This is a genomic window from Mesorhizobium alhagi CCNWXJ12-2 (assembly GCF_000236565.1).
GTDB lineage: Bacteria > Pseudomonadota > Alphaproteobacteria > Rhizobiales > Rhizobiaceae > Allomesorhizobium > Allomesorhizobium alhagi.
The window spans coordinates 1-53141 of the sequence record NZ_AHAM01000027.1; the positions used below are offsets into that span (position 1 = coordinate 1).

Annotated in this window: 62 protein-coding genes, 1 tRNA gene and 2 pseudogenes (1 of these 65 running past the window's edge); 32 read left to right on the forward strand and 33 right to left on the reverse strand. The window is 62.7% G+C overall.

Annotated elements, in window-relative coordinates; all coding sequences use genetic code 11:
• From MAXJ12_RS02845 to MAXJ12_RS02865, 6 genes are all read right to left on the reverse strand, one after another.
• On the reverse strand, positions 1–856 hold an 856-nt coding region (locus tag MAXJ12_RS02845), incomplete at its 3' end, for a DUF1513 domain-containing protein (protein WP_008834250.1).
• Between the two features lie 2 nt (positions 857–858).
• Complete coding sequence (locus MAXJ12_RS02850; protein ID WP_008834251.1) at positions 859–1923, reverse strand: imelysin family protein; 1065 nt, start codon at positions 1921–1923, stop codon at positions 859–861.
• Positions 1923–3407 (reverse strand): di-heme oxidoreductase family protein, encoded by a 1485-nt coding sequence (locus tag MAXJ12_RS02855; protein WP_244421432.1) that lies wholly within the window; start codon positions 3405–3407, stop codon positions 1923–1925. The genes MAXJ12_RS02850 and MAXJ12_RS02855 overlap by 1 nt, the downstream gene beginning before the upstream one ends.
• 347 nt (positions 3408–3754) lie before the next feature.
• Complete coding sequence (bfr, locus tag MAXJ12_RS02860) at positions 3755–4240, reverse strand: bacterioferritin (protein ID WP_008834253.1); 486 nt, start codon at positions 4238–4240, stop codon at positions 3755–3757.
• A complete protein-coding gene (locus MAXJ12_RS34940) occupies positions 4206–4517 on the reverse strand; it encodes a (2Fe-2S)-binding protein (RefSeq protein WP_008834254.1) in 312 nt (103 codons plus the stop codon). Before MAXJ12_RS34940 ends, bfr begins: the two co-directional genes overlap by 35 nt.
• 54 nt (positions 4518–4571) lie before the next feature.
• Positions 4572–5873, reverse strand: a complete 1302-nt coding sequence (locus MAXJ12_RS02865; protein WP_008834255.1) for an imelysin family protein — start codon at positions 5871–5873, stop codon at positions 4572–4574.
• A gap of 498 nt (positions 5874–6371) precedes the next feature.
• On the opposite strand from MAXJ12_RS02865, the gene MAXJ12_RS02870 reads away from it, so the two are divergent.
• Together MAXJ12_RS02870 and MAXJ12_RS02875 are read left to right on the forward strand one after the other, a co-directional pair.
• Entirely contained in the window at positions 6372–7613 is a 1242-nt protein-coding gene (locus tag MAXJ12_RS02870; protein WP_008834256.1) for an NAD(P)/FAD-dependent oxidoreductase, read from the forward strand.
• An 85-nt stretch (positions 7614–7698) separates the two neighbouring features.
• Positions 7699–8073 (forward strand): low affinity iron permease family protein, encoded by a 375-nt coding sequence (locus tag MAXJ12_RS02875; protein WP_008834257.1) that lies wholly within the window; start codon positions 7699–7701, stop codon positions 8071–8073.
• Between the two features lie 53 nt (positions 8074–8126).
• Here MAXJ12_RS02875 and MAXJ12_RS02880 read toward each other — a convergent pair whose 3' ends face one another.
• Positions 8127–8498: a GFA family protein gene (locus MAXJ12_RS02880; protein WP_040584703.1), complete on the reverse strand. Its 372-nt coding sequence runs from the start codon at positions 8496–8498 to the stop codon at positions 8127–8129.
• 204 nt (positions 8499–8702) lie between these two features.
• Positions 8703–8954 (reverse strand): DUF6894 family protein, encoded by a 252-nt coding sequence (locus MAXJ12_RS02885; protein WP_008834259.1) that lies wholly within the window; start codon positions 8952–8954, stop codon positions 8703–8705.
• Positions 8955–9181: 227 nt separating this feature from the next.
• On the opposite strand from MAXJ12_RS02885, the gene MAXJ12_RS02895 reads away from it, so the two are divergent.
• From MAXJ12_RS02895 to MAXJ12_RS02915, 5 genes are all read left to right on the forward strand, one after another.
• The gene (locus MAXJ12_RS02895) at positions 9182–9832 is read left to right on the forward strand and encodes a Crp/Fnr family transcriptional regulator (RefSeq protein ID WP_244421433.1); all 651 of its coding nucleotides are present in this window, start codon (positions 9182–9184) and stop codon (positions 9830–9832) included.
• Positions 9833–10052: 220 nt separating this feature from the next.
• Complete coding sequence (locus MAXJ12_RS02900; RefSeq protein ID WP_008834262.1) at positions 10053–10304, forward strand: DUF6894 family protein; 252 nt, start codon at positions 10053–10055, stop codon at positions 10302–10304.
• 119 nt (positions 10305–10423) lie between these two features.
• Entirely contained in the window at positions 10424–11140 is a 717-nt protein-coding gene (locus MAXJ12_RS02905; protein WP_008834263.1) for a Crp/Fnr family transcriptional regulator, read from the forward strand.
• A gap of 143 nt (positions 11141–11283) precedes the next feature.
• Positions 11284–11532, forward strand: a complete 249-nt coding sequence (locus MAXJ12_RS02910; protein WP_040584707.1) for a hypothetical protein — start codon at positions 11284–11286, stop codon at positions 11530–11532.
• Between the two features lie 19 nt (positions 11533–11551).
• Entirely contained in the window at positions 11552–11776 is a 225-nt protein-coding gene (locus tag MAXJ12_RS02915; protein ID WP_139043777.1) for a hypothetical protein, read from the forward strand.
• A 16-nt stretch (positions 11777–11792) separates the two neighbouring features.
• Here MAXJ12_RS02915 and MAXJ12_RS02920 read toward each other — a convergent pair whose 3' ends face one another.
• Positions 11793–12047 carry a hypothetical protein gene (locus MAXJ12_RS02920; RefSeq protein ID WP_008834266.1) on the reverse strand — a complete coding sequence of 85 codons (255 nt, stop codon included), beginning with the start codon at positions 12045–12047 and terminating at the stop codon, positions 11793–11795.
• 61 nt (positions 12048–12108) lie between these two features.
• Between MAXJ12_RS02920 and MAXJ12_RS02925 the strand changes: the two genes are divergently transcribed.
• On the forward strand, positions 12109–12303 hold the full coding sequence (locus MAXJ12_RS02925; protein ID WP_008834267.1) for a hypothetical protein: 195 nt from the start codon (positions 12109–12111) through the stop codon (positions 12301–12303).
• 4 nt (positions 12304–12307) lie between these two features.
• Positions 12308–12931, forward strand: coding sequence for a cysteine hydrolase family protein (locus tag MAXJ12_RS02930; RefSeq protein ID WP_008834268.1), 624 nt, complete (start codon positions 12308–12310; stop codon positions 12929–12931).
• A 25-nt stretch (positions 12932–12956) separates the two neighbouring features.
• Here the strand turns inward: MAXJ12_RS02930 and MAXJ12_RS02935 are convergent, their stop codons facing one another.
• The 3 genes from MAXJ12_RS02935 to MAXJ12_RS02950 form a co-directional block, all read right to left on the reverse strand.
• Complete coding sequence (locus MAXJ12_RS02935) at positions 12957–14666, reverse strand: sensor histidine kinase (protein WP_008834269.1); 1710 nt, start codon at positions 14664–14666, stop codon at positions 12957–12959.
• 457 nt (positions 14667–15123) lie between these two features.
• On the reverse strand, positions 15124–15309 hold the full coding sequence (locus tag MAXJ12_RS02945; protein ID WP_008834272.1) for a hypothetical protein: 186 nt from the start codon (positions 15307–15309) through the stop codon (positions 15124–15126).
• Between the two features lie 124 nt (positions 15310–15433).
• The gene (locus MAXJ12_RS02950) at positions 15434–16024 is read right to left on the reverse strand and encodes a DNA-3-methyladenine glycosylase (RefSeq protein WP_008834273.1); all 591 of its coding nucleotides are present in this window, start codon (positions 16022–16024) and stop codon (positions 15434–15436) included.
• Positions 16025–16254: 230 nt separating this feature from the next.
• Between MAXJ12_RS02950 and MAXJ12_RS02955 the strand changes: the two genes are divergently transcribed.
• Together MAXJ12_RS02955 and MAXJ12_RS02960 are read left to right on the forward strand one after the other, a co-directional pair.
• The gene (locus MAXJ12_RS02955; protein ID WP_008834274.1) at positions 16255–16782 is read left to right on the forward strand and encodes a sigma-70 family RNA polymerase sigma factor; all 528 of its coding nucleotides are present in this window, start codon (positions 16255–16257) and stop codon (positions 16780–16782) included.
• 125 nt (positions 16783–16907) lie between these two features.
• Positions 16908–17696, forward strand: a complete 789-nt coding sequence (locus MAXJ12_RS02960; protein ID WP_008834275.1) for an SDR family oxidoreductase — start codon at positions 16908–16910, stop codon at positions 17694–17696.
• A gap of 40 nt (positions 17697–17736) precedes the next feature.
• On the opposite strand, the gene MAXJ12_RS02965 is transcribed toward MAXJ12_RS02960, so the two are convergent.
• The 4 genes from MAXJ12_RS02965 to MAXJ12_RS02985 form a co-directional block, all read right to left on the reverse strand.
• Positions 17737–18183, reverse strand: a complete 447-nt coding sequence (locus MAXJ12_RS02965) for a DUF421 domain-containing protein (RefSeq protein ID WP_008834276.1) — start codon at positions 18181–18183, stop codon at positions 17737–17739.
• A 9-nt stretch (positions 18184–18192) separates the two neighbouring features.
• Positions 18193–18714, reverse strand: coding sequence for a hypothetical protein (locus tag MAXJ12_RS02970; RefSeq protein WP_008834277.1), 522 nt, complete (start codon positions 18712–18714; stop codon positions 18193–18195).
• A 202-nt stretch (positions 18715–18916) separates the two neighbouring features.
• Positions 18917–19345, reverse strand: a complete 429-nt coding sequence (locus MAXJ12_RS02975) for a type II toxin-antitoxin system VapC family toxin (RefSeq protein WP_008834278.1) — start codon at positions 19343–19345, stop codon at positions 18917–18919.
• Between the two features lie 294 nt (positions 19346–19639).
• Positions 19640–20320 carry a GntR family transcriptional regulator gene (locus MAXJ12_RS02985; RefSeq protein ID WP_008834279.1) on the reverse strand — a complete coding sequence of 227 codons (681 nt, stop codon included), beginning with the start codon at positions 20318–20320 and terminating at the stop codon, positions 19640–19642.
• 135 nt (positions 20321–20455) lie between these two features.
• On the opposite strand from MAXJ12_RS02985, the gene MAXJ12_RS02990 reads away from it, so the two are divergent.
• The 5 genes from MAXJ12_RS02990 to MAXJ12_RS03010 all read left to right on the forward strand — a co-directional run bounded on the left by MAXJ12_RS02990 (position 20456) and on the right by MAXJ12_RS03010 (position 26328).
• Entirely contained in the window at positions 20456–21442 is a 987-nt protein-coding gene (locus tag MAXJ12_RS02990) for a TRAP transporter substrate-binding protein (RefSeq protein WP_085983861.1), read from the forward strand.
• 68 nt (positions 21443–21510) lie between these two features.
• Positions 21511–22077, forward strand: coding sequence for a TRAP transporter small permease subunit (locus MAXJ12_RS02995; RefSeq protein WP_008834281.1), 567 nt, complete (start codon positions 21511–21513; stop codon positions 22075–22077).
• Positions 22074–23390 (forward strand): TRAP transporter large permease, encoded by a 1317-nt coding sequence (locus MAXJ12_RS03000; protein ID WP_008834282.1) that lies wholly within the window; start codon positions 22074–22076, stop codon positions 23388–23390. Before MAXJ12_RS02995 ends, MAXJ12_RS03000 begins: the two co-directional genes overlap by 4 nt.
• On the forward strand, positions 23387–24817 hold the full coding sequence (locus tag MAXJ12_RS03005; protein ID WP_008834283.1) for a malonyl-CoA decarboxylase: 1431 nt from the start codon (positions 23387–23389) through the stop codon (positions 24815–24817). The genes MAXJ12_RS03000 and MAXJ12_RS03005 overlap by 4 nt, the downstream gene beginning before the upstream one ends.
• Positions 24814–26328, forward strand: a complete 1515-nt coding sequence (locus MAXJ12_RS03010) for a malonate--CoA ligase (protein ID WP_008834284.1) — start codon at positions 24814–24816, stop codon at positions 26326–26328. Before MAXJ12_RS03005 ends, MAXJ12_RS03010 begins: the two co-directional genes overlap by 4 nt.
• A 693-nt stretch (positions 26329–27021) precedes the next feature.
• On the opposite strand, the gene MAXJ12_RS03015 is transcribed toward MAXJ12_RS03010, so the two are convergent.
• The 6 genes and pseudogenes from MAXJ12_RS03015 to MAXJ12_RS03040 all read right to left on the reverse strand — a co-directional run.
• On the reverse strand, positions 27022–27528 hold the full coding sequence (locus tag MAXJ12_RS03015; protein WP_008834285.1) for a DUF995 domain-containing protein: 507 nt from the start codon (positions 27526–27528) through the stop codon (positions 27022–27024).
• 26 nt (positions 27529–27554) lie between these two features.
• Complete coding sequence (locus MAXJ12_RS03020; RefSeq protein WP_008834286.1) at positions 27555–28508, reverse strand: glycosyl hydrolase; 954 nt, start codon at positions 28506–28508, stop codon at positions 27555–27557.
• Positions 28505–29092: a DUF995 domain-containing protein gene (locus MAXJ12_RS03025; RefSeq protein ID WP_008834287.1), complete on the reverse strand. Its 588-nt coding sequence runs from the start codon at positions 29090–29092 to the stop codon at positions 28505–28507. Before MAXJ12_RS03025 ends, MAXJ12_RS03020 begins: the two co-directional genes overlap by 4 nt.
• A 44-nt stretch (positions 29093–29136) precedes the next feature.
• Positions 29137–30981, reverse strand: a pseudogene (locus MAXJ12_RS03030) (glycosyltransferase family 2 protein).
• Positions 30978–31964: a UDP-glucose 4-epimerase GalE gene (gene galE / locus MAXJ12_RS03035; protein WP_008834288.1), complete on the reverse strand. Its 987-nt coding sequence runs from the start codon at positions 31962–31964 to the stop codon at positions 30978–30980. The pseudogene MAXJ12_RS03030 and the gene galE overlap by 4 nt, the downstream one beginning before the upstream one ends.
• Positions 31964–32287 (reverse strand): annotated as a pseudogene (locus MAXJ12_RS03040) (SDR family NAD-dependent epimerase/dehydratase); the annotation flags it as partial. The gene galE and the pseudogene MAXJ12_RS03040, both read right to left, overlap by 1 nt.
• Before the next feature lie 64 nt (positions 32288–32351).
• Between MAXJ12_RS03040 and MAXJ12_RS03045 the strand changes: the two are divergent.
• On the forward strand, positions 32352–32750 hold the full coding sequence (locus MAXJ12_RS03045; RefSeq protein WP_008834290.1) for a gamma-glutamylcyclotransferase: 399 nt from the start codon (positions 32352–32354) through the stop codon (positions 32748–32750).
• Between the two features lie 590 nt (positions 32751–33340).
• Here the strand turns inward: MAXJ12_RS03045 and MAXJ12_RS03050 are convergent.
• Positions 33341–33417, reverse strand: a tRNA-Arg gene (locus MAXJ12_RS03050).
• A 311-nt stretch (positions 33418–33728) separates the two neighbouring features.
• Positions 33729–34601: a D-alanyl-D-alanine carboxypeptidase family protein gene (locus tag MAXJ12_RS03060; protein ID WP_008834291.1), complete on the reverse strand. Its 873-nt coding sequence runs from the start codon at positions 34599–34601 to the stop codon at positions 33729–33731.
• Positions 34602–34808: 207 nt separating this feature from the next.
• Between MAXJ12_RS03060 and MAXJ12_RS03065 the strand changes: the two genes are divergently transcribed.
• The 3 genes from MAXJ12_RS03065 (at position 34809) to MAXJ12_RS34240 (ending at position 37744) form a co-directional block, all read left to right on the forward strand.
• A complete protein-coding gene (locus MAXJ12_RS03065) occupies positions 34809–36560 on the forward strand; it encodes a chemotaxis protein (RefSeq protein ID WP_008834292.1) in 1752 nt (583 codons plus the stop codon).
• Between the two features lie 41 nt (positions 36561–36601).
• Positions 36602–37210, forward strand: a complete 609-nt coding sequence (locus MAXJ12_RS03070) for a nucleoside triphosphate hydrolase (RefSeq protein ID WP_008834293.1) — start codon at positions 36602–36604, stop codon at positions 37208–37210.
• Between the two features lie 81 nt (positions 37211–37291).
• On the forward strand, positions 37292–37744 hold the full coding sequence (locus MAXJ12_RS34240) for a hypothetical protein (RefSeq protein WP_008834294.1): 453 nt from the start codon (positions 37292–37294) through the stop codon (positions 37742–37744).
• Between the two features lie 15 nt (positions 37745–37759).
• On the opposite strand, the gene MAXJ12_RS03080 is transcribed toward MAXJ12_RS34240, so the two are convergent.
• The 3 genes from MAXJ12_RS03080 to MAXJ12_RS03090 all read right to left on the reverse strand — a co-directional run bounded on the left by MAXJ12_RS03080 (position 37760) and on the right by MAXJ12_RS03090 (position 40061).
• The gene (locus tag MAXJ12_RS03080; protein ID WP_008834295.1) at positions 37760–38464 is read right to left on the reverse strand and encodes a glutathione S-transferase N-terminal domain-containing protein; all 705 of its coding nucleotides are present in this window, start codon (positions 38462–38464) and stop codon (positions 37760–37762) included.
• A gap of 129 nt (positions 38465–38593) precedes the next feature.
• The gene (locus MAXJ12_RS03085; protein ID WP_008834296.1) at positions 38594–39805 is read right to left on the reverse strand and encodes a beta-ketoacyl-[acyl-carrier-protein] synthase family protein; all 1212 of its coding nucleotides are present in this window, start codon (positions 39803–39805) and stop codon (positions 38594–38596) included.
• A gap of 1 nt (position 39806) precedes the next feature.
• On the reverse strand, positions 39807–40061 hold the full coding sequence (locus tag MAXJ12_RS03090; RefSeq protein WP_008834297.1) for an acyl carrier protein: 255 nt from the start codon (positions 40059–40061) through the stop codon (positions 39807–39809).
• Between the two features lie 196 nt (positions 40062–40257).
• Between MAXJ12_RS03090 and MAXJ12_RS03095 the strand changes: the two genes are divergently transcribed.
• Genes MAXJ12_RS03095 through MAXJ12_RS03115 form a run of 5 tightly spaced genes read left to right on the forward strand, consistent with a single transcriptional unit; the run spans position 40258 to position 42614 of the window.
• On the forward strand, positions 40258–41109 hold the full coding sequence (locus tag MAXJ12_RS03095; protein WP_050898777.1) for an urease accessory protein UreD: 852 nt from the start codon (positions 40258–40260) through the stop codon (positions 41107–41109).
• 13 nt (positions 41110–41122) lie between these two features.
• The gene (locus MAXJ12_RS03100) at positions 41123–41425 is read left to right on the forward strand and encodes an urease subunit gamma (protein WP_008834299.1); all 303 of its coding nucleotides are present in this window, start codon (positions 41123–41125) and stop codon (positions 41423–41425) included.
• 10 nt (positions 41426–41435) lie between these two features.
• Positions 41436–41693: a DUF1272 domain-containing protein gene (locus MAXJ12_RS03105; RefSeq protein ID WP_008834300.1), complete on the forward strand. Its 258-nt coding sequence runs from the start codon at positions 41436–41438 to the stop codon at positions 41691–41693.
• Positions 41694–41725: 32 nt separating this feature from the next.
• Positions 41726–42304, forward strand: coding sequence for a HupE/UreJ family protein (locus MAXJ12_RS03110; RefSeq protein WP_040584748.1), 579 nt, complete (start codon positions 41726–41728; stop codon positions 42302–42304).
• 4 nt (positions 42305–42308) lie between these two features.
• Entirely contained in the window at positions 42309–42614 is a 306-nt protein-coding gene (locus MAXJ12_RS03115) for an urease subunit beta (RefSeq protein WP_008834302.1), read from the forward strand.
• 49 nt (positions 42615–42663) lie between these two features.
• Here the strand turns inward: MAXJ12_RS03115 and MAXJ12_RS03120 are convergent, their stop codons facing one another.
• Positions 42664–43170, reverse strand: coding sequence for a hypothetical protein (locus tag MAXJ12_RS03120; protein WP_008834303.1), 507 nt, complete (start codon positions 43168–43170; stop codon positions 42664–42666).
• Between the two features lie 171 nt (positions 43171–43341).
• Positions 43342–43716 carry a hypothetical protein gene (locus MAXJ12_RS03125; protein ID WP_040584709.1) on the reverse strand — a complete coding sequence of 125 codons (375 nt, stop codon included), beginning with the start codon at positions 43714–43716 and terminating at the stop codon, positions 43342–43344.
• A gap of 176 nt (positions 43717–43892) precedes the next feature.
• Between MAXJ12_RS03125 and ureC the strand changes: the two genes are divergently transcribed.
• The 6 genes from ureC to MAXJ12_RS03155 all read left to right on the forward strand — a co-directional run bounded on the left by ureC (position 43893) and on the right by MAXJ12_RS03155 (position 49073).
• Positions 43893–45605 carry an urease subunit alpha gene (gene ureC, locus MAXJ12_RS03130; RefSeq protein WP_162097478.1) on the forward strand — a complete coding sequence of 571 codons (1713 nt, stop codon included), beginning with the start codon at positions 43893–43895 and terminating at the stop codon, positions 45603–45605.
• 120 nt (positions 45606–45725) lie between these two features.
• Entirely contained in the window at positions 45726–46328 is a 603-nt protein-coding gene (locus MAXJ12_RS03135; RefSeq protein WP_008834306.1) for a glutathione S-transferase family protein, read from the forward strand.
• 61 nt (positions 46329–46389) lie between these two features.
• On the forward strand, positions 46390–46944 hold the full coding sequence (gene ureE, locus MAXJ12_RS03140; RefSeq protein WP_008834307.1) for an urease accessory protein UreE: 555 nt from the start codon (positions 46390–46392) through the stop codon (positions 46942–46944).
• Entirely contained in the window at positions 46874–47605 is a 732-nt protein-coding gene (locus tag MAXJ12_RS03145) for an urease accessory protein UreF (protein WP_050898778.1), read from the forward strand. Before ureE ends, MAXJ12_RS03145 begins: the two co-directional genes overlap by 71 nt.
• Positions 47602–48237: an urease accessory protein UreG gene (ureG, locus tag MAXJ12_RS03150; RefSeq protein ID WP_008834309.1), complete on the forward strand. Its 636-nt coding sequence runs from the start codon at positions 47602–47604 to the stop codon at positions 48235–48237. Before MAXJ12_RS03145 ends, ureG begins: the two co-directional genes overlap by 4 nt.
• 68 nt (positions 48238–48305) lie before the next feature.
• Positions 48306–49073, forward strand: a complete 768-nt coding sequence (locus MAXJ12_RS03155) for a class II aldolase and adducin N-terminal domain-containing protein (RefSeq protein WP_008834310.1) — start codon at positions 48306–48308, stop codon at positions 49071–49073.
• A 36-nt stretch (positions 49074–49109) separates the two neighbouring features.
• On the opposite strand, the gene MAXJ12_RS03160 is transcribed toward MAXJ12_RS03155, so the two are convergent.
• Positions 49110–49745, reverse strand: coding sequence for an HAD family hydrolase (locus tag MAXJ12_RS03160; protein WP_008834311.1), 636 nt, complete (start codon positions 49743–49745; stop codon positions 49110–49112).
• A 66-nt stretch (positions 49746–49811) separates the two neighbouring features.
• On the reverse strand, positions 49812–50804 hold the full coding sequence (locus tag MAXJ12_RS03165) for an adenosine kinase (protein WP_008834312.1): 993 nt from the start codon (positions 50802–50804) through the stop codon (positions 49812–49814).
• A gap of 166 nt (positions 50805–50970) precedes the next feature.
• On the opposite strand from MAXJ12_RS03165, the gene MAXJ12_RS03170 reads away from it, so the two are divergent.
• Positions 50971–51714 (forward strand): sulfate transporter family protein, encoded by a 744-nt coding sequence (locus MAXJ12_RS03170; protein ID WP_008834313.1) that lies wholly within the window; start codon positions 50971–50973, stop codon positions 51712–51714.
• Positions 51715–51717: 3 nt separating this feature from the next.
• Here MAXJ12_RS03170 and MAXJ12_RS03175 read toward each other — a convergent pair whose 3' ends face one another.
• Both MAXJ12_RS03175 and MAXJ12_RS03180 read right to left on the reverse strand, forming a co-directional pair.
• Positions 51718–52719, reverse strand: a complete 1002-nt coding sequence (locus MAXJ12_RS03175) for a proline racemase family protein (RefSeq protein WP_040584753.1) — start codon at positions 52717–52719, stop codon at positions 51718–51720.
• Between the two features lie 184 nt (positions 52720–52903).
• Positions 52904–53141, reverse strand: partial view of an isocitrate lyase/PEP mutase family protein gene (locus tag MAXJ12_RS03180; protein WP_008834315.1) — the final stretch only. 566 nt of this gene lie beyond the right edge of the window; only the last 238 of its 804 coding nucleotides appear in the window; the start codon falls outside the window, past its right edge; its stop codon occupies positions 52904–52906.

Here is a 53141-nt window from a genome sequence, read left to right on the forward strand (position 1 = left end):
CGACCGAGCCTACATAATTGCGCAAGCCGCCGAGCGCGTCTTGCGGCATGTCGATCAGGCCAAAACTTTCGCCAGGCCTGGCGCGCCCGACCAGCGCCGGCCGATCGCGCGCCGGTCCCTCGTGCTGGCAGCCGAACCAGACCGCGCCGCTCCGGTCAACCGCCATGTGGCGGATCGACAGCTGGTGCAGTTTGGGCGACAGTTCGTGGCGTTCGATGAGATCGCCCGAGAGCCGGTCGAAGAAGACCAGCGACGGCTTCATTGTCGCCAGGTTCAGCTTGGCGCGGCCGAAATCCGGGTGCGTCTCGATTCCGCCATTGGCGATCGCCAGCGTTTGGCCGTCGGCAAGCAGCAGCAGTTCATGCGGCCCGACGCCATGGGTGGGGAATTCGCCCAGCCGTTGGAAGTCCGCGCTGGCGTCGTAGACGCCGATCATGCCCGCCGCATTGTCGAAATCGTTCTCGGTGGCATAGAGCAGCCGGCCGTCGCGGGAGAACACGCCATGGCCGAAGAAGTGCCGGCCGGCGATGCTGGCGATAGTCACAGGTTGCTTGCTGCCTGTGTGATCGAATACGACCGCGAAAGTGCCGGGCTGGCGCGCGAACACCACCGAGCGCCGCGACACCGGGTCGAAGGTCACGTCATGCCCCCGGTCGGGCAGGTCGATCCGGTGCAGCACCGCGCCCGCTTCCGACAATATCGCCGCGCCGTATCTGCCGTCGCGCCGCTGGTATGCCGTGGCGAACACTGCGTCCGCCTGCACCGTTTCGGCGAGAGCGCGGCTCGGCAGGGCTGAGAGGAAACCTGTGCCCGCGGCTTTCAGGAAATCCCTACGACCTATGAGCGGCGTGCGCACGCTCAGTCTCCGTCAAGCGACGAGAAGCCGGCGGTAAGGCCGAGCGCGCCCGCGAGCCTGACGCCGAAAAGTTCCGACAGGCTGGAGGTGACGATGCGTGCATAGGCCAGCTTCTCCCGCCGCGCCGGGTCGGCGAGCATTTCCGCGACTGGTCCGTCCGCGGCTTTCAGAGCGCTCTCGGCATTGTCGAATTCGAAGCCGATCGAATCCGCGATCCAAGCCGAATCCGATGGCAGCAATCCGGCAAGTTGGCTCGCTTCGAACAGCTTCCGCATGCCGCCGAGGCTTGCCGCGATGGAGGCCGTCGCGGCACCAGATCGCCAGAAGATCGCCTGCTTCGGCCGGTTGCCATCCGCGTCCTCGCCGAGAAAGCCGTTGATGCGCACGTTGCGCACCATTTCAAGGCCATGGATGAAGATGTCGAGCAGTTCGGTGATCGCCTCGTCATCGGTGCGATAGAGCGGGTTGTCGGCGCCTGGACTGGCCCACTGTGCCGAGATGCCGGCCGGATCCTGCCAGCCGGCGACGATGGCCGAGGCCATCTCCTCGACATTGGCTGCAATCGCGCGTCCATAGGAGCAGCGATAATCCTCGCCGGGCGCAGCCAGCTTCTCGGCCCCCGTGCCGAAAAGGATGAATTCGAGCGCGCCCAGCCCCTGCATTGCAACACTCTTGCCCTTGAGTGTCGCGGCGTCAGCGGCGGTCGCATCCTTGTCCGCAAGCGCCCGCTGCACTTGCTTCAGACCGGTGCTCCTGCGGTCGGGCCAGAACAGGATGCGTTCCAGCCGGTTCTCCTCCGTCACCGGGCCGAAGCGGATGATCTCGGCTTCCGACCACGCGGTGACGGCGCCGGCGAAGCCGCTTTGCGCTGCCGCAAGCCTGTCCGGCGACGGCTCGGCGCAGAGAGTGTCCATGTTGTCGCTGAGTTCGGCCGACGCGGTCTGGAACGCGCCATAGGCCGGCGTGACGAAGCCCGACACTGCTGCGGCTATCACCGGGTTTTCCGCCCTGACCGGAGATGCAAAGGCGGTCACCATCGCAATGAGGAAGAGCAGCAAAGATCGCATTACAGCGACTCCAGGAATTTTATCAGCGCCTCGCGATCGGCCTTGGGTAAAGCGGCGAAGCCGTCGCGGGCGGCCTGCGCCTCGCCGCCGTGCCAGAGGATCGCCTCGGTCAGGTTCCGCGCGCGTCCGTCATGCAGGAAAAAGGTGTGGCCGCTGACCTCTTCGGTGAGCCCGATCCCCCAGAGCGGCGGTGTGCGCCATTCCTTGCCGGTCGCGTCGCCGACGGTCTGGCCGTCGGCCAAGCCTTCGCCCATGTCGTGCAGCAGGAAGTCGGAATAAGGCCATATCAGTTGGAAGGCATGCGCCTTGTTGGGCGCGTCGCGCCGCGTCACGAATTTAGGCGTGTGGCAGGAGGCGCAGCCGAGCTGGTAAAAGACCTTCTTGCCGGCCAGCACTTCCGGCTTTCCGACGTCGCGCCGCGCCGGCACTGCTAGATTCTGCGAATAGAAGGTGACGAGGTCGAGCACCGGGTTCGGCGCTTCGCTTTTGCCAAGACGCTCCTGTATGCCATTCGGCAGCGCAAGGCAGTCCTGCTGCGCCTCGCTGCAATCGCCCCAGTGGCGCGGCACATCCGGCGTCGAGATACCGATATCCCCGGCGAAGGCTTCGGCCGACTGCTGGCGGATCGACGGCGTGGACGCCTTCCAGCCGAACCGCCCGAGCGCCGGTTCACCGCTTGCTGCGTCGCGCACGACCGACGCCTTGCCCGAAATCCCGTCACCGTCCCGGTCGTCCGGGTCGGCCTTGGCGAGAATGTCGGCTGGATGGATCTGCTCGACCAAGCCGAGGCCGATCATCGGCGGCGTTACACGCGGCGACAGCGTCGTTGCGGGATGCAGCGGGCCGAGCGACAGATCGTCGACCGAATAGCTCGGCTTGCGCAGCGATACTACGCTGCCGTCCCCGAGCGTGACAGACATCTCCTCGTAGGCGATTTTCATCCTGCCTTCGGAGGCAAGACCCGGAACGGCGAGATCCTGCAGCTGCCCGCCGTAGACGGGATCGGGGAAGTTGAGTGCGGCCTTCCGCCCCAACATGGCCTTTTCCTCGACGGTTTCGGCGGCCCGGGCGAGCCGCAGGAACATGGAGGGCGCGTCTGAATTGTCTTCGGGAGGGTGTCCCCGGCCGTCCTTTAGATGGCAGCTCTGGCAGGCGCGTGCGTTGAACAGCGGCCCGAGTCCGTCGGATGCCTGCGTAGAAGACGGCGAAGATACCCAGAGCTTGCGGAATAGCCCATTACCGAGCTTGAACGTTCCCTGCTCCTCGAAGCTCAGATTGGCCGAGGGGTGTGAAAACGCGTCCTGGTTGACGCGCTTGCGTGAAGTCGCGGCGCCCGCAGGCATCGGCTCGAAATCTTCAGCCTTGGAGAAATCGGTCGTCGGCTCGGTTATCGCCCTGACACGAGCGAGATCCTTTGCTGTGAGATCGGTGCGCGTTGCGGAAAGTCCAGACGGGACGTCTCCAGCTGTCACACCAACGGTCAAAGCGAGGCTCACGAGTCCAGCGACCGACCATCGAAGCGGAGGCTGTATAAGCGCATCCTTCGAAGCTCGCTCCGCTCGCACCTCAGGATAAGGGGCGCTGTGCCCCGGCCCAAGAAGAGAGCCCTTGTGCTCCGGCTCAATACGAAAAGCGTTGTGCTCCGGCTTAGGATGGGGAGCACTGTGCTCCGGCTCGGAATTGCCGAGATTGTTTCCCGAGACGACACCGAAGAGGCAGCGCCCGCCCGTCCTCATCCTGAGGTGCGAGCGCAGCGAGCCTCGAAGGACGCACCAATAATGCGAAAGCGTGCGGCGGCGCAGAAAATCTATGGCGCGCCGCATCGCATGTCCTAGTCGGCGTCCTCGGCGGAAGCCGCGTTGAGCAGGCCGTAACGCTCCTCGCCGATGCTGGCGAGCAGTTGGAGCTGGGTTTCGAGGAAGTTGATATGGCCTTCCTCGTCCTTCAGCAGGTCCTCGAAAAGCTGCATGGTGACGTAGTCGCCGAGCTCCTGGCAGATCTCGCGCGAGCGCTTGTAGGAGGTTCTCGCGTCATACTCGCCGGCCAGGTCGGATTCGAGCACTTCGCGGACATTCTGGCCGATGCGCAGCGGCGCCAGCGATTGGAGGTTCGGGTGGCCCTCCAGAAAGATGATACGCTCGATGATCTTGTCGGCGTGGTGCATCTCCTCGATCGATTCCTCGCGCTCCTTCTTGGCCAGCTTCTGGTATCCCCAATCCTCCAGCAACCGGTAGTGAAGCCAGTATTGGTTGACGGCGCCAAGTTCCAGAAACAGCGCCTCGTTAAGCCGCTCGATGACTTGTATTTCGCCCTTCATGGCGTCTGCTCCCGAATTGGGTCCGCAATCCTCGGACGCGGTCCAGATGTGAAACGACATCCGCCCCGTTCGCCTCCGAACGAAGGTGGTAATTCTCGGTTACCCGAATGATCGTTTCCACCACATTTGGGAAGCAGCCGCAACAGCGGCCGCGCTTTTGAAGCCAATGATAAACCTTCGCCGGCACGATGAGGTGCCAGGGATCGGCTTCCAGAAGCTGGACAATGGCCTCTTCGATTTCCTTTTCGCTTATCAGGTTGCAGTGACAGACAATCATGTTGAACTCTGTTGGGTCCCGGCGCAGGAGCGCCGGCCTGGATGTCGGGTAAGCCTACTGAAATACCTTGTCGGGAGCGTCGAGGCTGTCGGAGCCTTCGAAGGCGATCGAATCGAGCTTCAGCACGGCGACCGCGCGCTCGATGGACCTGGTCTGGTCGATCAGCCCGTCAATCGCGGCCTGAACCGCGGCGTTGCCCTCGGCATTGCCTTCGCCGATCTGCTGGTCGTAAGCCTCGCCACCCTCAGCACGCTTCGCCATGACTTCCATGGCGGCGATCGTCGCATCGAGCTTGCCCGTGAGCTCGGCGTTGAGAGCCGGGTCGATCTCGTTGACCATGGCGGCTACGGACGGCCCTTCGACCACAGTCCCGTCGATGCGCTTGTAGCTGCCGAGATAGGCGTCGCGGATGCCGATCGCATCATACAGATGCGAGATGTGGGTATTGTCCGAGAAGCAGTCATGCTCCTCCTCGGGATCGTGCAGCAGGAGCCCGAGTTTCATGCGCTCTCCGGCCAGTTCGCCATAGGATAGCGAGCCCATACCTGTCAGGATGGCGGAGATGCCTACCTTGGGATCGCCATCGAGCAGGGCCTTGCGCGCCGCGCCTTCAGCTCCCCAATTGGCGACCATTTCCTGAAGGTCGGCCACCAGAAGATCGGTCGCGGCCGCCAGATACTCGGCACGCCGTTCGCAATTGCCGCCGGTGCAATTTGCCGTGTCGTAATCGGTGAAGGGGCGATTTCCAGCGCCAGGGCCGGTCCCGTTCAGATCTTGGCCCCAGAGCAGGAATTCCACAGCGTGGTAGCCAGTGGCGACATTGGCCTCGATGCCGCCGGCTTCCTGAAGCGTGCCGGCAAGGAATTCCGGCGTGATCCGGGAAGCGTCGACCTCGGTCCCGTTAATCTCGATCTTCGGGCTGGCGATGACATTGGCGGTATAGAGCGTGTTCTCGTCTGATTCGGTGCCGTAACCGGCGTCGACGTAGTCGATCAGCCCTTCGTCGAGCGGCCAGGCATTCACGCGGCCTTCCCACTCGTCCACGATCGGATTTCCGAAGCGGTAAACCTCGGTTTGCTGGTAGGGGATGCGAGCCGCCTTCCAGGCGGCGCGGGCAGCTTCCAGGGCCTCCGCCGAAGGTTTGGTGATCAGCGCGTCGGCGGCCTCGTCGAGCTTCACGGCGGTCGCCAGCGCGTCCTCATATTTCGCCTGCGCGATATCGGCATAATTGGCCAGTACCGCCTTGGGATCGGTATCGGCCTTTGCCGGCAGCACGAAAATGGCCGCCGTAAGCATTGCCGTCGCGGCTATCGCCGCCAATTTGCCGCCCTGCGGCGCTGTGACCCATGCTTGCATCGTCGTCTTCTCCTCAGGAATGGCCGGCAAGCGGCGCGAGACTGGAATGTCTGATGCCGTGCAGCGGCGCGTGACCCGGAGCGGAAACGCGCAGTGCGCCCACGAGGGTTGCTGAAATGCCGGAGGGCATGCGCCGCTTCAAAGGCGGGCGGACCGCGCAGGAGCGCTGGTCGAGGAAAGCAGACACAAGGTCCTCCAATCGAACGGGTTCAAGGCCCAGACATCAAAGGGATACGCTCTTCGAGCACGCGCCATAAAGACGTCAGATGCGCAAAAGTCAAGAAGCATTCCTACATTAACATTTGAAATCAATAGATTAGAACTGTTCTAAATAGGTCAACTTATGCTCAAGGCGTCCCAATCCGTCCCCTGCGCACAGACGGCGCGCTTGACACAGCGGCATCCGGAGTGCGACCCGAAGCCGGTCGGCGATGTCGGAATCCGAACGGTCGGCGGGTCGCGCGCCATCCTATCCTGCGCGGCGGAAACACAAGCATCATGAAGAACGGCGTGGTCATTATCGGTGCGGGACATGCGGGCGTGCAGGCGGCCGCAAGCCTGCGTGAGGAGGGTTTCGATGGGCCCGTCACGCTGATCGGCGACGAGAACGAACTCCCCTACCACAAACCGCCTCTGTCCAAGGCTTTCATGAAGGACGCCGACGCCAAGCCGCAAATGCTGCGTGCCGAGGCCTTTTACGCCAATGGGCGCATCGAGCTGATGCTGGGCTCCAGCGTGGAACGGATCGACCTTTCCGGCCGCCGGCTCGACCTCTCGGGCGGTGGTCATATTGCCTTCGACCGGGTCATCCTCGCCACCGGCTCACGGCCTCGCACGCTGGCTCTGCCGGGCTCCGATCTCGCCAGGGTGCTGTCGCTGCGTTCCGTCGCCGACGCTCGCGCGATCCGCGAGGCGAGCGGCAGCGACGACATTGTCGTTCTCGGTGGCGGCTTCATCGGACTGGAGATCGCCGCGACACTTGCGGCGGGGGGGCGCCGGGTCACGGTCGTCGAGGCGCAGGACAGGCTGCTCGCCCGCGCAGCCGCGCCGGTGATCGCCGCCCATGTCCGCTCCCGCTTCGAAGCGTCGGGCGTGCGCCTTTTGACCAATACGACGATCGAGCGGCTGCAAGGCCAGAATGGCCATGTCACGGCGGCAGTGACTTCGTCGGGCGAGAGACTGCCGGCGGGGCTTGTTCTTATCGGCGTCGGCGTCGTGCCCAATTCGGAGCTTGCCGAGGCGGCGGGCATCGCGGTCGCCAACGGCATCCGCGTCGATCCACAAATGCGCAGCTCGCAACCCGAAATCCTGGCGATCGGCGACAACGCCAACTTCCGGCACTGGCTTTCAGGGACCGATGTGCGGCTCGAATCGGTCCAGAACGCCACCGATCAGGCGCGGCTCGCCGCCCGCACCATCACCGGCCATGAAGATGCCTATCGCAGCGTCCCCTGGTTCTGGTCCGATATCGGCGACATGAAGCTGCAGATGGTCGGCCTGGCCGCCGGCAGCGACAGGTCCGTCGTGGTCGGCGAGGCGGCGGAAAACCGCTTTTCGGTGTTCCACTATCTCGGCGATAGGCTGATCTGCATCGAATCCGTCAACCGGCCGGCCGACCATATGCTCGGCAGGAAAATGCTTGCTGCGGGCTTTTCGCCGAACCCGGCAACGCTTGCCTCTGACGATCTCAAGGCCCAGTTCGCTGCCTGGCAGCAGTTGCAGCCGACCGAACCGGCCTGACCCGCCGGGAACCCGCCCGCCCCGTACACGTTCTGCGGGGAAGGTGAGGGCATCATGCCGTCTCCGGCCGCAGGAGGTTCAAGGCATGACATTCGACGGGACGTTCACCAGGATTGCCAACAGGGTGGCGCACGTCGCAGGCATGCCGGCGGCTTTCATCGCCTGTTGCCTGGTCGTCCTTGTTTGGGCCGTCAGCGGTCCTCTGTTCGGCTTTTCCGACACTTGGCAGCTCATCATCAACACCGGCACGACGATCATCACCTTCTTGATGGTGTTCCTCATCCAGAACACCCAGAACCGCGACGGCGCAGCCCTGCAGGCAAAGCTCGACGAACTGATCCGGGTCACGGCCGCGTCGAACAAGTTCATTGGCATCGAGCATCTTACCGAGCAGGAGGTCGAGGAGTTCCGCTTGCGTTGCGAGCGCGCCGCCAAGAAAGCCCTGGAGAAGACGCGCTGATCCGCCTCGATAGAGGGCGCCGCCTGCGCATGCTTGCTAAATCCGACCGGTACCTATTTTCCTCCCGGCGCGGCGGCGGGCCTCTCGATCGGCTTCAGCCACGGTTCGCGCCGATGCGCCCACAATTCGTAACGCGGCGAAAGATCGGTAGGCGCCGTATCCAGCGTGCCGATTTTTATCTCGGCCTCGCCGCCATCGATCTCGAACAGCCGCGAGCCGCATTTAGGGCAGAAATGCCGACGCTCCCACTGCCGCGTTTCGCCACTCGTTTCGAATGCGGATTCGGGCCAGACCGCGAAGGCCGTGAACACGCTGCCGGATTCCTTGCGGCAACTCGTGCAGTGGCAGGTGCCGGCGCGCAATGGCTCCCCGGGGGCCCTATAGCGGACCGAGCCGCAACTGCATCCGCCTGACCTGTAGCGCATCCGCGTGCCTCCTCGGCATGATCCTGAATTAAAGGTCAGCGAGAGATCATGCGGCAAAACACTCTCGGACCTGAAAACCTTGCCGGCTGGAACTGGTTCCAAAAGGGTGGGCCGATGCAGCGCGCCCGACGGCGGAACGCAAATCCGATTTCGGCGTTGGTGTGCGTTCGCGCGAACAAAGTTCCAGAAGCACCAGACCCGAATTCAGAGCACTGCAATCGAATAGTCGGCGGCGAACGAAAACTGAAAGCTGTAAAGGTGGCGTCCTTCACTGTCGGTCACATCGAACTCCGCTCCGCGCGGAACGGGCTCTCCCCTGAGCAATGCGTGGGCGATCATCTCCTTGGCGGCGAACATGGCTTCCCTGACGGCCTCCTCTTCGTCGGCGAGTTCCGTCCCTTCGAGGTCCTTCGTGGTCCTGCCGCCCTCGCGAAAATGAAAATGGTAGCGTGGCATTTCAGCCTCCCGCGCCAGGCCAAACCGCGGGCTCGCCGAATATGTTCCAGACATTGCAGCGCGAGTTTTCGGCGATGACCAGAGCGGCAAATGGCTTGGCGGCGAAGGCCGCTATCCCGACAGCAGATTCGGACAAGGGAACGACGGCCGATGCCCGCAGGAAAGTCATATCGGCCGCGCGTCCGCGGAACATGCTTTTGAGGGGGTTGAGCGCACAGGATTTTGCTTTGATCAGGCCTCGCCTAGAGCGGTCGACTTTGCAGGCCAAGGATGTGCTCGAAGAGGTGAACGGGCCGGTAGAGTACGCCTATTTTCCGGAAGACAGCCTGATCTCCGTCATTGCGACGCAACGCGACGGCAAGGCGATAGAAGTCGGGATGGTTGGCCGCGAAGGCATGACCGGAACGGCTATCGTTCTCGGGAATGGCGAGGCGTTGAACGAGTGCCGCGTACAATTGGAGGGGTCGGCGCTGCGAATTCCGGCGGCAGGGCTGCGCGAGCTTCTGTCGCGCAGTGCGTCCCTCCACGCGCAGTTTCTGCGCTATATGCAGGTCGTGCTGGTGCAGGCAACGCAAACCGCTCTGGTGAATTCGCATCTGACGGTCGAGAAGCGTCTGGCTCGCTGGCTACTCATGATGCATGACCGTGTTGGCGAGAACGAGTTCGACCTGACGCATGAATTCCTCGCCGCCATGCTGGGGGTAAGGCGGCCTGGCGTCACCGTGGCCCTGCACATGCTGGAAGGCAGGCATCTTATCCGCTCCACCCGTTCCCATATCGGTATACGCGACAGGGCGGGACTGGAGGAATTCGTCGCCTCAGGCTACGGTATTCCTGAAGAACATTACCGGCGGCTGTTTCCTGGCGCTGGTTTCTGAGCGAAGGCTCCGCTTCGGATTGGCCTTCGCCGGGAAGACCGGCATCGCCGCTGCTTATCCACCCCGGCTATGCCCTCGAGGGGGAGGAAACCCGCGCCTCGCCAGACTTCATTCTCAAATGTCGCTTTCGTACAACGGCCCCGTTGGTACGTTTTCAACCTAACTTTCTGATCTTGCAGGATTTAGTTCTGCTGGCCCGCCATCCGGAGCAGCGATTCCAATGCCGCGCTATTTTTTCCATTACCGGGACGGAGACCGGCTCAGCGAGGATTACGAGGGCGAGTTGCTCCCGGGAATCGCGGCTGTCGAGGAGACCGCGATGGCCTCGGCCAAGGAGATCATTGCCGACGGGCTTTTGGGCGGCAATCCGGTGTTGACCGGATACAGCTATGAAATCCGCGACGAAGCCCGAAATCTGGTGCTCGTCTTTCCGTTTTCGGAAGCGGCTGAGAAACCAGGGCCACGGCCATAACGGTGGCCGTTCATTGCCAGTCCATAAATTAGAGTGTATAAATATGAATCGTTTGCACATTTCACTGGGCGCGAACGGCTGGGAGATTCGTGAGCTCTTGCCCCGCAAGAGGCTTTCGGATGTATAAGCCCAACAACAAAAAATACAAGAACGAACTAATACGCCGACTGAGCCAGGAAGATCTTGCTCTGGTTGAGCCAGATCTGGTCCGATGCGAGCTTCCACTGCGGATGATGCTTGAGAAGCGCAATTCGCCGATCGAATTTGTCTACTTTCTGGAAGGTGGAATAGGATCGATTGTCGCCAAGATGCCCATGGGGCGCGATACAGAAGTCGGCCTGATCGGCTTCGAGGGAATGACCGGCACGGCCCTCGTGCTCGGCGATGACCAGTCGACCCACGAATGCTACGTGCAACTCGCCGGCGAAGCACATCGGATGCCGGTGGATCAGCTTCGTTCCGCTTTGGCGCAGAGCACGACCCTTCGTCCCTTCCTGCTTCGCTACGTGCAGGCGCTGTTCATCCAGACCAGCTATACCGCGCTGGTCAATGCGCGATCGAAGCTCGAGGAGCGGCTGGCGCGCTGGCTTTTGATGTGCGACGACCGCGTCGGCGGCGACAGGCTTACGATCACGCACGAATTCCTGGCCATCATGCTCGGCGTCAGGCGGCCGGGCGTCACCGTCGCGTTGCAGATACTGGAAGGCAAAGGCCTCATCCGCGCCAATCGCGGCGAGATCATCTTGCGCGACCGCAACGGCCTCATCGAACTCGCTGACGGCGCCTACAGCGAGCCGGAGGGGGAATATCGGCGTCTTATCGGCGAAATAGGATAAGGTCTTTGCGTCGTTTGGCACGCCCTTAGACGAAAGTAGTGTCCCCCATCGTACAAAGCTCGTTTTAGGCGTCGACAAGCGTTGTCGCCCCTGCCACATTTATCTGCTGCCTGAATACGATCAGACAAAAAGGGAGGTATGAAATGAGTCTCGTTTCAATCTCTGTGCGGTCGGCTCAGGACGCCGCTGAAGCCTATGTCCTTTCACGGCGAAAATCCCCGGTCCTGTCCACCGCAATGGCCATCCGGGCCATTCGCACACTGCTGCCCAAATGCCAATCAACGGACCGCGAACTCGCCGATATGGTCGCGTCCGCCGCTATCCAGCGCGGGCTTTCCGTCTCGTTCGACGGGGCAGATCGCGGCGAGATTCGCGTTCCATATGAACTCTGATCGGATTCCGAAGGCTGGAGTGCTCGCCGCGCTCGCGGCCAGTTCTGAAGGCGATCCAAAGATTGGCCGGGTGGTCTCGACATCCAGGGCGCTCGAAGCTCTTCGGCATCTGACTGGGGACCGGACGACGCCCGACGAGGAATTGGTGGCGCTCCTGGCCGACGCCGCTGTCGCGTCGAGCTGTTCGGTCATTTTCGACCACCGCGAAGCCGATTCGAACGGCCGGGGCGCCCAAGCCAGTTAGCCGGCCAGGTCCTGCTTTATGGCTCTTTCCAGTTTGTTTTGACAACGCGGCGGCGCGGTTTTGCCGGTTCTGGGCTGATCTCCAGACCGTGCGTGGCCGCATAGCGCCGGATCATTTCCGCGAGTTCGGTCTCGGAAATCGCCGCACGGCCAATATGGGCGCGCACCCTGCGCACGCCGTCAGCCACCGATACTGGCCATTGCCCGCCCTTGGTCGCGGCGAAGAAGTCCTCGATCGCTGTTTCGACCTCGACGCTGTGGCGTGTTCTCATCCAGGCGGCGCGCTCCGGTTCAAGCGGCGAGCCGCAACCGGCGCTGGGAGGAGCATCGTCTATGAAGATGCCGGCCGCGTCTCGTCCGCGCTTCCAACAACGTGCCCTCGCGAATGTTCCTTTAAACGCATTCGGCCAAATTCCGCTCCGGAACAAACCGGCCGGCGTGCAGTTCGGCCCAGAGCGCCAGCTGTGGCATCGCGACGAGGAGACGCAGATGAGAGCACTGTGCCGGCGCAGCCAGCCGGGCGCCTGATCCGATGGGAGACCGGCCGCCGACGCTCAGGGACGATCCGCTTGGCCCCCGCTGCGTTCATGTCTGCGTCGACATGCAGTCGATGTTCGGCGAGGGGACCGACTGGGCGCTCCCCTGGATGAAGCGCGTGCTGCCGAACATCGTCGACATTTGTGAGCGCCACGCTGGCGACACGGTGTTCACGCGTTTCATCCCGGCCCGCCGTGTCGGCGACGGGCACGGAACCTGGCGGCGCTATTACGAGCGCTGGGCTTCGATGACCATCGAACGCATTGGCGCCGACATGATCGATCTCGTACCCGAACTGAAGCGCTTCGCGCCGCCTGCCGAAATCGTGGACAAGCCTGTCTATTCGCCGTGGCTCGGCTCCGACCTTCACGCCCGCCTGCGAGCCCGCGACGCCGACACACTCATCATCACCGGCGGCGAAACGGATGTGTGCGTGCTCTCGACGGTGCTCGGAGCCGTCGATTTGGGCTATCGCACGATCATCGTGCAGGATGCGTTGTGCAGTTCGTCCGACGAGCAGCACGACGCGCTTCTTGATCTCTACAGCAACCGCTACGGCCAGCACATCGAGACCGCGACAACCGGGGAAATCCTCGAACGTTGGGTCCCAAGCGGCTGATCTAGAGCCTTTCTGCAGGTGATGCTCAGGCAGCCTCGACCGCCGGCCTGCGGCGTGGACCCTCTTCTTTCGCCACAAGATTCGCGAGGGGCGCCTCGATGCGGCATTCGACGCCAGAGCGCGGGTAGTTGAGTTCGACCCTGGCCTCCAGTTCCGATGAAAGCATGCGTTCGATCATGCGTGTGCCGAAGCCGGTCTTGGAGGGCCGCTTCACCGGTGGCCCTTCATGCTCGGTCCACTGCCAGGCGAGGCTGTCGTCCGAAACCGTCCATTTGATGCGTACGCAGCCATCGGTGTTTTGCAGCGCGCCGTATTTGGCGGCGTTGGTCGCCAGTTCGTGCACCGCCATGGAAAAAGCCAGCGCGGCCTTCTCACCGATGCGAAGTGGCGGCCCCTCGATCTCGAACTGCTCTCGGCGGAACGGTTGCAGCGTGTTGACGACGGTTTCCTGCAAATCGGCGCTCGTCCAGTTGGTGGCCATAAGCTGCTGGTGGGCGCTCGCCATGGCGCTCAGGCGACCGCTGAACACGGACAGCGCGTCGCCCGAAGCCTCGCCCCTGAATGTTTGCGAAGCCACCGCCTGAACGGTCGCCAATATATTCTTGATCCGGTGCTCCAGTTCTCTGGCCAGCATGTCGCGGTGCTCCTCCGCCTTCTGGCGGGCCGACCTGCCTTCGACAACTTCGTCCATGAAGCCGTCGATCGCCGCGCCAACTTCCGAAAGCTCGCCGCTGTCATGCGACATGCCGGTGCGCGATGTCGTATCGCCGGCGCGCCACGCGTCGATCGTCGCAAGCATGCGATTCACCGGCTGGCGCACCAGGCGGTTGCCGGTCAGGGCTGCGAGTGCGAATGCGATCAGGGCTCCCAGCCCGGCAATGACGACCCCGCGCTGCGTCGCCTGATAAATGGGCAGCATAGCGGCGTCGTAGGAGATGCCCGCACTGACATAGATGCCGCCATCTGGCGCCGTCGCCGCGGGACGGTAGCCGAGTATCCGTCGCGTGCCGTCCTGGCTCATCACCTCGATCGTTCCCGGCCCCTCCGCAGTGACCAGATGCAGGTAAGGCTCCGGTATGCGGGTTCCCACGAACCGCTCGGGAAATGGGTGGCGCGCGATGATCACTCCGTTGCGGTCGGCCAGAGTCAAGGCGTCGTTTTCGGGATACTGGCGCTCCGCAAGCGAATTGTTGAGCCAGTCGAGGCTGAGACCGGCGACAAGCACTCCCTGGAAGGCTCCATCCCTATCGCGGATCGGGACGGCGAGCGGGAGAGACGGCTCACCCGAGATCCTGCTCGTCTCATACGTCCCGACGACAAAATCTCCATGCGCCATAACCTCACGGAAATAACTGCTTTCATCCACCCGCAAAGGCGTCGCCGGCGCGTCGGGCCGGCACTGTACTACTCCTTCCGCGTCCGCTACCGCGATCGAAGCGAACTGCGGCGATTGCGCCTTCACATCCGCCAGGAAAGGGGCGCAAAGCCCCGCATCGAAATCACGGATCGACGGGGCGTTGGCCAAGGTGCGCAGCACGCCTTCGGACCCATCGATGATCCGTTGGATCTCCAGTGAAGCCAGTTCGCCGATTCGCATGGCGGTGCGATGCACCTCGACTTCGCGCTCCCGGCGCGTCACGACCTCGTTGTACAGGAGGATTAGCAGCGCGGGCGCCAGCGCCACCGCCGTCAGCAGATACAGACGCTGACGCAATGAAAGCGTGCCCAGTCTCACTCCGCACTCTCCGCGTTGCCCCGCCCGCAACGCGGCAACCTAACCATGAATGCCGGCTGCCTGCAAATTGGACGGAGACTGGATCGAGCCTCACGCGGGCGCGGGAACTCCGGGCAAGGATCGGCGTTCCTCCGAAAGGCAGGCGATGGAGCGAAGCTGATGTTAAGACTGTTGCTTCTCGGGCTGATTGGCGTGGCGGCCTACCGGATCGGCAGCGAATTTCTGCGGACTATCCCGTCCGACTTCGAGCCGGTGCCGGCGCCGGCCGGAAATCCGGAACAATCCCGCACGACCGGCCAAAGACAGAGCAATTCCGGGTCTCGAGGTGGCCATGTTGGCGACCGCTAGCGCGCTTGTGGCCGGCTCGATCGGAATGGCGGTGGTCGATGTGAGCTTTCTTGTGCTGGCCTCGACAATAGGGCTGCTGCTCTTCCACTATGAAGGCAATTGATCCCGGCTAATCGCCGTTCATGGTTTCGCGCCTTCGTTGCAGCGCGGCCTGCAATTGTTGGGCAAGCTTGGTCAGATTTTTCGGCACCGGCTCGTTTTCGATCTGAGCCAGGATATTCCTGATTTCGCGATCGAGGCGTTGCGTTTGGGTCGAGTCCCGACGGTCCGATTGATTGGCGTCGTTTGAATTCATGCTTCAAGCCCAGGCCCGATCCCTCGACCGGGCAATGTTCAGGTAACCGAACCGCCATGACAACAGATTGTTGCCGAAATGATCGAAGTTTCGATAGCTGTCCACACTTTGTGAGGCAGGCATGTCAGGAAAAGCGGCGGCTCAGAAAAGCCGATCCGGCCAGGCCGAAGCGCCAAGGCGTTTCGACCCCCTTCGTGATGCCGATCCGTCTACCGACCACCAGCTCGGCGATTGCCGGTGCATCGAAAACCCGGAACGGCGGCTCTTTCAGAGAAAGACCGTCATGGCTTTTGTCGATCGCAAGAGCCGAGCAGAGCCGGCCCGGCCCCGAGCATAACTTCAGTGGGTCCATGACGCCCCGCCGCTCCTGCATTTGCTCGATCCTGAAAACCGGCTGGATCGCCCTGATCAGGACCGCGCTGGCGGGCAGACAGACGAAATTCAGGCACCAGTGAACGCCGTAGGATCGGTACACATAGGCGTGGGCCGGCGGCCCGAACATGGTGGCGTTGGCGTTCCTGAGGCCGCGGAAACTATGCGAAGCGGGATCGCCCGGACTATAGGCCTCGGTTTCGATAATGACTCCGCCTACGCCATCGACCGTGAGTTGCTTGCCGATCAGGTCGCGGGCGACGGCAACCGCTTCACGGGCGTAGAAGGAAATGGGGAGCGTCGCTGCTTCCCCCGGTGATGTTTGTTCCAACGGCACATCCATTCTGACGCCCGCACGACGAGGCAGGGCTTTTGCTTTGGTCATTGGTGGGCGACTAAAACCCGCACTGTCCGCAACCGTACTTTATAGGAACTCCGTTCTTTGCGCCTGCGTTGGTTCGCCAGTTGCCCCTAAGCAATCTTGAAATTCAAAAGGAATCGGTCATGACTCATACCGATATTCCAACAGAGGCCACAACCCAACGGGACGGCCGGCACGCAGACCGGGGCGAGGTGGTGACACTCATCCCTGCACTGCGCGCTTTTGCCCGAACCTTCTGCAGCGACGCCAACGACGCGGACGATCTCGTCCAGGAAACGCTGATGAAAGGCATCGCCAACATCAGCCGCTTCCAGTCCGGCACCAATATGAAATCCTGGCTTTTCACCATCATGCGCAACACTTTCTACACGCGCATCAAGATGTCCAACCGCGAAGGCCCCGGCCTGCTCGATTGCGCTTCGAGCCGTCCTGCCACGGCGGCCAGCCAGGAGTGGTCGCTGCGCAGTCAGGAGATGGCGCGCGCCATCGAAGCGCTGCCCGACGATCAGCGGCAGGTCATAGTGTTGATCGGCGTGCTCGGCACCAGTTACGACGACGCTGCAAGCATATGCGGCTGCGCCATCGGAACGATTAAGAGCCGCCTGAGCCGCGCGCGCAACCGGCTTCTTGAAACGCTTGGCGAAACGTCTCCGCACGATGCGGTGATCACGCCCGATGTTTCGGCGACCGCCATCCGTTCCGACGAGGCGGTCGTCTGACCCTGCGGGCATATGCCAATTGCGGCAGTGCAACTTTATAAAACCGGCTGTCTTGCCGGACAGCTGTCGATAATCTCCACGCAACCGGGTTAAGAGGGGTGGGCGAGCGAATCGCCCTGCTTCTTATGCTGGTTGAGGAGGCCTTCTTGAGCCAATCGCTGTTCGATTTGACAGGCACGCGAGCGTTGATCACGGGCTCCAGCCAGGGCATAGGCTTGGCGCTGGCGGAGGGGCTGGCGCGGCACGGCGCCGAGATCGTTTTGAACGGCCGCAACGTCGCGAAGACCGGCGATGCCGCCGATGCTCTCGCCGCCAAGGGCTACAAAGCGGGCAGCGCCGTATTCGACGTTACCGACGCGGCGGCTACCGCGGCAGGCGTAGCCGACATCGAAGCACATCTCGGCCCAATCGACATACTGGTCAACAATGCCGGAATGCAGTTTCGCGCTTCGCTGGAGGATTTTCCGGCGGAAAAATGGGACGAGCTGCTGCACACCAACATTTCAAGCGTGTTCCATGTCGGCCAGGCGGTGGCTCGACATATGATCCCGCGCCGTCGGGGCAAGATCATCAACATTGCCTCCGTGCAGAGCGAGCTAGCGCGCCCGAGTATTGCGCCCTACACGGCCACCAAGGGTGCAGTCCGGAACCTGACGCGCGGCATGTGCGCCGACTGGGCCAAATACGGCCTGCAGATCAACGCGATCGCGCCCGGCTATTTCAAGACGCCGCTCAATCAGGCGCTGGTCGACGATCCGGAATTTTCGGCCTGGCTGGCCAAGCGAACGCCTGCCGGGCGCTGGGGCAATGTCGACGAACTCGTCGGCGCCGCGGTCTTCCTCGCCGGGCCGGCGTCGTCCTTCGTCAATGGGCATACGCTGTATGTAGATGGCGGTATTTCGACCGCGCTTTGACCCGCGCCTGCTGGGTCTGCCTGGAAGCAGGGCGACATCGTCACTTTTCGGCGGGAATTATGCTTAGGTGACCGCCGACCTCGAGAACGGCGAACTTGATCTGATCCAGCCGCTCCAGCCCATGCTGCTCGCGCGCCGCATCCAAAATGTCCTCGAGCGCGACCCGCGCGCGCTGCATGGCGCGCTGGTCGAGCTTGCCGAGGCTGATCAGTACAGTGGGCGTGCCATCTATCCATCTACTGGCGCTCGGCATCCACTCCTTCACGTAGGAGAGCATTATGTCGGTGAGGAACAGGGTAACAATCAGCAGCACGGCGTTCGCAATCGAAAAGTCGTCGCCGAGCAACGCTTGCTGCGTTGTTTCGGCGATGATCAGCAAGAGCACGAAGTCGAAAGCCGTCATCTGCGCGAGGGTTCTGCGGCCCGAAAGCCGCACGATGACGAGCAGGATCACATAAACCGCCACGCCGCGCAGAACCGATTCCATCTCTATCTCCTATGGCAGAACGACCGTGGTCACGCCGACCGGGTCGCCGCCGTCGAGCGAAACCTCGTAGCTGGCAAGGCCCGGGCGCTGGGGTCGCAAATGCAGGACGACTTTCGACGGTGGGCCGTTCTCGGACCGAAACACCATCACCTCGCCGGCAGGGCTTGTTAGAGACCGTTCAGGCAGAGGCTGGATATCTTCGATCTGGAAGTACTGCGAAAACTGCGGCGAGAGCGTCAGCCGATGCTCCTCGCGAGGCGAGCCGAAGGTCACGGTCACTTCGTCTGCCGATTCCCAGCGCGCGACACGGGGATAATCGACCTTGCCGGCCTCCGAGGTAATCGTTGTGTGGGCCAGAACTCCGCCGCCGCCGCCCAAGCCCGCAAGAGCGGCGAGAAGGATTAGGCCGAAACCCACCCATGCCCAGCGCTCGACTGTCCAGAACCGCTCCTGGAAATCGCGATGTTCTTCAAGCTGCAGTCCGTCGTCTCGGATTGGGATAGGAGGTTGAGCAGTGTCGGCCGTGTTCAACTTGCGCTCCCTTTCGCAACGAGAAACAAAGATGCCGCTGGTTTGGTTCCGGAACCTACGGAGCCGGCGGTGAGCTCAGATCGCCGGGCACGTAAGCGCCGATCCTGAGCGACAAATGCTTCAGAACGGCGTCCATCGATGTCGGACCGCACTTATCATGAGGTAGGAACCTTAGATCCTTTTGATCGGCGGGCCAGAGACTTTAAGCAATATCCGTTTTGGAAAAATCATTGCCTTTGTAGAGAAGGGACAACCGGTTAGCCTTCGCGCAGGCGTAGGCGAAACAATCGCCGAAATTGAGATCCGCCCCGTGCCCAACAGCCTTGCCGTACTTCATACTGGCGTCGATCGCACCATTGCCTATGTCGCTGGATATGGCGATTTCATTGGCGGCGATCTCGTTCACGAATGCGTCGACCGTGTCGCGAGCTTGCGCCAACATGTCGGGCGTGGGCTTCGTATTCTTTTTGATTGCTTCGGCCACCGCTCGCGCGAGGACTTGGATTGCCTCGAACCGGACGAGCGGTGAGACATAAAGCGGCCCAGTCGCTGACGCGAGCCTCTTTTCCAGTTCTTCCGCTCCAGGTTCCTCGTTAAGAATGGCGACGATTGCCGAGGCATCAACAAACATCAGTCGTCGCCCCACATTTCGTCAGTGAATTTCTTCATGTTGAAATCAGGATTGGCCGGTCCGATCCGCCGCGCCATTTGCTTAACCTTTGCAAGCCTTTCTCGAAGCGGGACAGTGCAGCGGCTGCGCTCGGGCTCGTGGCGCAAGTGCAGCTCGCGAAAACTGAGTTGCTAGTGCGGCCCCGGCAATGCTTCGGGGATGTGGAAGGGATCGGCAGGCTTCCGCCTCCGCGACAATTCACATGCGGACCGGTATGGCCTTCATGGGCAGGTCATCGAGACGCGATCGGAGGCTTCACTCGCGCGACCACGCTGTCTTTTTGACATCTCGTCGACTGAGATTGGAAACGAGGTCGCTGAACCGGTCGCCTTGAACCGCGACGTGGTCCCGTAGACGCTGACGCGCTGCGGCCTCGTCGCCATCCAGTATTGCCTGGATGATGCCTCCATGTTCACCGATTGACACCTTGACGCGGTTGCGGACGCGCAACTGCAAACGCCGGTAGGGGCGCAGCCTCCGATGCAGCGTGGCGCACTGCTCGGCGAGGAAGGTGCTGTGGCTGGCCGCATAGATGGCGTGGTGGAAGATTTCGTTGTCGTAGTAGTAGGAATCGGCGTCTTCGCTTATCGCCGAGTGTTCGCACCGCTCATGACTCGCCAGCAGCGCCGCGCGATCCTCCTCGGTATGGCGCCGGGCGGCCATCGCCCCCGCCATGCCTTCAAGTTCCGCCATCACCTCGAACATCTCGTATATGCGGTTCGGCCCAGGATCGACGACGACGGCGCCGCGCCGCGGCCTTGCCTCGATCAGACCGATCGCGCTCAACTGCATCAGCGCCTCCCGGATCGGTGTCCGCGAGACTCCAAAACGCGTGGCGAGCTGCACCTCGTCGAGGCGTTCACCGGGCGCGAACTCGCCGGTGATGATTCCGTTTTCGATGTCGTCGCGCAGTTTGTGGAACGTATTGCTGGTCATACGGATGATCGGGTCCAGTTCGCAGTTATTGTATACAAGACTATTGACATTGCACGCAAGAGCGACAAACAATCATCCCAATCGGGCGGGAGGTCCGGTGATCTAAGGGAGGTTGCAGTGAATAAAATCAAGAAAATGCTGAAAATTTCGGGCCTCGTCGCGGCCGCGTGCCTCATTGGCGGCGTCGCCGGCGCCCAGACGATCCTGAAGGCTTCGCATCAGTTTCCAGGCGGCAAGGGCGATATCCGCGACGAGATGGTGCAGATCATTGCCCGCGAGGTGGCCGCCGCCAATGTCGGCCTCGAGATCCAGGTTTATCCGGGCGCCTCGCTCTACAAGCCCAACGACCAGTGGAACGCCGTCACCCGCGGCCTGCTGGAAATGACCTCATTCCCGCTCGACTACGCGTCGGGCCGCCATCCGGAGTTCTCGGCGACGCTGATGCCGGGTCTGGTCGGCAATTTCGACCGCGCGATGCGGCTCAACGATTCCGACTTCATGACCGACATCAAGAAGATCATCGAGGACGCGGGGGCGCTGGTGATTTCCGATGCCTGGCTGTCCGGTGCCTTCGCTTCCAAGAAGGGCTGCATTACTGCGCCAGACACGGTCAAGGGCCAAGTCATCCGCGCCGCCGGCCCGGCCTTCGAGCAGATGCTCGTCGCCGCCGGCGCGTCGATCTCGTCCATGGCCTCATCCGAAATCTACACCGGCATGCAGACTGGCGTGCTTGACGCAGCCAACACCTCGTCGGCCAGCTTTGTATCCTTTCGGCTCTATGAGCACGCGAAATGCCTCACGGCGCCCGGCGAGAACGCGCTTTGGTTCATGTACGAACCGGTGCTGATCTCAAAGAAGATATTCGACGGTCTCAATGCCGATCAGCAGAATGCGATCCTCGCGGCGGGGGAGAAGGCGGAAGCCTTCTTCAACGAGGAGATCCGCAAGGGCGATCAGGTCATGATCGACACCTACAAGAAGGCGGGCGTCGAAGTCGTCGAAATGTCGAAGGCCGACTACGATGCCTGGCTCGAACTGGCCAAGCAGTCCTCGTACAAGAACTTCGCCGAGAAAGTGCCTGGAGGAGACAAGCTGATCGAGAAGGCCCTTGCCGTCCAGTAGCAGCGCAATCTACACCGGCTGCCGCCTCTCCGGCGGATGCCGCGTGCTGCATTGCTGGGAGGATCGGCATGGTACAGTTCTACATCAGGGCGGTTGGCGGTCTGTCGCGGGCATTCGCGGTTGTCGCGACGCTGCTGCTGATCGCCGCGATGCTCGTCGTTTGCCAGATGATCTTCATCCGGTATGTGTTCCGGGCCGCGACGATCTGGCAAACAGACTTCGTGGTGTTTGCCGCGACCGGCGCGATGTTCCTCGGCGCGCCCTACGTACTGCTCAAGGGCGGCCATGTTGGGGTCGACGTGGTGGAGATGGTAGTCGCCGACCGCACACGCCACGCGATGCGGATCGTGGCCAGCCTGCTCGGGCTGCTGTTCTGCGCCATCATGCTGTACGCGAGTTGGCTCCAGTTCCATGAGACCTGGGTCGGCGGCTGGCGCCATGCCAGCGTCTGGGCGCCGCCCCTGTGGATTCCGCTTTCCGCTCTTCCGCTGGGTTTCTGCATGTTGTGCCTGCAGTATGTCGCGCAGATCCTCGTGCTGGTGTCCGGCGTGGCCACTCCGGCGCCAACTCATGTGCCCGCGGAGGCGCTCGAAGCTGCGGCGGCCGTTTCACCGTCCAGGGAAACCGCACGATGAGCCCGACTTTCGCCGGTTTGACGATCATCGCGGCCTTATTCGTGCTCCTGGGGACAGGCATGCCGATCGCCTTCGCGCTTGGCCTGGCCGCCGTTTCCGCGCTGTTCCTGCAGAGCGGCCCGGACATCATCTACGTCCTGTCCGAAACGATGTTTTCGGGCATCGCCAATCTCGCCTATGTCTCGATCCCGATGTTCGTGCTGATGGGGGCGGCGGTGGCGTCTTCGCCGGCCGGCGCGGATCTCTACACCTCGCTCGACCGTTGGCTGAACCGCGTTCCCGGTGGGCTGGTCCTATCCAACATCGGCGCCTGCGCCATCTTCTCCGGCATGACTGGCTCGTCGCCGGCGACCTGCGCCGCCATCGGCAAGATGGGCATTCCCGAGATGCTCCGCCGCGGCTATCCGGCCTCCGTCGCCAGCGGCTCGATCGCCGCCGGCGGTACGCTCGGCATCCTCATTCCGCCATCCGTGACCCTGATCGTCTATGGCATCGCCACCGAGACCTCGATCGGACGATTGTTCATGGCGGGCGTCATTCCTGGGCTGATGCTCACAATCATGTTCATGATCTGGGCGGTGATCGACTGCAAGCGCCAGGGCTATGACTTCGGCGCGCGCGCGGTGCGGTTTACGCTGCGCGAGAAACTGGCGGGCATGCCGCGCGTATTGCCGTTCCTGTTCATCATCGCCGGAACGCTTTACGTGCTCTACGGAGGCCTCGCGACGCCTTCGGAAGCGGCCGGCGCCGGCGCGCTGCTCACCTTGGTCGTGGTGATCGTCGCCTATCGCTTGTTCCGCTTCCGCCCGGTCGCCGGCATCTTCGGCTCGGCGATGCGCGAGAGCGTCATGATCATGATGATCATGGCGGCGGCCGAACTGTTCGCCTTCGCGCTTTCGTCACTGTTCATCACCCAGTCGATCGCCGCCGCGATCGCTGATCTAGAGGTCAATCGTTGGGTGCTGATGGGCGTGATCAATATTTTCCTGCTGGTGGCCGGAATGTTCCTGCCGCCTGTGGCGGTGATCGTGATGACGGCGCCGATGCTGTTCCCGATCGTCACACAGGCCGGCTTCGATCCGTACTGGTTCGCGATCGTCCTCACCATCAACATGGAGGTCGGCCTGATCACGCCGCCGATCGGCCTCAATCTCTTCGTCATCAACGCCATCGCGCCGGATGTTCCGACGCGCCAGATCCTGTGGGGCGCGTTGCCCTATGTGCTGGTCATGTTCCTGGCGATCCTGATCTTGTGCATCTTCCCCGGCCTCGCCACATGGCTTCCGAACCAGATGATGGGGATAGCGATATGAACGGCGTTTCACTTCTAGGCGATATGCTGCAGACCATTGCCGAACGTGGCCGCCGCTTCCTGTCGCTGAGCGGCAGGGAAGAGGCGGGCACCGGCGGCGTCGAGGCGATTTGCGAGACGCTGCTATCGAGCCACGGCGAAGCATCCGGCATGGCTCTGGCGAAGACCGTCCTCGACCGCTGGTCGCGATTCGACGAGAAGCAGCGCTGCGATTTCATGGTGATGCTGCTGGAGAGGTTCGGACCCGACGCCGCGCGGCTCGAAAAGGCCATCGACAATTACCGCGGCCTGAGGACGCCGCAGGCGCTTCTGGAACTGCATTCCGCCGCCGAACCCAGGCGGCAGGAATTGATCCGCCGGCTCAATCTTGCTCCGAACGGCATCGCGACGCTGGTGCGCATGCGTGAAAATCTCCTGATGATGAAGTCTGCCCAGCCGGATCTCGACGCCGTCGATGCCGATTTCGCGCATCTGTTCGGCTCGTGGTTCAATCGCGGCTTTCTGGTGCTGCGCCCGATCAACTGGTCGACGCCGGCCGATATCCTGGAGAAGATCATCCGCTACGAGGCGGTGCATCAGATCGACGGCTGGGATGAGTTGCGCAGGCGTCTAGCTCCCGACGATCGTCGCTGCTTCGCTTTCTTTCATCCGCAGCTCGTCGATGAGCCGCTGATCTTCGTCGAAGTGGCGCTCACCCGTTCCGCCCCAGCCGCGATCGCCGACGTTCTGCGCGAGGACCGGGCGGCGATCGCCGCGGCCGAGGCCACCACGGCCGTGTTTTACTCAATTTCCAACTGTCAGCAGGGGCTGCGTGGCATTTCTTTCGGCAACTTCCTGATCAAGCAGGTGGTCGAGGACCTGCGGCGGGAACTGCCGAAGCTCGACACTTTCGTCACGTTGTCGCCGGCGCCGGGCTTTGCGCAATGGCTGGCGAAGGAGCGGAAAGACAACGCTTCACAGGTGATCGACGCCGCCGACCGCGTTCTCCTCGAAGTGCTCGACGAGCCCGACTGGGCGTCCGATCCTGCCAGATCCGCTGCCGTGCAGACGGCGCTAACCGCCGCCGCCGCCCACTACTTCCTGCGGGTGCGCAATTCGCAAGGCAAGCCGGTCGATCCGGTGGCGCGCTTCCACCTCGGCAACGGCGCTCGCCTGGAACGGATCAATTTCCTTGCCGACCTTTCGGCTTCGGGACTGCGGCAGGCACACGGCCTGATGGTCAACTACCTCTACAAGCTCGACGACATCGAGGCCAACCACGAGGCATTCGCAGGTCGGGGCGAAGTCGTGACCGCGCCGGCCATTCACAGAATGCTGCGGCAGGCCAGGCCGCCGCGCGCGCTGGCGGTCCTCCGCGGACAGCCGCCGGCAGGCGGGACTGCGGCGCGCGGTACCGGCGGAAGGGGGACCGGGGAACTAACGTCATGAGCAATCACATGTTTGATGCCGTGCGCGGTGCGGCAGCCACGCGGGGCACGACTTTGATCGAATCCGCCGGCGGGCGCGCTTGGACCTATGGCGACATGCTCGACCTGTCGGGACGGCTCGCCGCCCGCCTTGTCGCGCTCGGTGTCAAGCCGGGTGACCGGGTCGCGGTCCAGGTCGAGAAAAGCCCGGAAGCACTGATGCTCTACCTCGCGTCCTTGCGCGCGGGCTCGGTCTATCTGCCGCTCAACACCGCCTATACGCTCGCCGAACTCGATTATTTCCTTGGCGACGCGGAGCCGCGGCTCGTAGTCGTTTCGCCGGAGTCCGGCGCCGCCATCGGCCCGGTTGCGGCCGGCCATGGCGCGCACGTGGAAACGCTCGACGATCGTGGCGGCGGCTCTCTCACGGACGGGATCGAAAGCTGGCAGCCGGACTTCGCCGACGTCGCTCGCGGTCCGGACGACCTGGCCGCCATCCTCTACACGTCGGGTACCACCGGCCGCTCCAAGGGCGCGATGCTGACTCACGACAACCTTTTGTCCAATGCGCTGACATTGCGCGACCATTGGCGCTTCACGGGAGGGGACCGGCTTATCCACGCCTTGCCGATCTTCCACACGCACGGGCTGTTCGTCGCCTCGAACGTTATCCTGCTCGCAGGCGCATCGATGTATTTCCTGCCGAAGTTTGACGCCGACGAGGCTTTGCGCCTGATGGCGTCGGCGACGGCGATGATGGGCGTGCCAACCTTCTATGTGCGGCTGGTACAGCATCCCGGCCTGACGCGGGAGGCGACTGCCGGAATGCGGCTCTTCGTGTCGGGCTCGGCGCCGCTGCTTGCCGAGACCCACCGTCTGTTCCGCGAGAAGACCGGCCATGCCATCCTGGAGCGCTACGGCATGACCGAGACCAACATGAACACGTCCAACCCCTACGACGGCGATCGGGTAGCCGGTACGGTCGGCTTCCCGCTGCCGGGCGTCGACCTGAGGATAGCGGACCCGGACACGGGCGCTCCGCTCGCTCGCGGCGAAACCGGCATGATCGAGATTCGCGGCCCCAACGTGTTCAAGGGTTACTGGCGAATGCCGGAAAAGACCGCCGCCGAGTTCCGCGCCGATGGCTTTTTCATCACCGGCGATCTCGGTCTGGTCGACAATCGCGGCTATGTCCATATCGTCGGCCGGGGCAAGGACCTCGTGATCTCCGGCGGCTACAATATCTATCCTAAGGAGGTCGAGTCCGAGATCGACCAATTGTCTGGCGTAGTCGAGAGTGCCGTCATCGGCGTGCCGCATCCCGATTTCGGCGAGGGCGTCACCGCCGTAATCGTCAAGCGGCCGGACGCCGCGATCGACGAAGCGGTGGTGCTGGATGGGCTGAAGTCGCGGCTGGCGCGCTACAAGCAGCCGAAGAAAGTGCTGTTCGTCGAGGACTTGCCGCGCAACACGATGGGCAAGGTGCAGAAGAACGTGCTGCGCGAGCGCTACAAGGGTCTCTACGGCGGCTGAGCCCCACTTTCTCGGACAGCTTGGCGCGCCGGACTATTCCAAGGCGATCTGGAAATCGGAGCCGGCAGAGCTTCGACTGAGGCGGCAAATGTCGGGTTCGAACCGGGCGGATGCACCCTTCTCGACGACCATGGGCGGCGTGTCGTTTAGGCCAACGCCGCACGCCAGTGGCTGGTACGATTGAACCCGACTTGGAATACCGGTTCCGTCAAAAAAGCAAATCGTTCAAATTTGCAGTTCCGTCGTGACGGCAATTTAAACATCCTAAAATATGGTCCTCGATCGTAACACGCAAAGAGCGAACACTCCGCGAGCTAAAAACAAGCCTTTTCAGGTCATAATAAGAAGCGGTGGTCTAATGAGTGTCAAAACGATCCGACCATTTACATCTCTTTCCCTTGTATTGATTTCAGCCATTTCTTTTGGTTGCTCGACCGCGCCGGATAAAACTGCAACTACTTCATCTCTTTCAGCTCAAGCCTCTGTCGTGAGGCCTCTTCACAAGAGAACGGTTGAAGCGCCGAGAAGTATCGGAAAACCGACCGCCAAAGTGGCGAGCGTCAGCAGTTTTGGCCGCGCGCCCCATATTTGCACGCCGAGCGGCTTCGGGAGAAAGACGAGATGCTTCGTTCGATGATGCGCGGGCGGGATTAGCGCGCCCGACGCGTGATTGGATATCGAAGTGTCACGCCATCAGTCGGCGAGATGCGTCCGCATCTTGCTCAGGCGCGAGACTACATAGTCTCCGTGGCGTAGCTTCGCCCATTCGTCGCCGCGCCTGGGCGGCACACCCCTGAATTTGTACCACTCACCCTCCGGCTCGCGCTTCTGGTAGATGGCGCCGTTCATCTCCCGATGGCTGAAGCATGTGAGCTTGGGCCAGACGCCGTTTTTCGTCTGCCAGCGGGCCCGAAAACAGAGCTTTCCCGGACCTGTGATGAACCATTGGCCGACGCCATAGGAAGGCGAGCCTTCTTCATTGGACCATGCCGTAAAGCGACGCTTCTTCACTGAGAAATGGCCCGCGCCGGCTTTCCAAAGCCAGGAACGGCTATTGTAGAGTTGATAGATTTCCTCGCTGTTCAAAGGCCGGGCCTTGCTGATGTTCGAGACGGTGTTAGCCTGAGCCGCGGCGGCAAATGCACCGGTAGCAAGCATGGTGGCCACCACCACGGAAAGCGTTACACAACGCAGCGACATTTTTCGTTCCCCCCGTCCGAGCCGGTTCAATTCTGGAGTTGTTGGACGACCCGCCAATGGGGAAGACCGTAGCCGTCCGGCCACGGATAGACCTCGCGATCGTTGAAGTAGACTATCGCCGTCAGATCCGGGAATTCGGGACGTGACTTTGCGACATTCTCCGCCCAGTCGGTCACATAAGCATGGTCGCCGTCATAGCCCAACTCCGCGACCACGATTGGTTTGCCGAAGCCTTTGACGCGGTCGTATTTCGCCGCCAGTTGTTCGGCGAATGTCGTATCGTGGCCGACCACGCCTTGATCGTATGGCTGATATCCGAAGATCGACAGACCTATCTCGTCGACGAACTCCGCGCCTGGATAAAACGCTTCCAGCCCTTCGTTCCCTTTGGGGGACCACATGTATTTTGCGTTCCCCAGATTCTGCCGGCATACGGTCACCATCCGGCGATAAGCGGCAACGTATTCCTCCGGCTTCCAATGGGCCCAGATGAACTGATTGTCGGCTTCATCCATTTCCTGTGCCCAGCGGATCGTGACTGGACTCTTCAGCTTGTCAGCTTCAGAGCAGACCGCAGCCATATACTTATCGCGTTGGCCGCTGAGGATGGTCTTGAGCAGGTCCTGCGAAGTGACCCGCCATTCACGTGACCAGGACCAGGGCTCGACCGTGATCAGCAGGGAACGGCCGCGCTGCAGCGCATAATCGTCGGCTATGGCAAGGCTCGACAGATCGACGTCTTCCCAAGGCAGGAACAGGTGCTCGATCCTGGAATTCGGGTCCTCGGCGAAATCGCCGTGTGGGTCATAGGCCCCGAAAACGATCGACTCAGGGGTGATGATCGGTCGTTTGTCGGAGGGTGTTTGCGCGGTCGCCGAACCGGGATCGGGAATCGCCAAGCGGCTGTTCGTCGCGAACACATTTTCGCTCGGTATCAGCGCGCCGACCGAGATGACGGCTGCCCAAACTTTCGTCTTCATTGCGCCTCTCCTATCGCTACACTCTTCAATGACTGCGCAACAGATGTTCCCTCGGGATCGGATTGTTGCGCGGAATTGCGCAGCGCCTCCAGCCTCGCGGAAACGAGGTCCTCGGGGACGAGTTTTGAAAATTCGTCATCTTCCAGGGGTTTGGCGTGCCTGAATACGTACCACTCGCCGGAAGGCTCCTTCTTCTGGTAGATCGCCTGGCCGTCTATCCTGTGGCTGAAGCACGTCTTGCCCCTGTAGGCGCCGCTCTGGCTGTGCCATTTGGCCTGCAGGCATAGCTGGCCGGAATCGCTGAGGATCCAGCGGCCTTGCGCCCACCATGCATCGGCGCCGGAACCTGACCAGGCCTTGAAAATCCGGCCTTGGTCCTGCATGCGACCAGCGCCGTCCGGCCACTGCCACGACCGGTCGCGGTAGATGACGTAGAGTTCCACGGCCGTCATCGGCCGCGCGCTTTCCGGTACGCCCAGATCCCGGCCTGTGGCCCCGTTTTGGCCGGCAAGCATGAAAACAGCTGCCAGGAAGCTTGAGAGCCATCGGCGCAGGCGCGCCGTTCCGATTACTGCTATTTTCATCCTTGGTGCCATTTTAGCGTCTCGCGGACGAGCCCTTTTGGGTGTCAGTACGTCGTGTCTTGTGTTTCGGACCGCCAGCTGGGGCTGAATACAATCCTGCGCAGGCCTGCTCTCCCGAGACCCGCTCCGGCGGCGGAGTAGCGCTCCTCGAACAGCCGGAAGCTGCGCGTGCCCCAGGCGACGCCTTCAAGTCCTTCTTTGCCGTGCTCGACCGTGGCGAATCCCGGCAACAGAACGAGTGCGGCAAACGTCGTCGCCAAGGCCGGGCGGTAGATGCGGCTGGTTACTCGCACCTTGTTTTCGCGGGCGTGCATGGCGAATACGAAGATGATCAGCGCCCCATAGAAAATGCTGTTGGCGATCGCGAACAGATAAAAACCGCGGGTCGCCTCGGCATCATCGACCAGCAGGGCGGGCAGAATCGAAGCAAGGGCAATCAGCAGGTAGGGCGCGCAGACCCGAAACGGCAGAGGGTCGACTTCCGATGCGCCTTTGGGCGTAACGCGGAAGTCTGCAACTGTGCCAGACAGCCAATCGCGCGCCGCAGCAGCCGACCCGACCAGGCCCCAAGGCCAGCGCGCGAGAATGTAGAACATGCTCTCCAGGCTCAGCAGCTTGCCATCGACGGGCCGGAACGTGCCGGTCGCTCTCCAGCGATAGGAAAAGACAATGAGGACGATGGAAAGCGGCAGGAAATGCGTGAGGAAATCAGGATAAGTCACCGCCACGAAGTTCTCGCCACGCAGAAGCGCTACTCCCGGCATCGCGAACAGCATCGCGCCGGTGAGCGAGAACAGCGGATACCAGAATTGCGAGAACAGGAACTGAAACTTGAGCCTCATTGGCAGGCGCGGGATCAGGTTCGGTGAATATTGCAGAAGGATCATCACCACGCTGCGCGACCATTGGAACTCCTGCGTGACGAGGTCTGCGAAAGTGCGCGGACCATCGCCGTGCGCGATCGCGTCGAGCGCATGCACGCCGCGCCAGCCATAGGCGTTCATCATCAGAGTTGTGGAATGGTCTTCAGCGAGCTCCGGACCGAGCCCGCCGATCTCCTTGAGCGCCGCTGTTCGAACCGCATAGTGCGAGCCGATGCACATCGGAGCGAAGGCGCCGCTGTAGCCCGCTTGCAGCGAGCCGTGGAAATTGGCTTCCGCATGGAGGCGTCCGCGCGCCGACCAGCTCTCCGCGGCGTTGCGGTCGCATATGCTGGGTGCGGACACATAGCCTACGCCGGGATCGGCGAAGGGCCGCAGCATCTAGCGGAGATAGCCAGGTTCGGGCACATGGTCAGCGTCGAGCTGCACGACGAAGTCATAGCGCTCGTAGCCGTAATGGTCATAGAAGAAGGCGAGGTTGCCTTCCTTGCAGCGGGTGCGCCGCGGCCAAGTGGTGCGGTGGTAGTCGGCGCGACCCTTGCGCGTCGACACAGACACACCATGGCGGCGGCACCACTGGAGCGTCTCAAAAGAGGGATCCTCGTCGGCAAGCCAGGTGTCGTGCGGCACATCCTGGGCCAGCATCGCGAGCAGCGTCTCGGCCACGACTGAAAACGGCTCCGACGGCGCCTTGGTCACGACCATCGCCACGCGGCTGCCAGTCGGCAATCGCAGGGGGCCGGAGGGCTTCACCGCACAGGCGAACACCATGAGGAAGTAGGCGGGGATCAGGGTTACCCAAGCGATCACCCAAGTGGCGAAAACGGTTCCGAACGCACTGAAATGATGCTCGGGCCGAAGCCACCAGGTCCAGAAATAGATGAGCGCAGCGAGCCATAGGGCCACCCCGATGAAATATTCCGCCCGCCGGTACCCGGTCAAAACGGGCGCCAGCAGCGGTTCATCCGCGTATTCGCGCGCCTGATCCTTGACCGCTGGGTGAGTCACGGCCGCGCCTCCAGGCCGAAGAATGGAGCGGCGGTGCGCACGATGGTGTCCAGGTCGGAGTATTCGGGCTGGAAGCCCAGCGTCTTCCGAGCAAGACCCGGATCGGCGTACAGGATCGGTGGGTCGCCGGCGCGCCTCGGATTTATTCGTATAGGCACGGCCCGGCCGGTCAGCCGGTTCACCGTATCGAGCACTTCCCGGATCGAGGAGCCGCGCCCGGTACCGAGGTTGAGGGCGAGGCTGCGGCCGCCGCCAACCAGATACTCGAGCGCCATTATGTGGGCCCGAGCGAGATCCGTGACGTGGATGTAGTCGCGCACGCAGGTTCCGTCTTCGGTCTCGTAATCGTCACCGAATATGTCGAGGCAGGGAATGCCGCCGGCCGCGGCAAGCAGCGCGCGGGGGACAAGGTGGGTTTCAGGATCGTGCCACTCGCCAAGCTCGCCTTCGGGATCGGCCCCGCAGGCATTGAAGTAGCGGAGCGCCACATAGCGCAGACCCCCGGCGGCCGCGTAGTCATGCAACATGTGCTCGGCGATCAGCTTCGTCCGGCCATAGGGGTTGATCGGCCGCTGCGGCGTCTCTTCGCGTATGGGAAGGAGAGCGGGCACGCCATAAGTCGCACAGCTCGATGAAAAGATGATTTTGTCGACCCCGCCCGCAAGGCAGGCGTCCAGCAGCGACTGCGTGCCGGAGACATTGTTGCGGTAATATTTGGCGGGGTCCTCGACTGACTCTCCCACATATGCAGACGCAGCAAAGTGGATGACGGCCAGCGGCTTGTGGCGCCCTATCGTTCGGGCGAAATGGGCGGTGTCGAGGATATCTCCGTGTACGAAGGGCCCCCAGCGCACCGCGGACCGGTTCCCCGTGGAGAGATTATCGTAGACGACGGGCTCAAAGCCCCTCTTGGCCAGGAGCTTTGCCGTATGGCTGCCGATATAGCCGGCGCCGCCGGCCACGAGAATGCGCGCCGCTGACATCAGGCAACCTCGACGAGCTCCGAGGCCTCGCTTGCCAGCAGGCGGTCGAAATGATGGATGGTCTTCTTGAGGCCCTCGGCCAGCGGCACCTTCGGCTGCCAGCCGAGCTCGTGCCTGGCCAGCGAGATGTCGGGGCGACGCTGCCGCGGGTCGTCCACCGGCAGCGGGCGACGCACTATCCTTGAGCCCGACCCGGTCAGGCCGATCACCTGGTCGGCAAGTTCGCGGATCGTGAATTCAACGGGATTGCCGAGATTGACCGGCCCCAGGAAGGAGGCCGGCGTGTCCATGAGGCGCAGGATGCCGTCGACAAGATCGTCGATCGTATCGCCCATCGCCTCCAGCAGCGATCGAAGACAGGCGGCCCAACCGAGCAGATTGTCGTTCTTGTATTCCCTCCAGCTTGCCTCAAACCTTATCCCGGATACTGGTGTTGGGCAGCGGGTTGTGGGCGTGGTGTTTGAGCTTGATGACGTTGAGCTATCGCAGCTTGACCGCTTCGAGGGCGCCGGCAAGGGATATGATCGCGTGGAACGGTTTCGCGTGCGAACTGACGATGAAACGGGAAAGCTTGAGGCCTTCACCTACATTGCCAGGGATAGCTTTCTCGATCCCGATTTGAAGCCTTATGACTGGTATCTGCGCCTCGTGGTGGCGGGAGCCCGCGAACACGCTTTGCCGGAGGAGTATGTCGCTGCAATCGAGAGCACTCAGACGGTATGCGACCGGGTCCAGGATCGTCCATCGCGAATAGAGGCTCTGGTGCTGTTGGGAGCAACGTCGTGAGGCTTCACAGGGATACCCGCATCGCCGGCGACAAGACAGCAGGCGATTGGTCCGCGGCCAGACGCCGCCTCTCAAGATCGAAGAACCCGCAACTCTGGGCAGGTGCTTTTGACGACTTCTTCATGGCGCGTCTGAACAGCAGGTACTTTGAGCCGGTTAGGGCATTGGAAAAAATGCCCGAAAAGGCGGGTGAAGGATTCGCTATAGTGGCGAAAAGGCGATCCCCCGTTGGGGACTCACGAATATTCGGATAGTAGCAATATGTTTGTTGGCTTCCTCGAAGCAAATGAGCCCTTCAAAACTATGTTTGCGGGCGCCGGAACTGCTAGGGAATTTTATGCCTATGTCCGGTGTGGGCTGTTACATGAAGCCCGGACAAAAGGGCGGTGGCGTATACAGGTAGACCCGTCAGCTAAACAGGCCATCGATACAAGCATTCCGGCCATTTACCGGAATCGTCTGCAACCGGCATTCAATGATTTCGTCGAATCATACGGTCGGCAGCTCAGGACCGACAGGTCACTTCAAGAAGCCTTTATTCGAAAATTCGATAGCCTCTGCAAGGGCTAGTTCAATCTCCCTAGGTCAAATGGCGCACCCGACAGGATTCGAACCTGTGGCCTTCGCCTTCGGAGGGCGACGCTCTATCCAGCTGAGCTACGGGTGCATCCTGCTTACGCAGTGCTTACGCGGGATTTCCGCGATTTGGAAGGTCTGGACTCCCTCGACGTAAGTCTTTGAACTCCTACGATCTTTTTCTCTTCAATCTCCACCCAGCGGACTTGACACATGCCTTCGGAGGGCAGCGCTCTATCCAGCTGAGCTACGGGTGCCGGGCCGAAGCCGGAACGAAATAACGAGCCGGGACGCCGCTTCATAGCCGATGCGGCGGCCGGCTTCAACGGCCAACTGCGCGGCCGGGCCATTCTCGGCAAAACGACCGGCTGGCGACGACGCAACGCCCGATGGTGGTTGCCACTAGACGCCCGGCCTGGCGCCTGGAAGATAACGGACGATGAGTTCATGCACATAGGCGTTGCGGCTTTTCGCGCTTTCGCCACCCATGACAACGACCACCATCCTGCGGCCGTCGCGATTCACCGACGTTACGATGTTGTAGCCGGAAGCGCGGATATAGCCGGTCTTGATGCCGTCGACGCCATCAACCTTGCCGATAAGGTCGTTGTGGCCGCGGATTGTCCGGCCGTTGTAGCTGAAGCTGGTGCCCGAAAAATACGCGTAGTGCGACGGAAAGCGCCGGCGCAGCGCCATGCCGAGCAACGCCATGTCGCGCGCGGTGGTGCGCTGCCGGTCGTCCGGCAGTCCCGAAGCATTGCGGAAAGTGGTGCCGCTCATGCCGAGCTGCCGTGCCTTGGCGGTCATCATCTGCGCGAATTGCTCTTCCGTACCTCCGAGGTACTCGGCCACGGCTACCGCAACGTCATTGGCCGACTTCACCGCAAGCGCGCGTATCGCCGTGTCGACGTCGACGGACTGGCCGCGCTTGAAGCCGATCTTGCTCGGCGGCCGCGCCCGCGCGTAGTCCGAAACAGGGATGAGCGTATCGCGCGAGATGCGGCCGGTCTCGATAGCCTCGAACAGCATGTAGAGCGTCATCATCTTGCTCAGCGAGGCTGGATAGCGCGGCTGGTCGGCATTCGCCTGGAACAGGATGGCGCCGCTATTGGCGTCCACTACGATCGCCGCATATTTCGGCGAAGTCTGAGCCGTCGACGGCGGAGGCACTTCGAGCGTGCTTGTCGTCGAGCATGCGGCAAGCAGCACGATCATCAGGAACGCGGCCGCCGCCTTGTGAAATGAGCCGGCGAGAAGCTGGAATGTGGTTTGCAAGGTGACGACCCGTTCGGACGATGGCGACCCGCCGCCGCGATCCCCCCGCGACGCAGTGGAAAGAACCTAAACCAAGATGTCGCCGTCTGGAAGCGTCCGTTTGAGTGCACATACCGATGGTCGGCGGCCCAGACCGGCCGTATTCTTCCCAGCGCTGAAATTCGCGGCTAAGGTCGCGGCTCGTGATCTTGACCGGGGGGTATCGCGATGTCGGGCAGCGTCGAAATTGGCGGAGCGGGTCCTTCGCTGCTGCGGGCATCGTTGAGCCGCACCGGCAAATGGGCGGGCGGTCTCGGCGTGGTCGGCGGTTTCGTCGCCGACATCCTCAGCCCGCTTGCTCCATTCGCCGCCTATATCGCACTTGCCGCCGCGGTGACGGCGGTGATCCTCGCTGTCGCTATCGCCTTCCGGCTGGTCCTTGCCGCCACGGCGCTGCCAGCCCTGGTGTTCGCGTCGACGACGGCTGCCCTGGCCGGCGGCCTGTTTGCCCTGCAACAGGCAAGCGACGCCGAGGACGGGGTGCTCGCGGGCCTCGTCCCGGCGATCGCCGGGCTGCAGCAGTCGATGGGCATCGTCGCGGCAAGCGTGGAAAGGATCGAGAAGACGGTGACCGAAACGGCAAAGACGGTCGATACGGTCAAGCAGGCGACGCAAGAGGTCCAGCAAACCGCTGAAAAGGTCGAACAGAAGACCGAGGAGATCGCCGCGAACCAGGCAAAGCAGCAGGAACAGGCCGCGAAATTGCAGGCGACCACCGAACAGATCGCCGTGTCGATCGATACGATAGCCGATGGTTTCAAGGCGCTGGCGGCGCAGGGCGGGGTTATCGCCGATCCCAAGCGCCCGGACGAGTTCTACCACAATGCAAGGGTGCACGAGCTTTCCGGCGACATGCTCAATGCGAGGCGGTCTTATCTGGCCTTTGCCGGGTTCAGCGTGGATGCCGTCGATCCCTACATCCGCTTCGCGACGCTGCTCAGGATCCAGGACGGCAAGGCCGGCGCACGCGAGGTGCTGGGCGCGCTCGCCGACAAGAACAAGACACTGGCGCTGAAGCTCGTCCACGCGATGCAGTTCGAGGACGCGCAGCGCATCGAACGGCTCAACGCCTTCATCGCGGCAAACCCGGAATATCCGCCGGCCTATTTCGTCGTGTCGGAGGAGTTTTCCGAGGACCGGCTTGGCGTGCAGACGCTGGCCGACAAGCGCAACGAGGCGACCGCGCTGGCCAAATTCGCGGCCTATGAAAAGGATGGCGGCCTGGTTTCCCATTTCATCGACCACACGCTTCTGGCCGACTGGCTGGAGCGCTCGCGCAGCCGGCTCGCCGCGCTCGGCGATGTTCTCGATCCGGCGCGTTTCATGCCCAGGCTCACCCCGATGCGGTCCAACCAGGAATGGATGATGACGATTTCGCTGCCGGAGCCGGCCACGGCGATCTCCTGGCGGCTGGGTGTCGAGGGCGCATTCACCGAAACCGGATTTCTGGCGCTGAACGATCAAGTCACGAGGAAGCCCATGCCCAATCCGAGCTTTGTGGTGCCGGACCGGACATCCGCCGACGTGATCGCCATAAAGTATCTCGACCTGCGGGGCCGCGAGACCGGGCCGTTCGAGATCCGCTTCGATCCGCAAGCGGCGCTGGCGGAAGGCAATAAGCAGATCCTCGACCAGTTCTGGACGTCATGGATCGCCTTCGATTCCGGCAGCAATACGGGCTACGTTTATTTCACCCATATGCTCTCCTATCGCTGCGCCATCAAGGAGGTTCGCTACAGCTTCAACGGCGCGGCGCTCGACAAGATCATCGACCTGCCGCCTTGCGACGAGAAGGATCCGTATGCGATCCCGTACGACTACAAGCCCTATTTCAAAATCGGCAAGGACATAGCTTCAATGTCGGTCCAGGTAACCTATTCGGACGGAACACAGTCGCCGGTGCGGGAGTTCCAGCGCTGAGCGCCGGCAGCGCCGCCGAACCGGCGCGGCAGAAAGATCCAATGTCGGAAATCGTCCACATCGCCGCCACCATCTTCAAGCGCGCCGGCGGACAGCGCCGCTTCATAGTCGCCATTGCGGGACCGCCTGGCGCGGGCAAGTCGACGCTGTCGGCGCAACTGCACGATCTGCTGCCCGAAGGCTCGGCCGCCGTCGTTCCGATGGACGGCTTTCATTTCGACGACACGGTGCTGGAAAAGCGCGGCCTGCGCGGGCGCAAGGGAGCGCCGGAGACATTCGACTATTCCGGCTTCGAGGCTTTGCTGAAGCGCATCCGCGCGGTGGAGCCGGACATAGCAATACCGGTATTCGATCGCACGATGGAGCTATCGCGCGCGGCGGCGGCGATCATTCCCGCGGAGGTGAAGTTTATCCTCGTGGAAGGCAATTACCTGACGCTCGACGAAGCGCCGTGGTCGGGTCTGGCGCCGCTTTTCGACTTCAGCCTGTTCGTCGACGTGCCGCGCCCGGAACTCGAACGCCGCCTGATGCAACGCTGGCACGAGCATGGCAAATCGGACGACGAGGCCCGCGCCTGGATCGCCTCGAACGACATGCCGAACATCGACAGGGTGCTGGCCCGGCGAAGGCAGGCCGACCTGGTGATTTGAAGGCGCGGGCGCGCAGCGGAACCGATCGAACAGCCATACATTGTTGGCATGCGGCAGTTGCGCCGCATGAGGAGCAAGACCATGGCTGAAAAGAAAGCATCCTCGAAAGCAGGCACCGCGAAGAAGCCGACGGCAAAACCGCGCAAAGCGCTGGAATCAAAAACGGGCGCCGGTGAGGCCGTAGCGGAACGCTCGAAGGACGCAAAGAAGACCAAGCCCGCAAGCAAGGCATCTTCGACCGCGTCCGCCGCCAGGAAATCGTCCGCGCCGGCCAAGGCGTCGAGCAGCAGCTCGCGCCCCGCAGCCAAATCATCCAAGACCGCCGGAGCAAAGAGTAAAGCCGCAACAAGCGGTTCGAAGGCCGCTACGAGCAGCGGCGCCAAGGCCTCGAAATCCGCAAAGACTTCGAGCGGCGAAACCTCGATCGCGAAAAAGGTCGTCCGCCGGGTGAAGTCCACTGCGGAGGGAGCAGTGGCGCTTGCAGCGTCGGTGCTCGGCAAGGACGAGAAGAAGACCAAGACGAAGCGCGGTTGAGTTCGCCTCCGGCCGCTAATCCCGGGGCGGGATATTGAGCCCCCTCAGCGTCGCCGGCCGCGCCAGGCCGCGCTCCAGCCAAGCCAGCACATTCGGGAAGTCCTTGATGCCGACAAGCTCGCCGGCGTCGTAAAACCCGATCAAATTGCGAACCCAGCCGATATGGGCAATGTCGGCGATGGTGTATTCCTCGTCCATCAGCCATTCCCTGCCGGTCAGCCGCGTCTCCAGCACGCCAAGCAATCGCTTCGATTCGTCGACGTAGCGGTTGAGCGGCCGCTTGTCGGCGATCTCCTTGCCTGCGAATTTGTAGAAAAACCCGACCTGACCGAACATCGGGCCGATCGCGGCCATCTGGAAGAACACCCACTGGATGGTTTCATATCTGAGGATCGGATCGGAAGGCAGCAGCTTGCCGGTCTTCTCGGCGAGGTAAAGCAGGATCGCGCCGGACTCGAACAAGGCCAGCGGCTTCCCGCCGGGTCCATTCGGGTCGATAATGGCCGGGATCTTGCCGTTAGGGTTGAGCGACAGGAATTCCGGCGTCCAGCTCTCGTTCTTCGAGATGTTGACGGCGTGAGCCTCATAGGGAAGGCCCAACTCCTCCAGCGCGATCGAAACCTTCACACCATTGGGCGTCGGAAAAGAATAAAGCTGCAGCCTGTCAGGGTGTTTCGCCGGCCAGCGGGCAGCGATCGGAAACGCGGAAAGATCGGTCATTGCGGGATTCCTCGGGCAGGTTTTGGCTTGAGATGATCAAGGGGGTCCGCTGCAGTTAGGCACGGAGAACACTCGCGGCAAGGGTAGAAAGCCGCCGTAGCTGAGCAACGGCTTGCTAGAGCAAGCTCCTCACACCGCCCTGAACGCCACTACCGCATTGGTGCCGCCGAATGCGAAACCGTTGCTGATCGCCGCGCGCACTGGCCGCACCTTGGCGACATTCGGCGTCACGTCGAGGTCGCAATCGGCGTCGCGTTCGCGGAAATTGGCGGTGGGCGGAACGATGCCGTCGCGGATTGCCATAACGCAGGCGATCATCTCCAGCGCGCCGGATGCGCCCATGCAATGGGCGTGCATCGACTTGGTCGAGGACACCGAAAGGCGGTCGGCATGCGAGCCGAAGACGCGCCTTATGGCCGCCGTCTCGATCTGGTCATTGGCCTTGGTGCCGGTTCCATGGGCATTGATGTAGTCGATCTCCTCCGGAGCCAGGCCGGCATCGGCAAGGCAGGCGCGCATTGCAAAGACGGGTCCTTCCACCGTCGGCGCGACGATGTCGGTGGCGTCTCCCGACATGCCGACGCCCGAAAGCTCGGCCAGGATGGGCGCGCCCCTCGCGACCGCGTGCTCGTAGGTTTCGAGGACGGCCATGCCGGCGCCCTCGCCGATCACAAGACCATCGCGGTCGGCCGAAAACGGCCGGCAAGTCTCGCGCGCCAGAGCCCGTAGCGCCTCCCAGCCTTTCAGCACGCCATAGACCAGCGGCGCGTCCGTACCACCGGCGATCATGACATCGGCCCGACCGAGGCGAAGCTGGTCGACCGCGGATGCGAATGCGTGGTTGGAGGAGGCGCAAGCCGAAGTGACGCCGAAAACCGGGCCGCGCAGGCCGTACACCATGCTGACCTGTCCGGCCGGCGCTCCGGGCATTATCTTGGGCACGGTGAATATCTCCGCCCGCGACCTGCCCTCAAGCAACACGGCGCGGTAGTTCACCTCGGCCGTGCCGGCGCCGTATATGCCGGTGCCGACGATAGCGCCGATGCGCGAACCATCGGCTTCGGCGACATCGAGCCGCGCATTCCCGATCGCCTCGCCTGCCGCCAGCGCCGCAAGCAGGCTGAACCGGTCCATTGTAACGGTCCGTTTGCGATCGAGCACGTTTTCGGGAAGGCTCTTGATCTCGGCGCCGATGCGCACTTTCAGCTCGTAGAGCGGAGCGTTGGTGATCTCGCCTATGCCCGACCGGCCGGCCCGCATGGAGGCCCAGATCTCCGGCGCGCTGACGCCGAGCGAACACAGCCCGCCAATGCCGGTGATGACAATGCGCTTTCGCGTCATGTCAGGCTTGTTTTGCGATCAGGCCGCGCACGGCCTCGACCATGTCGCCGACATTCTTCAGCGTGCTCCATGCCTCGACGGTGTTCATCTCGATTTCGATCCCGTAGGCCTCCTCGAGATCGAAGATGATCTCCGTCAGTTCGAGCGAATGGATGCCGAGTTCGGTCAACTCGGTCTTGAGCGTGATTTCTCCGCCATCCGGCTCGGCGTGAGCCTTGATCTTGTCGATGATGTCCTGAGCGAGCTGGTCAGCCATTGCGCCTTTCCAAGATTTCTGCGTTTCCCCTATCGGCGCCGGATCGTTCTTTTATCCTAGCAGTCCGGCTTCCGGCATTTTGACGCCGCTGCGGCGAAAAGATGGCAAGTAACCTGCTACTCTATAGAAACCGAACGCCAGCGAAGCAACAAGCGATATCTCGACAACGCCGCGCGATCATACCAAGCTGCGATCCATGACGTTGACTATCCCCGCCGAAACCAGACGCCTGAGCGACATTTCTCCACAGCGGGTGGCTGCGGAGGCCCGGCTTTCCGTGAGCCGGCTTAACGGCAAAACCCGACTGTCGCGACTCTACCAGGAAGGCGCCGCCAAGGTCCGCATGCCGTTCACGCAGGGCGATCATCTGGAGGCAATCCTCATCAACACGGCCGGCGGATTGACCGGCGGCGACCGCATCGCCTGGGAGGTCGATGTCGGCGCGGACGCGTCGTGCGCAGTCACCACTCAGGCGTCCGAAAAGGTCTACCGCGCCCTTTCCGGTAGGGCCGAGCTTTCGGCGAAGATTTCCGTCGCTGCCGGCGGGCGCATCGCCTGGCTGCCGCAGGAAACGATCCTGTTCGACCGCTCAGCGTTCTCGCGCCAGCTCTACGTGAATCTGGCGGAAGGTGCAGAAGCGCTTGTCGTCGAGGCGACGGTTTTCGGCCGGCTCGCCATGGGCGAACGCGTCATGCAGGGTGATTTCCGCGACCGCTGGCGCATCACCAGAGATGGGCGGCTAGTCCATGCCGAGAATTTTGCGATCGGCCCGCAGGTCGAGGCAGTCTTGCAGCGAGGCTCTGTCGGCAATGGCGCCGCGGCCTTCGCGACCGTGCTCCTCGTGTCGCCCGACGCGTCGGGCCTGCTCGAAGCCGTGCGCGGCTTGGTTGGCGAGAAGGGAGGCGCCAGCGCCTGGACGGTCGGAAAATCTGGCAAGCTTCTTGCGAGGCTTTACGATCGGGACGGCTACTCGCTCCGCAAGCGGCTGATGCCGCTTGTGGAACTGCTCAACGGGCGGGCAGGGTTGCCCAAAACTTGGTCACTTTAGGAATTGGTCACGCATGAATCTGACGCCCCGTGAAAAGGACAAGCTGCTCGTCGCCATGGCCGCAATCGTGGCGCGCAAGCGGCTCGAGCGCGGCGTCAAGCTCAACCATCCGGAAGCGATCGCGCTCATTACCGATTTCGTGGTCGAGGGCGCGCGCGACGGACGCAGCGTCGCCGAACTCATGGAAGCCGGCGCGCATGTCGTCACGCGGGCGGATGTGATGGAAGGCATCGCCGAGATGATCCATGACGTGCAGGTCGAGGCAACGTTCCCGGACGGAACCAAGCTGGTCACCGTGCACGAACCGATCAGATGAGGAACTGACCGTGCTTGAACTTCGCCCAAACTGCGAATGCTGCGACAAGGATCTCGCGCCCGATGCGCCGGACGCGATGATCTGCACTTTCGAATGCACCTTCTGCGCCGCCTGTGTGGAAACCGTGCTTGGCGGCGTCTGCCCCAATTGCGGCGGCGACTTTTCGCGCCGGCCGGTACGTCCGGCAGCAATGTTAAGAAAATATCCGGCCTCGACCAGGCGCGTGCTGAAGGCCGAAGGCTGCGGCCCGGCCCGCAAGGTGGCGTAAGCCTCGATCAATACAGGGAGACGGTGGACATGATGATGAAACGGATCGCGATCGTGCTGGCAGTGCTGGGAGCTGGCGTCGCACCAGCCTTTGCCCATCTCGATCCGGCCGGCCACGGCTCCCTGATGGCCGGCCTGTCGCACCCGCTGTTCGGCTCCGACCACGTGCTTGCAATGGTCGCAGTCGGACTATGGGCGGCGCTGCTCGGCGGCCGGGCGCTATGGCTGGCGCCGCTGGCCTTCGTCGGCGCCATGGCCATCGGCTTCGCCGTCGCGCTCATGGGTGCACCGCTGCCTTTCGTGGAGCCGGTCATCCTCACTTCGGTAGTGGTCATCGGCCTGCTCGCCGCAACGGCGCTGAGCATGCCTGCGGGAATTGCGATGGCTGTGATCGGCTTCTTCGCCCTTTTCCACGGCCACGCGCATGGAGGCGAACTGGGCTCGGCCGGCGCAGTTGCCTTCGGCGTTGGCTTTGCGCTGTCGACGGCGCTGCTGCACATGACGGGCATCGGCCTTGCGCGCCTGTTCGGTGGGAGCGCCGGGCACTTGGCCGCGCGCGTCGTGGGTGGCGCGACCGCTCTCGGCGGTCTGTGGCTCGCCATGGCGGGTTGAACGCATGATCCCTGGCGAAATCATCACCGGCGAAGGCACGGTCGAACTCAACAGCGGGCTGCCGGCGGTCACGTTGAAAGTCGCAAATACGGGCGATCGCCCGATCCAGGTCGGCAGCCACTACCATTTCTTCGAGACCAACGAGTCGCTCAGTTTCGAGCGGGAGCAGGCGCGCGGAATGCGGCTCGACATAGCTGCCGGAACCGCGGTGCGCTTCGAGCCGGGCCAGGAGCGAGACGTGACACTGGTGCCGCTCGGCGGCAAACGCGAGGTCTGCGGTTTCCAGCAGAAGATCATGGGAAAGCTGTAGGGTGGCTGTCCTCGCCTGCCATTACGAAGGGAGCCGGCAAACGCGGCGTTTACCCTGCCGGCTTGGCGGCGGCGTAGATGACGACGCCGTTCTTGTCGTCGAATTCGACGGCAAGCACGTCGCGAAGCAGGATCTGACGCGAATCGATGGCGTGATAGAGCATGGCGTTGCCCTCGAGCTCCTGCCGGAGCTCCGCAATTTCTTCCTCATGCTCCTTGATCTTGGCTTCGATTTCCGGTGGCGGGCCGCCCTCGGTGGCCGCGGCATCGGAAAGGAACACGATATCGACCTTATCGAGCTTGGAGGTCTTACGGACGGTGGCGATGCTCTCGCCGGTCTTCTCTATCGCGGCGATGACCTTGTCGGAATCGGCGGTCGCCTGCGATTCTTCCTCCTGGACCTCCGTGCCGATGATGGTGTCGATCGCTTCGGGGCTTTCCAATCCTTGCGCCATCAGAGCCGTCTGCGGCAAGGACGCAGCCAGGAAGGCTGCCGCCGCAAAAGCATGCAGCCACTTGCTGTCGGGCATCGAGATCGTCGTCATCATCTGTTCCATGCAGCCGGTGTAACGCCTGCTTGCCGGCAGGTCAAAGGGACACAACGGCGCTCGCTTGACCGAAGTTCCCGCGACGCGGCTGTTTATCGGACGCACCTTGCCGACGCCAAGCTCTCGTTAGAAGCCGCCGCCGGCAAGATGATCCACAAATCCACCCGATATCCGTGGTCGTCAGCCGGCCTTCTTGGTGACCAGCGTGAGCGCGCCTTCGGGTCCCATGCTGGCTGCGATGACGTTTGCGGATGTGAGGCCCTTTGCCTCCAGGGCCGACTTGATCTCCGGATTGGCGTCGATTGTCGTGCGCAGTTGCTGAAGGCTTGCTTCACCGCCCTGTGCGACCACTTCGTTGACCTGCGTTTGCGTGGCCTCGGGCAGTTCCGTCATGTCGACGATGTTGACGCTGCGGATCTGCGTCTGGGCAGCGCCGGGAGCTTCGGGCGCGGTCGCCGGAGCCTCGGCCGGAGGTTGAGTGGCCTGAGTTTGCGCGTTGGCCGCCATGGCGAAGGCGAGCGTGACGCCCGCCGCCAGAATCGTAATCATACGCATGGATTTTCCCTTCCATCGATTGGCAAACGACTAATTGGGGGCATCGTCCCTACCCCACACGCCGAATGGGGTCAGAAGCTGCCGCCCATTGGGTTGTTCCGTGGTCATACCGTGTCGGAAATGTGGAGCGCGGTTGAGCCGCGAGCGCCACGGCCGCAGCTCTTAGAGAGGAATTTCTGATGGCCCAGATCTCCCGCGGCGACTATGCGCGCATGTTCGGTCCAACGACAGGAGACAAGGTCCGGCTCGCCGACACCGAACTCTTCATCGAGGTAGAGAAGGACTTCACTGTGTATGGCGAGGAGGTGAAGTTCGGCGGCGGCAAGGTTATCCGCGACGGCATGGGCCAGAGCCAGGTTTCCCGGGCGCAAGGGGCCGTGGATACGGTCATCACCAACGCTCTCGTTGTAGATGCCGGAGGCATCTACAAGGCCGATATCGGCATCAAGGACGGGCGCATCGCGGCCATCGGCAAGGCCGGCAATCCGGATACGCAGGCCGGCGTGACCATCATCATCGGGCCTGGCACCGAAATCATCGGCGGCGAGGGCCGCATCCTGACCGCCGGCGGCTTCGACGCGCATATTCATTTCATCTGCCCGCAGCAGATCGAGGAGGCGCTGATGTCGGGCATCACGACGATGCTCGGCGGCGGCACCGGGCCGGCGCATGGCACGCTGGCTACCACCTGCACACCCGGCCCGTGGCACATCGCCCGGATGATCCAGTCCTTCGATGCGTTCCCGATGAATATCGGGTTGTCCGGGAAGGGCAATGCGTCGCTTCCGGCGGCGCTCGAAGAAATGGTGCTCGGCGGCGCCTGCTCGCTCAAGCTGCATGAGGATTGGGGAACCACGCCGGCCGCGATCGACTGCTGCCTTTCCGTCGCTGACGCTTACGACGTGCAGGTGATGATCCATACAGACACGCTGAACGAGTCGGGCTTCGTCGAAAACACCGTCGCCGCCCTAAAGGGCCGCACCATCCACGCCTTCCACACCGAGGGGGCCGGCGGCGGCCATGCGCCCGACATCATCAAGGTTTGCGGATTACAGAACGTCATTCCTTCGTCCACGAACCCGACGCGGCCCTATACCCAAAACACCATCGCGGAACATCTCGACATGCTGATGGTCTGCCATCATCTGTCGCCTTCCATTCCCGAAGACATCGCCTTCGCCGAGAGCCGCATTCGCAAGGAGACGATCGCGGCGGAAGATATCCTGCACGACATCGGCGCGTTCTCGATCATCTCGTCGGATAGCCAGGCGATGGGCCGAGTCGGCGAGGTGGCAATCCGCACCTGGCAGACGGCCGACAAGATGAAGCGGCAGCGCGGCCCCCTGCCGGAGGAGACTGGTGACAACGACAATTTCCGCGTCCGCCGCTACATCGCCAAATACACGATCAATCCAGCCATCGCGCATGGCCTGTCCAAGGAGATCGGCTCCGTCGAAGTCGGCAAACGCGCCGATCTCGTGCTGTGGAACCCGGCCTTCTTCGGCGTCAAGCCGGACATGGTTATCATCGGCGGCACGATTGCTGCGGCCCCGATGGGCGATCCCAACGCTTCGATACCGACGCCGCAGCCGGTGCACTACCGGCCGATGTTCGGCGCCTACGGCAAGGCGATGACCAACTCGTCCGTCACCTTCGTGTCGAAGGCGGCGCTGGATGCGGGCCTGCACGGCAGGCTCGGCGTCGACAAAGAGATGGTGGCAGTCGAGAACACCCGTGGCGGCATCGGCAAGCGCTCAATGGTGCTGAACGACGCGACCCCTCACATCGAGGTCGATCCGGAAACTTACGAGGTCCGCGCCGACGGCGAGCTTCTCACCTGCCCGCCGGCAACCGTGCTGCCGATGGCGCAGCGGTACTTTCTGTTTTAAGAGTGGTCACATCGCAAAGCCGCAATCGATGACCCGCGCTCTGAGTGCGCGTTCCAGGCTTGGACACAAGCTCCGTCGAACGACCGCAGGCCGAGAAAATACTTGAGGAGAAGCTGAAGCATGTACCAGGCCGTAGGCTCCCGCGGGTCGCGCGTCTCCCGTGTTCTCTGGATGCTGGAAGAGCTCGAAGCGCCTTATGAGTTCGTCCACATCGAGCGACGGTCACCGGAAGCCTATGCGCTCAATCCTTCCGGCAAGGTGCCGATCCTCATCGACGGCGACCTGAAGCTGACGGACTCGGCCGCGATCTGCATCTATCTTGCCGACAAGCACGCCGAAAAAGGCATGGGTGCAAGCCCCGGCCTTTTTGGCCGTGCCGAGATGGATTCATGGATGCATTTCGCGCAGTCGGAGTTCGAAGCGCCGCTGTGGAACAAATTGCGCCATCGCTTCCTGCTGCCGACCGAATTGCGGGTCGATGTCGGTCCGGCGGCAGCCTATGACTTCGCCTCCGAAGTCAAGACACTTGAGCGCCGTCTCGGCGATCGGGAGTTTGCCCTGGGCGACCGGTTCAGCGCTGTCGATGTACTTCTTGGCGACATCGGCGCATGGGCGCGCGGCGGCAGGTTCAGGATAGAGTCGGACGCTGTCAACGCCTATCTCGACCGCGTCCTTTCACGCCCGGCCCGAGCGCGCTCGCAGGCCAATGGCGGCTCCTTCTGATGCGTCGCGCCCTCGATGGCAAAGCCGCAGCAGGGCGGCCGAAAACACCATGTGAGTTTCGATGAAACTGTCCATCAACGCCGATTTCACAACGTTCCCGCGCGCCCTGTCCGTCGCACCCGCCGAGGAGTCGGGCGAGATCGCCGGCAGGGCCGTGCTGCCGCATGACGAACGGCATCTTCGCCGCCGCGCGATCGAGCTTGCCGACGGCGGAAAGGTGCTGGTCGACCTGCCGGAGCCCGTGACGCTCGGCAACGGCGACCGGCTGGGGCTGGAGGACGGCCGCCATGTCGAGATCATCGCCGCGCCGGAAGAGCTTTACGACATACGCGCCCGCGACACGGTGCATCTGGCCGAGCTCGCCTGGCACATCGGCAACCGGCACCTCGCCGCCGCGATCGATGCGAACCGCATCCTCATCCTGCGCGACCACGTCATCAAGGCGATGCTCGAAGGCCTCGGCGCGACGGTGACCGAAGTCGTCGAGCCTTTTTCGCCCGTGCGCGGTGCCTATTCCGGCCACGGCCACGGCCATGATCATGGCCATGGCCATAGCGAGCGCGACCGATACGGGCGCCGGCCGGGCGATCCGCATTACGGTCACAACCATGCCTGACGACCGGCCCAACCCCGCCCAGCTTCGCCTCATGGCCTGGCTGTCGCCGGCTTTCCCTGTGGGCTCGTTCAGCTACAGCCATGGCCTGGAGTGGGCCGTTCACGACGGACTGGTGGACGGCCGGACAGAACTTGAAGACTGGCTTGGCGCATTGATCGACTTCGGTTCCGGTTGGAACGACGCGGTGCTGCTTGCCGAGGCACATCGGCGTGCTGCCGCAGGACTCTCTGTATCCGGGGTGGTGGAACTCGCGGAAGCGCTGGCCGGCTCGGCCGAACGGCACCGCGAGTCGACGCTGCAAGGCGCCGCGTTCGTCGTGGCCGCGCAGGCTTGGGCTCCGTCGGCGGAGGGGCTTGGCGAAACGCCGGCCTATTCCGTCGCCGTGGGTACGGTCGCCGGCGCCTGCGGCGTACCGCTCGCGGCTACGCTCGCAGCCCATCTGCATGTCTTCGCGGCAAATATTATTCAGGCGGCGATCCGCCTCGGCGTCACTGGTCAGCAGGGTGCGGTCGAAACGCTGGCAGCGCTGGAGCCCATGCTGCTCGAAATTGCCGCCCGAGCGCAATCGTCGACGCTCGACGATCTCGGATCGGCGACCTTCATGTCCGACGTGATGGCGATGAAACACGAAACACAATATTCGAGGTTGTTCAGGTCATGAGTAAAAATGGACCCCTTCGCGTCGGCATTGGCGGGCCGGTCGGCTCGGGCAAGACGACGCTGACTGAAAAACTCTGCAAGGTGATGCGCGACGAGTTTTCGATCGCCGTCGTCACCAATGACATCTACACGCGTGAAGACGCCATGATGCTGGCCAGGCTTCAGGCGCTGCCGGAAGAGCGCATCGTCGGCGTCGAGACCGGTGGATGCCCGCATACGGCAATCCGCGAGGACGCATCGATTAACCTCGCGGCAATCACCGAACTGAACCGGAAATTCCCCGATCTCGATGTGATCTTCATCGAATCCGGCGGCGACAATCTCGCGGCGACCTTTTCGCCGGACTTGGCCGACCTGACGCTCTACGTGATCTCGGTCTGCCAAGGCGGCGACATCCCGCGCAAGGGCGGCCCCGCCATCACGCGCTCCGACTTTCTCGTCATCAACAAGAGCGATCTCGCGCCCTATGTGAATGTCGACCTCGATGCAATGGAAGAGGACGCCCGCCGCATGCGCGGTAGACGGCCGTTCGGCTTCACCGACCTCTCGCGTGGCAAGGGAGTTTCGGAGGTTATCGATTTCATCGTCGAGAATGGCGGGTTGCGTCTAGGCCACGAGCGCAAAACCGCCTGACCTCATGGCGAATGCGGTTGCCGCTGGCGCCCCTGGGCGGCATCATTTGCGGGAATGAGGATTAAGCCATGACCATCGCCCGCCTGCAGCACGAGCCGCGCACCAATCTGCCCTTCTACGAAGAGCGCGTCGATCTCGCCTGCGCCTTCCGCTGGACGGCGAGGCTGAACATGCACGAGGCGGTAGCCAATCATTTCTCGCTGGCCGTCAATGAAGACGGCTCGCGATTCCTGATGAACCCGAACCAGGTGCATTTTTCGCGGATCAAGGCGAGCGATCTGCTTCTGATCGACGCCAACGACCCGGAGACGATGAGCGGACCGAATGCGCCCGATCCGACCGCCTGGGGCCTGCACGGCGCGGTCCACCGCAATTGCCGTCATGCGCGCTGCGTCATGCATGTCCATTCCATCCACGCCACGGTGCTGGCCTCGCTCGCCGATTCGCGCCTGCCCCCCGTCGAGCAGAATTCGGCGATGTTCTTCAACCGCCATGTCGTCGACGGCCATTATGGCGGACTCGCCTTCGAGGAAGAGGGCGAACGCTGCTCGAAACTCCTGGCCGATCCGAAAATCAAGGTGATGGTCATGGGCAATCACGGCGTGATGGTCATCGGCGACACCGTGGCCGACGCCTTCAACCGGCTCTATTATTTCGAGCGCGCCTGCGAGACCTACATCAAGGCGCTGTGGACCGGCCAACCGCTGCGCGTGCTGTCGGACGAGATCGCCGAAAAGACCGCAAGCGAGATGGATGATTATCCCGGCCAGGCGGAACGGCATCTGTCGGAGCTGAAGGCTATCCTGGACGAGCAGGAACCCGTTTACCGCAATTGACCACCATTCCCGCCCGGCGAACAGGCCGGCAACTCGTCAGTCGAGCTCGAGGTATTCCCGCAGCGCCTCGAGGCTGCCCATGCGGACGGCGCCTTCGGGTCCGGTCATCGTCTGCTGCGGCCAGAACAGCGTCCTCATACCGGCGGCAACGCCCGCCGTTGCGCCCGTCGGGCTGTCTTCGATGACGCAGCTTTCAGCCGGCTCGACGCCCGTCAGATAGGCGGCGCGCAGGAACGGCTCCGGGTCCGGCTTGCCGGCGCGCACGTCGTTGCGGGTCACGGTCTTGATGCCCGGCGCATCGATTCCGATCGCGCGCAGGTTGATCTCGACGATCAGCCGGTCGGAATTCGACACTATGGCCTGGGCCACGCCGAGCGCTTTCAGGTCGCGGAATATCTCGATCGCGCCGGGACGCGGCTTCAGTTGGGCCGCGTGCTCCATGTAGTAGACATACTTGCGCAGAATCCAGTCGTCGAACGGCAGGTCGAGCCCGAACTCCTCCCGCATCATGTCGTAGACTGGCCGCGCCGCGATACCGACCACACGGTCATGCAGATCGGCCGGCGGCGTGATGCCGAGGCTCGTCAGCACCGCGATCAGCGCCTGCTCGTGCAGTGGCTCGCTGTCGATCAGCGTGCCGTCCATATCCCAGTAGACCGCCTTCGGCTTCATGCATTTCGTCTTTTCGGCGATTTTTAGAAGGTTTGGCGAGGTAGATAAACCGGGAATGGCCGAAGCCTAGACAAGTCCGACCTTTTGCGCCTCCTCGCGCAGGTTCTGCCGCGGCCGCGGGCCGACCTGCTGGATGACCAGGCCCGCCGCGAGGGAACCTAAGTCGCCGCATTCCTTAAGGCTGCGGCCGTTGGTGTAGCCATGCAGGAAGCCCGCCGCGTAGAGATCGCCGGCGCCGGTGGTGTCGACCAGCTGGTCGATGCCGATCGCGTCGATCAGGACGGTCTCGTCGCCGCGCACGATGATCGAGCCCTCTTCCGAACGGGTCACTGCGGCGATCTTGCAGTCCTTGCGGATCGCGGCAAGTGCGGCCTCGAAGGACGCGGTCTGGTAGAGCGATTTGATTTCGTGGCTGTTGGCGAAGACGATGTCGACCGTGCCCGAGCGCATCAGGTCCAGAAATTCGCCGCGGTAGCGGTCGACGCAGAACGGATCCGACAACGTCATCGACACTTCGCGGCCGGCCGCATGAGCATGCGAAGCCGTAAGCCGGATCGCTTCCTTGGCGCGGGGCGGATCCCAAAGATAGCCCTCGAAGTAAGTGACCTTGGCGCCCGTCGCCTTGTCGGCCTCGACATCCTCCGGCCCCAGTTCGACGCAGGCGCCCAGATAGGTGTTCATCGAGCGCTCGCCGTCGGGCGTGACGAAAATCATGGACCGCGCCGTCGGCGGTTCCCCATCGAGCGGCTTGGTGTCGAAGGCCACGCCCTGGGCGCGGATGTCGTGATAGTAGATGTCGCCGAGCGGGTCCCTGGAGACCTTGCCGAAGAAGGCGGCACGTCCGCCGAAGCTCGCCACGCCGGCAGCGGTGTTGCCGGCGCTGCCGCCCGACGCCTCGATGGCGGGCCCCATGCGGCCGTAGAGCAGGCCGGCGCGCTCCATGTCGATCAGGTTCATGGCGCCTTTTATGATGCCGTTCTCGGTCAGGAATGCTTCGTCGCACTGGGCGATAATGTCGACAATGGCGTTGCCGATGCAAAGAACGTCATACTGGCTCATCAAGGTCTCCGCGATTGGCCGGCGCTCCCGGCATCTGGCACGCTGGCCGCGGGCGGGTCTAGCGCATGACCCTTTAAAGTGGAACCTCTTTCGACGGCGGGCTGCGTGAATTCTTGCGGGCGGCGGGCCCTGCGCCTATTTCAGCTCGAATGGAGAGGCCCGGAACATGATCATTGACGCCGCCCGCGCTGCTTTCAGCCGGCTATTCAGCGCCGAATTCCGATCGGTTTTCTTCAAGACCCTCGGCCTGACGCTTCTCGTCCTTGTCGCGCTGTGGTTCGGGCTGAAGGAACTCTTCGACTGGCTGGCCCTGCCGTGGATCGACATGCTGCTGCCCGGCTTTCCGGACTGGGCGGGCTGGCTCGGACTGATTGCAGCCATTCTGGCCGGCATAGGGCTGGCGCTGGGGCTCGCGCTGCTGGTCGCACCTGTGACGGCTGTCATCGCCGGCCTGTTCCTCGACGATGTCGCGGCCGTCGTCGAGCAAAGCGACTACCCGGCCGACCCTCCCGGCCGCGCAATGCCGGTCATTCCGGCGATCATCATGTCGCTGAAATTCTTCAGCATAGTCGTTCTCGGCAATCTTGTCGCGCTGCTCCTGCTGCTTGTCCCCGGCGTCAACATCGGCGCGTTCTTCGTCGTCAACGGCTATCTGCTCGGGCGCGAATTCTTCGAATTCGCCGCCATGCGCTTTCGCCCGGAAGCCGAAGCCAAGGCGCTGCGCCGCCGCCACGCTGGAACGGTGTTCCTGGCCGGGCTGGTCATAGCGGCATTCCTGGCCGTGCCGCTGCTCAACCTTTTGACGCCGCTCTTCGCGGCGGCGATGATGGTGCATCTCCACAAGATGGTGTCGGCCGGCGATCCGGAGTTTCCCAAACCCGCCTCCGCTTCTGTCCGGCGCGCCACCTGAAATTCAGCGGAGCAGGAAGCCGCGCCCCAAAACATCGTCGTCCTCGACGCTGAATTCCGCCTTTCCGGAGTAGAACGCCCGGCCGCCGACCCGGGCGACGATCGCGTCGAGCGGGCCTGCCTTGGTCGTGCGAACGACCGCCCCGGTAAATTGCGAACCGACGATGCTTTCGAAAATCCGCGTCTCGCCGATGGCGATTTCCCCCTTGGCATGCATGGCAGCAAGGCGGGCGGTCACGCCCGAGCCGGTCGGCGAACGATCAACCTCGGCCTCGGCAAAGACGCAGACATTTTTGGTCGCGCGGCCGCCTGAGCCGTCTCCGCCATCTGTCAGGATCGTCCCGTAGAGGAAGGCAAGGTCGTCGTGATCGGGGTGCGACAGCGGGAATTCGGCCTTCAGCTTCTCCGTCAGTGCAGTCGCCGCATCGACGAAATCGCGGATGCGGTTGCGGCCGAATTCCAGGCCGAACTGCCGGCAATCTGCGAGCGCATAGAACGCGCCGCCATAGGCGATGTCGAACACGATCTCCCCAAAGCCTTGCAGATTCGCGGACCGGTCTTGTGCGACCAGAAATGCCGGCACGCTTTCGAACGACACGGCGCCCGCCCTGCCGTCCTTCACCTCTACCGATGCCACGACCATGCCGCACGGACACTCGACATTGACTGTGGTGACCGGCTCGCGGGCAGCGACAAGGCCCTGGTCGACGGCGTAGCGGCCGAGCGCGATGATGGCGTGGCCGCACATGGTGGAATAGCCCTCATTGTGCATGAACAGAACAGCCAGATCGGCGCCCGGCAGGTCCGGCTCGACCAGCAGCGCGCCGTACATGTCGTAGTGGCCGCGAGGCTCGAAGATCAGGATTTTCCGCAGATGGTCGAGATTGTCGCGCACGTAGGCACGCTTTTCGAGAATCGTGCCGCTCGGGATCGGCGGATAGCCGCCGGTGACGATCCTCAGCGGTTCGCCCCCGGTATGCATGTCGACGACGGTCAGTTTTTTCATGCCGCATGCATGAAGCGGCAACGCCGATTGTCAAGCGAAAGCGGCGCGGCAGCTCTTTCGAGCGCCTGCGCCGCCTCGTCCAGCCGCGAGAATGATCCGCAACTCGGCGGCCGAACCCGATGTCGCCGCCCTCGCCCTGGCGTCATGCAAAACGCGGACGAAGCGATTTCGTTCACGAATCCCGTCAGTTTTTGTCACGCTTGGAAAACAGCGCCTGGAGGTCGCCGAACGCGACGCCCTGCTTCGAAAATTCGAAGCTTCCGGCGTCGAGCATTTCCCGCGCCGCCTTCTCCAGCGCGCCGAAGGCGACTGTCGTCAGTTTCGAGCCGAGCGATATGCGCCGGGCGCCGACTTCAGCCAGCATCTTCACGGTGAAATTCGGTGTGGCCAGCACATTGACCGGCTTGCCGACGGCCGAGCAG

What these genes read in the sequence shown, in the direction of transcription:
- MAXJ12_RS02850 (WP_008834251.1), bottom strand. Translation starts at nt 1,923, where the DNA reads ATGCGATCTTTGCTGCTCTTCCTCATTGCGATGGTGACCGCCTTTGCA.
- bfr (WP_008834253.1), bottom strand. Translation starts at nt 4,240, where the DNA reads ATGAAGGGCGAAATACAAGTCATCGAGCGGCTTAACGAGGCGCTGTTT.
- MAXJ12_RS34940 (WP_008834254.1), bottom strand. Translation starts at nt 4,517, where the DNA reads ATGATTGTCTGTCACTGCAACCTGATAAGCGAAAAGGAAATCGAAGAG.
- MAXJ12_RS02865 (WP_008834255.1), bottom strand. Translation starts at nt 5,873, where the DNA reads ATGCAAGCATGGGTCACAGCGCCGCAGGGCGGCAAATTGGCGGCGATA.
- MAXJ12_RS02870 (WP_008834256.1), top strand. Translation starts at nt 6,372, where the DNA reads ATGAAGAACGGCGTGGTCATTATCGGTGCGGGACATGCGGGCGTGCAG.
- MAXJ12_RS02875 (WP_008834257.1), top strand. Translation starts at nt 7,699, where the DNA reads ATGACATTCGACGGGACGTTCACCAGGATTGCCAACAGGGTGGCGCAC.
- MAXJ12_RS02880 (WP_040584703.1), bottom strand. Translation starts at nt 8,498, where the DNA reads ATGCGCTACAGGTCAGGCGGATGCAGTTGCGGCTCGGTCCGCTATAGG.
- MAXJ12_RS02885 (WP_008834259.1), bottom strand. Translation starts at nt 8,954, where the DNA reads ATGCCACGCTACCATTTTCATTTTCGCGAGGGCGGCAGGACCACGAAG.
- MAXJ12_RS02900 (WP_008834262.1), top strand. Translation starts at nt 10,053, where the DNA reads ATGCCGCGCTATTTTTTCCATTACCGGGACGGAGACCGGCTCAGCGAG.
- MAXJ12_RS02905 (WP_008834263.1), top strand. Translation starts at nt 10,424, where the DNA reads ATGTATAAGCCCAACAACAAAAAATACAAGAACGAACTAATACGCCGA.
- MAXJ12_RS02910 (WP_040584707.1), top strand. Translation starts at nt 11,284, where the DNA reads ATGAGTCTCGTTTCAATCTCTGTGCGGTCGGCTCAGGACGCCGCTGAA.
- MAXJ12_RS02920 (WP_008834266.1), bottom strand. Translation starts at nt 12,047, where the DNA reads ATGAGAACACGCCACAGCGTCGAGGTCGAAACAGCGATCGAGGACTTC.
- MAXJ12_RS02925 (WP_008834267.1), top strand. Translation starts at nt 12,109, where the DNA reads ATGAAGATGCCGGCCGCGTCTCGTCCGCGCTTCCAACAACGTGCCCTC.
- MAXJ12_RS02930 (WP_008834268.1), top strand. Translation starts at nt 12,308, where the DNA reads ATGGGAGACCGGCCGCCGACGCTCAGGGACGATCCGCTTGGCCCCCGC.
- MAXJ12_RS02945 (WP_008834272.1), bottom strand. Translation starts at nt 15,309, where the DNA reads ATGAATTCAAACGACGCCAATCAATCGGACCGTCGGGACTCGACCCAA.
- MAXJ12_RS02950 (WP_008834273.1), bottom strand. Translation starts at nt 16,024, where the DNA reads ATGGATGTGCCGTTGGAACAAACATCACCGGGGGAAGCAGCGACGCTC.
- MAXJ12_RS02960 (WP_008834275.1), top strand. Translation starts at nt 16,908, where the DNA reads ATGCTGGTTGAGGAGGCCTTCTTGAGCCAATCGCTGTTCGATTTGACA.
- MAXJ12_RS02965 (WP_008834276.1), bottom strand. Translation starts at nt 18,183, where the DNA reads ATGGAATCGGTTCTGCGCGGCGTGGCGGTTTATGTGATCCTGCTCGTC.
- MAXJ12_RS02975 (WP_008834278.1), bottom strand. Translation starts at nt 19,345, where the DNA reads ATGTTTGTTGATGCCTCGGCAATCGTCGCCATTCTTAACGAGGAACCT.
- MAXJ12_RS02985 (WP_008834279.1), bottom strand. Translation starts at nt 20,320, where the DNA reads ATGACCAGCAATACGTTCCACAAACTGCGCGACGACATCGAAAACGGA.
- MAXJ12_RS02990 (WP_085983861.1), top strand. Translation starts at nt 20,456, where the DNA reads ATGCTGAAAATTTCGGGCCTCGTCGCGGCCGCGTGCCTCATTGGCGGC.
- MAXJ12_RS02995 (WP_008834281.1), top strand. Translation starts at nt 21,511, where the DNA reads ATGGTACAGTTCTACATCAGGGCGGTTGGCGGTCTGTCGCGGGCATTC.
- MAXJ12_RS03000 (WP_008834282.1), top strand. Translation starts at nt 22,074, where the DNA reads ATGAGCCCGACTTTCGCCGGTTTGACGATCATCGCGGCCTTATTCGTG.
- MAXJ12_RS03005 (WP_008834283.1), top strand. Translation starts at nt 23,387, where the DNA reads ATGAACGGCGTTTCACTTCTAGGCGATATGCTGCAGACCATTGCCGAA.
- MAXJ12_RS03010 (WP_008834284.1), top strand. Translation starts at nt 24,814, where the DNA reads ATGAGCAATCACATGTTTGATGCCGTGCGCGGTGCGGCAGCCACGCGG.
- MAXJ12_RS03015 (WP_008834285.1), bottom strand. Translation starts at nt 27,528, where the DNA reads ATGTCGCTGCGTTGTGTAACGCTTTCCGTGGTGGTGGCCACCATGCTT.
- MAXJ12_RS03020 (WP_008834286.1), bottom strand. Translation starts at nt 28,508, where the DNA reads ATGAAGACGAAAGTTTGGGCAGCCGTCATCTCGGTCGGCGCGCTGATA.
- MAXJ12_RS03025 (WP_008834287.1), bottom strand. Translation starts at nt 29,092, where the DNA reads ATGAAAATAGCAGTAATCGGAACGGCGCGCCTGCGCCGATGGCTCTCA.
- galE (WP_008834288.1), bottom strand. Translation starts at nt 31,964, where the DNA reads ATGTCAGCGGCGCGCATTCTCGTGGCCGGCGGCGCCGGCTATATCGGC.
- MAXJ12_RS03065 (WP_008834292.1), top strand. Translation starts at nt 34,809, where the DNA reads ATGTCGGGCAGCGTCGAAATTGGCGGAGCGGGTCCTTCGCTGCTGCGG.
- MAXJ12_RS03070 (WP_008834293.1), top strand. Translation starts at nt 36,602, where the DNA reads ATGTCGGAAATCGTCCACATCGCCGCCACCATCTTCAAGCGCGCCGGC.
- MAXJ12_RS34240 (WP_008834294.1), top strand. Translation starts at nt 37,292, where the DNA reads ATGGCTGAAAAGAAAGCATCCTCGAAAGCAGGCACCGCGAAGAAGCCG.
- MAXJ12_RS03080 (WP_008834295.1), bottom strand. Translation starts at nt 38,464, where the DNA reads ATGACCGATCTTTCCGCGTTTCCGATCGCTGCCCGCTGGCCGGCGAAA.
- MAXJ12_RS03085 (WP_008834296.1), bottom strand. Translation starts at nt 39,805, where the DNA reads ATGACGCGAAAGCGCATTGTCATCACCGGCATTGGCGGGCTGTGTTCG.
- MAXJ12_RS03090 (WP_008834297.1), bottom strand. Translation starts at nt 40,061, where the DNA reads ATGGCTGACCAGCTCGCTCAGGACATCATCGACAAGATCAAGGCTCAC.
- MAXJ12_RS03095 (WP_050898777.1), top strand. Translation starts at nt 40,258, where the DNA reads ATGACGTTGACTATCCCCGCCGAAACCAGACGCCTGAGCGACATTTCT.
- MAXJ12_RS03100 (WP_008834299.1), top strand. Translation starts at nt 41,123, where the DNA reads ATGAATCTGACGCCCCGTGAAAAGGACAAGCTGCTCGTCGCCATGGCC.
- MAXJ12_RS03110 (WP_040584748.1), top strand. Translation starts at nt 41,726, where the DNA reads ATGATGAAACGGATCGCGATCGTGCTGGCAGTGCTGGGAGCTGGCGTC.
- MAXJ12_RS03115 (WP_008834302.1), top strand. Translation starts at nt 42,309, where the DNA reads ATGATCCCTGGCGAAATCATCACCGGCGAAGGCACGGTCGAACTCAAC.
- MAXJ12_RS03120 (WP_008834303.1), bottom strand. Translation starts at nt 43,170, where the DNA reads ATGGAACAGATGATGACGACGATCTCGATGCCCGACAGCAAGTGGCTG.
- MAXJ12_RS03125 (WP_040584709.1), bottom strand. Translation starts at nt 43,716, where the DNA reads ATGCGTATGATTACGATTCTGGCGGCGGGCGTCACGCTCGCCTTCGCC.
- MAXJ12_RS03135 (WP_008834306.1), top strand. Translation starts at nt 45,726, where the DNA reads ATGTACCAGGCCGTAGGCTCCCGCGGGTCGCGCGTCTCCCGTGTTCTC.
- ureE (WP_008834307.1), top strand. Translation starts at nt 46,390, where the DNA reads ATGAAACTGTCCATCAACGCCGATTTCACAACGTTCCCGCGCGCCCTG.
- MAXJ12_RS03145 (WP_050898778.1), top strand. Translation starts at nt 46,874, where the DNA reads ATGGCCATAGCGAGCGCGACCGATACGGGCGCCGGCCGGGCGATCCGC.
- ureG (WP_008834309.1), top strand. Translation starts at nt 47,602, where the DNA reads ATGAGTAAAAATGGACCCCTTCGCGTCGGCATTGGCGGGCCGGTCGGC.
- MAXJ12_RS03155 (WP_008834310.1), top strand. Translation starts at nt 48,306, where the DNA reads ATGACCATCGCCCGCCTGCAGCACGAGCCGCGCACCAATCTGCCCTTC.
- MAXJ12_RS03160 (WP_008834311.1), bottom strand. Translation starts at nt 49,745, where the DNA reads ATGAAGCCGAAGGCGGTCTACTGGGATATGGACGGCACGCTGATCGAC.
- MAXJ12_RS03165 (WP_008834312.1), bottom strand. Translation starts at nt 50,804, where the DNA reads ATGAGCCAGTATGACGTTCTTTGCATCGGCAACGCCATTGTCGACATT.
- MAXJ12_RS03170 (WP_008834313.1), top strand. Translation starts at nt 50,971, where the DNA reads ATGATCATTGACGCCGCCCGCGCTGCTTTCAGCCGGCTATTCAGCGCC.
- MAXJ12_RS03175 (WP_040584753.1), bottom strand. Translation starts at nt 52,719, where the DNA reads ATGAAAAAACTGACCGTCGTCGACATGCATACCGGGGGCGAACCGCTG.